The organism is Streptomyces sp. NPDC002328 (genome assembly GCF_042890065.1).
GTDB lineage: Bacteria > Actinomycetota > Actinomycetes > Streptomycetales > Streptomycetaceae > Streptomyces.
Genome location: NZ_JBIARQ010000002.1, coordinates 1 through 57671, shown reverse-complemented (window position 1 = coordinate 57671; position 57671 = coordinate 1). Strand labels below are relative to the sequence as shown.

General features: G+C 70.0%; 49 protein-coding genes and 2 pseudogenes (1 of these 51 running past the window's edge). 32 read left to right on the top strand and 19 right to left on the bottom strand.

What is annotated here, in order from left to right:
• The 4 genes from ACFYX4_RS06630 to ACFYX4_RS06615 form a co-directional block, all read right to left on the bottom strand.
• Positions 1 to 285: the 5' end (the start) of a SpoIIE family protein phosphatase gene (locus tag ACFYX4_RS06630; RefSeq protein WP_389326985.1), read on the bottom strand. It extends 1947 nt beyond the left edge of the window; only the first 285 of its 2232 coding nucleotides appear in the window; it begins with the start codon at positions 283 to 285; its stop codon lies beyond the left edge, outside the window.
• Positions 286 to 610: 325 nt separating this feature from the next.
• Entirely contained in the window at positions 611 to 1303 is a 693-nt protein-coding gene (locus tag ACFYX4_RS06625; protein WP_389326982.1) for a DUF402 domain-containing protein, read from the bottom strand.
• A gap of 72 nt (positions 1304 to 1375) precedes the next feature.
• Positions 1376 to 2761, bottom strand: a complete 1386-nt coding sequence (locus tag ACFYX4_RS06620; protein ID WP_389326979.1) for a class II fumarate hydratase — start codon at positions 2759 to 2761, stop codon at positions 1376 to 1378.
• Positions 2762 to 3024: 263 nt separating this feature from the next.
• Entirely contained in the window at positions 3025 to 4701 is a 1677-nt protein-coding gene (locus tag ACFYX4_RS06615; protein ID WP_389326976.1) for a fumarate hydratase, read from the bottom strand.
• Between the two features lie 159 nt (positions 4702 to 4860).
• Between ACFYX4_RS06615 and ACFYX4_RS06610 the strand changes: the two genes are divergently transcribed.
• Both ACFYX4_RS06610 and ACFYX4_RS06605 read left to right on the top strand, forming a co-directional pair.
• Complete coding sequence (locus tag ACFYX4_RS06610) at positions 4861 to 5574, top strand: DUF1707 domain-containing protein (protein WP_389326973.1); 714 nt, start codon at positions 4861 to 4863, stop codon at positions 5572 to 5574.
• A gap of 118 nt (positions 5575 to 5692) precedes the next feature.
• Positions 5693 to 6070 (top strand): WhiB family transcriptional regulator, encoded by a 378-nt coding sequence (locus ACFYX4_RS06605; RefSeq protein WP_389326970.1) that lies wholly within the window; start codon positions 5693 to 5695, stop codon positions 6068 to 6070.
• Positions 6071 to 6268: 198 nt separating this feature from the next.
• Here the strand turns inward: ACFYX4_RS06605 and glpX are convergent, their stop codons facing one another.
• Entirely contained in the window at positions 6269 to 7303 is a 1035-nt protein-coding gene (gene glpX, locus ACFYX4_RS06600; protein ID WP_389326967.1) for a class II fructose-bisphosphatase, read from the bottom strand.
• A gap of 126 nt (positions 7304 to 7429) precedes the next feature.
• Between glpX and ACFYX4_RS06595 the strand changes: the two genes are divergently transcribed.
• Positions 7430 to 7954, top strand: coding sequence for a DUF4245 domain-containing protein (locus ACFYX4_RS06595; RefSeq protein WP_389326964.1), 525 nt, complete (start codon positions 7430 to 7432; stop codon positions 7952 to 7954).
• Positions 7955 to 8093: 139 nt separating this feature from the next.
• Here the strand turns inward: ACFYX4_RS06595 and ACFYX4_RS06590 are convergent, their stop codons facing one another.
• The 3 genes from ACFYX4_RS06590 to xseA all read right to left on the bottom strand — a co-directional run bounded on the left by ACFYX4_RS06590 (position 8094) and on the right by xseA (position 10331).
• Positions 8094 to 8684, bottom strand: coding sequence for a malonic semialdehyde reductase (locus ACFYX4_RS06590; protein WP_389326961.1), 591 nt, complete (start codon positions 8682 to 8684; stop codon positions 8094 to 8096).
• 187 nt (positions 8685 to 8871) lie between these two features.
• A complete protein-coding gene (locus ACFYX4_RS06585) occupies positions 8872 to 9111 on the bottom strand; it encodes an exodeoxyribonuclease VII small subunit (RefSeq protein ID WP_389326958.1) in 240 nt (79 codons plus the stop codon).
• Positions 9108 to 10331 (bottom strand): exodeoxyribonuclease VII large subunit, encoded by a 1224-nt coding sequence (gene xseA, locus ACFYX4_RS06580; protein ID WP_389326955.1) that lies wholly within the window; start codon positions 10329 to 10331, stop codon positions 9108 to 9110. The genes ACFYX4_RS06585 and xseA overlap by 4 nt, the downstream gene beginning before the upstream one ends.
• Before the next feature lie 292 nt (positions 10332 to 10623).
• On the opposite strand from xseA, the gene ACFYX4_RS06575 reads away from it, so the two are divergent.
• The gene (locus tag ACFYX4_RS06575) at positions 10624 to 11661 is read left to right on the top strand and encodes a 4-hydroxy-3-methylbut-2-enyl diphosphate reductase (protein ID WP_389326952.1); all 1038 of its coding nucleotides are present in this window, start codon (positions 10624 to 10626) and stop codon (positions 11659 to 11661) included.
• Between the two features lie 29 nt (positions 11662 to 11690).
• Positions 11691 to 12437 (top strand): polyphosphate--glucose phosphotransferase, encoded by a 747-nt coding sequence (ppgK, locus tag ACFYX4_RS06570; RefSeq protein ID WP_389326949.1) that lies wholly within the window; start codon positions 11691 to 11693, stop codon positions 12435 to 12437.
• Positions 12438 to 12546: 109 nt separating this feature from the next.
• Here the strand turns inward: ppgK and ACFYX4_RS06565 are convergent, their stop codons facing one another.
• On the bottom strand, positions 12547 to 13032 hold the full coding sequence (locus ACFYX4_RS06565) for a DUF6542 domain-containing protein (protein ID WP_389326946.1): 486 nt from the start codon (positions 13030 to 13032) through the stop codon (positions 12547 to 12549).
• Between the two features lie 184 nt (positions 13033 to 13216).
• Between ACFYX4_RS06565 and ychF the strand changes: the two genes are divergently transcribed.
• The 4 genes from ychF (at position 13217) to ACFYX4_RS06545 (ending at position 15908) form a co-directional block, all read left to right on the top strand.
• On the top strand, positions 13217 to 14305 hold the full coding sequence (gene ychF / locus ACFYX4_RS06560) for a redox-regulated ATPase YchF (RefSeq protein ID WP_389326943.1): 1089 nt from the start codon (positions 13217 to 13219) through the stop codon (positions 14303 to 14305).
• A 184-nt stretch (positions 14306 to 14489) separates the two neighbouring features.
• Positions 14490 to 14771: a type II toxin-antitoxin system Phd/YefM family antitoxin gene (locus ACFYX4_RS06555; RefSeq protein WP_389326939.1), complete on the top strand. Its 282-nt coding sequence runs from the start codon at positions 14490 to 14492 to the stop codon at positions 14769 to 14771.
• Positions 14768 to 15022: a Txe/YoeB family addiction module toxin gene (locus ACFYX4_RS06550; RefSeq protein ID WP_389326936.1), complete on the top strand. Its 255-nt coding sequence runs from the start codon at positions 14768 to 14770 to the stop codon at positions 15020 to 15022. Before ACFYX4_RS06555 ends, ACFYX4_RS06550 begins: the two co-directional genes overlap by 4 nt.
• A 493-nt stretch (positions 15023 to 15515) precedes the next feature.
• The gene (locus ACFYX4_RS06545) at positions 15516 to 15908 is read left to right on the top strand and encodes a hypothetical protein (RefSeq protein ID WP_389326933.1); all 393 of its coding nucleotides are present in this window, start codon (positions 15516 to 15518) and stop codon (positions 15906 to 15908) included.
• Positions 15909 to 16391: 483 nt separating this feature from the next.
• On the opposite strand, the pseudogene ACFYX4_RS06540 reads toward ACFYX4_RS06545, so the two are convergent.
• The 4 genes and pseudogenes from ACFYX4_RS06540 to ACFYX4_RS06525 all read right to left on the bottom strand — a co-directional run.
• Positions 16392 to 17079, bottom strand: a pseudogene (locus ACFYX4_RS06540) (transposase family protein); the annotation flags it as partial.
• A gap of 368 nt (positions 17080 to 17447) precedes the next feature.
• On the bottom strand, positions 17448 to 19328 hold the full coding sequence (locus tag ACFYX4_RS06535; protein WP_389326929.1) for a DNA/RNA helicase domain-containing protein: 1881 nt from the start codon (positions 19326 to 19328) through the stop codon (positions 17448 to 17450).
• Positions 19329 to 19439: 111 nt separating this feature from the next.
• Positions 19440 to 21503 (bottom strand): DNA/RNA helicase domain-containing protein, encoded by a 2064-nt coding sequence (locus ACFYX4_RS06530; RefSeq protein ID WP_389326925.1) that lies wholly within the window; start codon positions 21501 to 21503, stop codon positions 19440 to 19442.
• A 162-nt stretch (positions 21504 to 21665) separates the two neighbouring features.
• On the bottom strand, positions 21666 to 21794 hold the full coding sequence (locus ACFYX4_RS06525; protein WP_389326922.1) for a DUF6408 family protein: 129 nt from the start codon (positions 21792 to 21794) through the stop codon (positions 21666 to 21668).
• 524 nt (positions 21795 to 22318) lie between these two features.
• Between ACFYX4_RS06525 and ACFYX4_RS06520 the strand changes: the two genes are divergently transcribed.
• The 6 genes from ACFYX4_RS06520 to ACFYX4_RS06495 all read left to right on the top strand — a co-directional run bounded on the left by ACFYX4_RS06520 (position 22319) and on the right by ACFYX4_RS06495 (position 29551).
• The gene (locus ACFYX4_RS06520) at positions 22319 to 23581 is read left to right on the top strand and encodes a DUF4190 domain-containing protein (protein ID WP_389326919.1); all 1263 of its coding nucleotides are present in this window, start codon (positions 22319 to 22321) and stop codon (positions 23579 to 23581) included.
• A 147-nt stretch (positions 23582 to 23728) separates the two neighbouring features.
• A complete protein-coding gene (locus ACFYX4_RS06515) occupies positions 23729 to 24481 on the top strand; it encodes a GntR family transcriptional regulator (protein WP_389326916.1) in 753 nt (250 codons plus the stop codon).
• 444 nt (positions 24482 to 24925) lie between these two features.
• On the top strand, positions 24926 to 25117 hold the full coding sequence (locus ACFYX4_RS06510; RefSeq protein WP_389326913.1) for an SPOR domain-containing protein: 192 nt from the start codon (positions 24926 to 24928) through the stop codon (positions 25115 to 25117).
• Between the two features lie 211 nt (positions 25118 to 25328).
• Complete coding sequence (locus ACFYX4_RS06505) at positions 25329 to 25751, top strand: (deoxy)nucleoside triphosphate pyrophosphohydrolase (RefSeq protein WP_389326910.1); 423 nt, start codon at positions 25329 to 25331, stop codon at positions 25749 to 25751.
• Between the two features lie 335 nt (positions 25752 to 26086).
• The gene (locus ACFYX4_RS06500) at positions 26087 to 26494 is read left to right on the top strand and encodes an ATP-binding protein (RefSeq protein WP_389328596.1); all 408 of its coding nucleotides are present in this window, start codon (positions 26087 to 26089) and stop codon (positions 26492 to 26494) included.
• A gap of 291 nt (positions 26495 to 26785) precedes the next feature.
• The gene (locus ACFYX4_RS06495; RefSeq protein ID WP_389326907.1) at positions 26786 to 29551 is read left to right on the top strand and encodes a SpoIIE family protein phosphatase; all 2766 of its coding nucleotides are present in this window, start codon (positions 26786 to 26788) and stop codon (positions 29549 to 29551) included.
• On the opposite strand, the gene ACFYX4_RS06490 is transcribed toward ACFYX4_RS06495, so the two are convergent.
• Entirely contained in the window at positions 29538 to 31073 is a 1536-nt protein-coding gene (locus ACFYX4_RS06490) for a hypothetical protein (protein ID WP_389326904.1), read from the bottom strand. The genes ACFYX4_RS06495 and ACFYX4_RS06490 overlap by 14 nt on opposite strands.
• 244 nt (positions 31074 to 31317) lie before the next feature.
• Between ACFYX4_RS06490 and ACFYX4_RS06485 the strand changes: the two genes are divergently transcribed.
• Positions 31318 to 32490: a hypothetical protein gene (locus ACFYX4_RS06485; RefSeq protein WP_389326901.1), complete on the top strand. Its 1173-nt coding sequence runs from the start codon at positions 31318 to 31320 to the stop codon at positions 32488 to 32490.
• Between the two features lie 86 nt (positions 32491 to 32576).
• Here the strand turns inward: ACFYX4_RS06485 and ACFYX4_RS06480 are convergent, their stop codons facing one another.
• The 4 genes from ACFYX4_RS06480 to ACFYX4_RS06465 are packed head-to-tail and all read right to left on the bottom strand — an operon-like array spanning position 32577 to position 36450.
• The gene (locus ACFYX4_RS06480) at positions 32577 to 33344 is read right to left on the bottom strand and encodes a succinate dehydrogenase/fumarate reductase iron-sulfur subunit (protein ID WP_389326898.1); all 768 of its coding nucleotides are present in this window, start codon (positions 33342 to 33344) and stop codon (positions 32577 to 32579) included.
• The gene (locus ACFYX4_RS06475; protein WP_389326895.1) at positions 33341 to 35284 is read right to left on the bottom strand and encodes a fumarate reductase/succinate dehydrogenase flavoprotein subunit; all 1944 of its coding nucleotides are present in this window, start codon (positions 35282 to 35284) and stop codon (positions 33341 to 33343) included. Before ACFYX4_RS06475 ends, ACFYX4_RS06480 begins: the two co-directional genes overlap by 4 nt.
• 17 nt (positions 35285 to 35301) lie before the next feature.
• Positions 35302 to 36120: a hypothetical protein gene (locus ACFYX4_RS06470; RefSeq protein ID WP_389326892.1), complete on the bottom strand. Its 819-nt coding sequence runs from the start codon at positions 36118 to 36120 to the stop codon at positions 35302 to 35304.
• 39 nt (positions 36121 to 36159) lie between these two features.
• On the bottom strand, positions 36160 to 36450 hold the full coding sequence (locus ACFYX4_RS06465; RefSeq protein WP_389326889.1) for a hypothetical protein: 291 nt from the start codon (positions 36448 to 36450) through the stop codon (positions 36160 to 36162).
• 332 nt (positions 36451 to 36782) lie between these two features.
• Here ACFYX4_RS06465 and ACFYX4_RS06460 point away from each other — a divergent pair, with 332 nt between their 5' ends.
• The 12 genes from ACFYX4_RS06460 (at position 36783) to ACFYX4_RS06405 (ending at position 53844) form a co-directional block, all read left to right on the top strand.
• Positions 36783 to 38987, top strand: coding sequence for an ABC transporter family substrate-binding protein (locus ACFYX4_RS06460; RefSeq protein WP_389326886.1), 2205 nt, complete (start codon positions 36783 to 36785; stop codon positions 38985 to 38987).
• Positions 38988 to 39158: 171 nt separating this feature from the next.
• Positions 39159 to 41075 carry a translational GTPase TypA gene (gene typA / locus ACFYX4_RS06455; protein ID WP_389326883.1) on the top strand — a complete coding sequence of 639 codons (1917 nt, stop codon included), beginning with the start codon at positions 39159 to 39161 and terminating at the stop codon, positions 41073 to 41075.
• A gap of 456 nt (positions 41076 to 41531) precedes the next feature.
• Positions 41532 to 42578 carry an ABC transporter permease gene (locus tag ACFYX4_RS06450; RefSeq protein WP_389326880.1) on the top strand — a complete coding sequence of 349 codons (1047 nt, stop codon included), beginning with the start codon at positions 41532 to 41534 and terminating at the stop codon, positions 42576 to 42578.
• Between the two features lie 101 nt (positions 42579 to 42679).
• Positions 42680 to 44482, top strand: coding sequence for an ABC transporter substrate-binding protein (locus ACFYX4_RS06445; RefSeq protein WP_389326877.1), 1803 nt, complete (start codon positions 42680 to 42682; stop codon positions 44480 to 44482).
• 97 nt (positions 44483 to 44579) lie between these two features.
• The gene (locus tag ACFYX4_RS06440) at positions 44580 to 45557 is read left to right on the top strand and encodes an ABC transporter permease (RefSeq protein WP_389326874.1); all 978 of its coding nucleotides are present in this window, start codon (positions 44580 to 44582) and stop codon (positions 45555 to 45557) included.
• Positions 45558 to 45572: 15 nt separating this feature from the next.
• On the top strand, positions 45573 to 46634 hold the full coding sequence (locus tag ACFYX4_RS06435; protein ID WP_389326870.1) for an ABC transporter ATP-binding protein: 1062 nt from the start codon (positions 45573 to 45575) through the stop codon (positions 46632 to 46634).
• A 13-nt stretch (positions 46635 to 46647) separates the two neighbouring features.
• Positions 46648 to 47769, top strand: a complete 1122-nt coding sequence (locus ACFYX4_RS06430; RefSeq protein WP_389326867.1) for an ABC transporter ATP-binding protein — start codon at positions 46648 to 46650, stop codon at positions 47767 to 47769.
• Between the two features lie 247 nt (positions 47770 to 48016).
• A complete protein-coding gene (locus tag ACFYX4_RS06425) occupies positions 48017 to 49639 on the top strand; it encodes an ABC transporter substrate-binding protein (protein ID WP_389326865.1) in 1623 nt (540 codons plus the stop codon).
• 6 nt (positions 49640 to 49645) lie between these two features.
• Entirely contained in the window at positions 49646 to 50569 is a 924-nt protein-coding gene (locus ACFYX4_RS06420) for an ABC transporter permease (protein ID WP_389326862.1), read from the top strand.
• A 102-nt stretch (positions 50570 to 50671) separates the two neighbouring features.
• Positions 50672 to 51850 carry an ABC transporter permease gene (locus ACFYX4_RS06415; RefSeq protein WP_389328593.1) on the top strand — a complete coding sequence of 393 codons (1179 nt, stop codon included), beginning with the start codon at positions 50672 to 50674 and terminating at the stop codon, positions 51848 to 51850.
• Positions 51851 to 51857: 7 nt separating this feature from the next.
• A complete protein-coding gene (locus ACFYX4_RS06410) occupies positions 51858 to 52832 on the top strand; it encodes an ABC transporter ATP-binding protein (RefSeq protein WP_389326859.1) in 975 nt (324 codons plus the stop codon).
• A complete protein-coding gene (locus tag ACFYX4_RS06405; RefSeq protein WP_389326856.1) occupies positions 52825 to 53844 on the top strand; it encodes an ABC transporter ATP-binding protein in 1020 nt (339 codons plus the stop codon). The genes ACFYX4_RS06410 and ACFYX4_RS06405 overlap by 8 nt, the downstream gene beginning before the upstream one ends.
• A 159-nt stretch (positions 53845 to 54003) precedes the next feature.
• On the opposite strand, the gene ACFYX4_RS06400 is transcribed toward ACFYX4_RS06405, so the two are convergent.
• The gene (locus tag ACFYX4_RS06400; RefSeq protein ID WP_389326853.1) at positions 54004 to 56124 is read right to left on the bottom strand and encodes a prolyl oligopeptidase family serine peptidase; all 2121 of its coding nucleotides are present in this window, start codon (positions 56122 to 56124) and stop codon (positions 54004 to 54006) included.
• 178 nt (positions 56125 to 56302) lie between these two features.
• On the opposite strand from ACFYX4_RS06400, the gene ACFYX4_RS06395 reads away from it, so the two are divergent.
• From ACFYX4_RS06395 to ACFYX4_RS06380, 4 genes and pseudogenes are all read left to right on the top strand, one after another.
• Positions 56303 to 56497, top strand: a complete 195-nt coding sequence (locus tag ACFYX4_RS06395) for a hypothetical protein (protein ID WP_030783885.1) — start codon at positions 56303 to 56305, stop codon at positions 56495 to 56497.
• A gap of 203 nt (positions 56498 to 56700) precedes the next feature.
• Positions 56701 to 56907: pseudogene (locus ACFYX4_RS06390) on the top strand (replication initiator); the annotation flags it as partial.
• Entirely contained in the window at positions 56808 to 57191 is a 384-nt protein-coding gene (locus ACFYX4_RS06385) for a replication initiator (RefSeq protein WP_389326850.1), read from the top strand. The pseudogene ACFYX4_RS06390 and the gene ACFYX4_RS06385, both read left to right, overlap by 100 nt.
• Before the next feature lie 121 nt (positions 57192 to 57312).
• Positions 57313 to 57462: a hypothetical protein gene (locus tag ACFYX4_RS06380; RefSeq protein WP_389326847.1), complete on the top strand. Its 150-nt coding sequence runs from the start codon at positions 57313 to 57315 to the stop codon at positions 57460 to 57462.
• The last annotated feature ends 209 nt before the right edge of the window (positions 57463 to 57671 follow it).

Sequence of the window (57671 nt, the reverse complement as noted above, 5' to 3'; positions counted from 1 at the left end):
CTCGGAACCGGCCGGATCTTGCCCCATGATGCCCTTGTTCCCCCTGCTTCCCTTGCTCCCTTTGCCTCCCGGTCCTGCCGCCGCGCCCGGACCGCCCGGACCGTGCGGCGCGGTGCCGCCCGGCGTCGCGGTGCCCGGGGTCCCGTCGGTGCGGGCCTGGGCCGCGGCGGACGGTAAGCCGGTCGCGCCGCCCGGCGCGTGCCCCGGGGTAGGCAGGAGCGCCCCGCGGGGGTCCGTGGGGTCGACGCCCTGGGGGCGTTCGTAGGAGGTGGGCTGCTCCGTCACGCGTGTCGAATCCGTCCGTCCGGGGCTGCGCGCCGCGCGCGCAGTCGGTCCCGCAGGAGTCCCGATACCCGGAATACGTGTCCCCGGAACGGAATTCCCGCGTGGTCAGAGGCTGTTCCTGTGCCACCGGTGGACCGTGCGCGGCCCCCCGGTGCCTGTTCCGAGCCGGCCGCGGCCCCGCCGGTGTCGCCCTCGTACCCCTCGCTCACGTCCTGCCGCCCCTCGGTGACGTTCGGTCAGACCCGGCACGTGCTCCGGGAGTTGCTGTTGCGCATCCTTGCGGAGGACGATCCTACGTTTGCTGCCCGGGGGCGCATCAAGGGTCTCATGTGGACATGTGCGCGGGCGTACGGTCCCAGTCCTCCGGCAGCAACGGTACGGCCCAGGACGGGTCCGGGCGCCAGTGCTGCCAGCCGTCGCGGTACGGGGACGCCCAGGCGGAGATCGCCCCCACCGCCGAACGGCCCGCCTCCCGGACCCGCTCGGCGACCTGGGCGCTCATCAGCCCGTCCGCCTGGGCCTGCGCGAACTCGTCCTCGTCGCGCCAGCCCCAGCTGCGGTCCGGGAACACGCAGATGTCCAGGAAGTGGTCCTCGGAGTCCACCCCGCCGTCCCAACGGGCCAGCGGCTCCTCCAGGTTGACGTACCAGTTCTTGAACTGCCAGCCCGGCTCCCAGAACAGCCACACCGACCAGGGCTCGCCGGGCCGGGCCAGCTTCAGCACCCCGGTGCCGAACCATCGGTCGCGCACCACGTCGCGTGGCTTGGTGTAGCGGGTCCGCAGCGGCTCCTGGTGCAGCGGGGTGCCGTCCGCGAGCACCGGCTTGACGCACTGGGTGCCTGGCGCCATCCACACGGCGAGCAGCTCCTCGTCGTCGCGGACGACCGTGACGGGACGGGCGATGTGGAAGCGCGCGCCGCCGTTCTCCCGGTAGCGCCACAGGATCTGATCCCCGGCCTTCCAGAAGGCCGTCGCACCGCCCGTTCCCACGCGTCTCACCGCTTCACCGTCTGCCATGCACAGATATTAGGTGCCCCGGGCATACGACGCTGCGGCACGCGTCACGGTTCTCGCACCGGCCGCGAAAGGTTACGGCCGTGTCATCCGCAGGACATCCAGCGCCTCGTCGAGCTGCTGGAGCGTCAGGTCGCCGCGCTCCACGTAGCCGCCGTCGAGCACCGCCTCCCGGATGGTCTTCCGCTCCGCCAGCGCCCTCTTGGCGACCTTCGCGGCCTCCTCGTACCCGATGTACTTGTTGAGCGGGGTGACCACGGACGGCGAGGACTCGGCGTACTCCCGGGCGCGTTCGCGGTGCGCGACGATCCCGTCCACGGTCCGGTCGGCGAGCAGCCGGGAGGCGTTGGCGAGCAGCCGGATCGACTCCAGGACGTTCTTGGCGATCACCGGGAGCATCACGTTCAGCTCGAAGTTGCCGGCGGCCCCCGCGGTGGCGACGGTGGCGTCGTTGCCCACGACCTGCGCGGCGACCATCAGCACCGCCTCCGGGATCACCGGGTTGACCTTGCCCGGCATGATGGACGAGCCCGGCTGGAGGTCGGGGAGGCTGATCTCGGCCAGCCCGGTCATCGGCCCCGACGCCATCCAGCGCAGATCGTTGGCGATCTTCGTCATGCCCACCGCGACGGTCCGCAGCTGCCCGCTCGTCTCGACGATGCCGTCCCGCGCGCCCTGCGCCTCGAAGTGGTCGCGTGCCTCCGTCAGCGGCAGCCCGGTGACCCGGGCGACCTCCTCGATGACGGCCGCGGAGAACCCGGGCGGCGTGTTGATGCCGGTGCCGACGGCGGTGCCGCCCAACGGCAGCTCGGCGAGCCGGGGGAGGGAGGCCTCGAGCCGCTCGACGCCGTAGCGCACCTGTGCGGCGTACCCGCCGAACTCCTGGCCCAGCGTCACCGGCGTGGCGTCCATGAGGTGGGTCCGCCCCGACTTCACCACGTCGGCGAACTCCTCCGACTTGCGGGCGAGCGCGGCGGCGAGGTGCTCCAGGGCCGGGATCAGATCGCGGGTGACGGCGGCGGTGGCGGCGATGTGGATGGACGAGGGGAACACGTCGTTGGAGGACTGGGAGGCGTTGACGTGGTCGTTGGGGTGCACGTCCCGGCCCAGCCGCTCGCTCGCCAGGGTCGCGATGACCTCGTTGGCGTTCATGTTGGACGAGGTGCCGGAGCCGGTCTGGAACACGTCGACGGGGAAGTGCTCGTCCCAGGAGCCCTCGGCGACTTCCCCGGCGGCGTCCTGGATCGCCTGCGCGACGTCCTTGTCCAGGACGCCCAGTTCGGCGTTGACCTTGGCCGCGGCCTGCTTGATCCGTGCGAGCGCCTCGATGTGCGCGCGCTCGATGCGCTGGCCCGAGACGGGGAAGTTCTCCACGGCCCGCTGAGTCTGCGCCCGCCACTTCGCGTGCGCGGGGACGCGGACTTCGCCCATGGAGTCGTGTTCGATGCGGTAGTCGCTCATACGGGGTTCAGCGTGGGGGGAGGTGCGGTTGTTCCTGGGAGTCGAGCCGCACGGACGGGATTTCGCCCCCGCCGACGGGCTGGATGTGCTCACCTTTGTTCCCAACCGAGTCGGGTGGTGGGTGGGCACCGGCCGGGGGTCCGGGGGCGGAGCCCCCGGGGACGATGGGGGTCCCCCCGCTCGAGCGAAGCCGAGAGTGGGGGAGGGAAGGGGCGGCGGGGGCGAAGGAAACCGTCGGCCCCGCCGCACCACGACACCACGACCTATGCCAGTCCAGGCCCCCGTACCGGGATCGACGTGAACGTCGGCGCGGGCGCCGGGTCCTTGAAGAAGTCGTTGCCCTTGTCGTCCACGACGATGAACGCGGGGAAGTCCTCGACCTCGATCTTCCACACCGCCTCCATGCCGAGCTCCTCGTACTCGACGACCTCCACCTTCTTGATGCAGTCCTGCGCGAGCCGCGCCGCCGGCCCCCCGATGGACCCCAGGTAGAACCCGCCGTGCGCCCCGCACGCGTCCGTGACCTGCTGCGACCGGTTCCCCTTCGCCAGCATCACCTTGGACCCGCCCGCCGCCTGGAACTGCTCGACGTAGGAGTCCATGCGCCCGGCCGTCGTCGGGCCGAACGACCCGGAGGCGTACCCCTCGGGCGTCTTGGCCGGCCCGGCGTAGTACACCGGGTGGTCCTTCAGGTACTGCGGCATCTCCTCACCCGCGTCCAGCCGCTCCTTGATCTTGGCGTGCGCGATGTCGCGGGCCACCACCAGCGGACCGGAGAGCGAGAGCCGGGTCTTCACCGGGTACTTGGTCAGCTCGGCGAGGATCGCGTCCATCGGCTGGTTGAGGTCGATCTTGACCACGTCGCCGTCGGACTCCAGGTGCTCGTCCGTAGTCTCCGGCAGGAACCGTGCCGGGTCCGTCTCCAGTTGCTCCAGGAACACGCCCTCCGCGGTGATCTTCGCGACGGCCTGCCGGTCGGCGGAGCAGGACACCGCGATGGCGACCGGGCAGGACGCCCCGTGCCGCGGCAGCCGCACCACGCGCACGTCGTGGCAGAAGTACTTGCCGCCGAACTGCGCCCCGATCCCGATCTTCTGCGTGAGCTCGAAGACCTTCTCCTCCAGCTCCTTGTCCCGGAACCCGTGCCCGAGCGGCGAGCCCTCGGCCGGGATCTCGTCCAGGTAGTGCGCGGAGGCGTACTTCGCGGTCTTCAGCGCGTACTCGGCGCTCGTACCGCCCACCACGATCGCGAGGTGGTACGGCGGACAGGCGGCCGTGCCCAGCGAACGGATCTTCTGCTCCAGGAACTTCATCATGGAGGCCTCGCTCAGGACGGCCTTCGTCTCCTGGTACAGGAACGACTTGTTGGCCGAACCCCCGCCCTTGGCCATGAAGAGGAACTTGTACGCGCCGCCGTCGGCGGCGTACAGCTCGATCTGCGCCGGCAGGTTGGAGCCGGTGTTCTTCTCCTCCCACATGGTGAGCGGAGCCATCTGCGAGTAGCGGAGGTTCAGCTTCGTGTACGCGTCGTAGATGCCGCGGGACAGCGCCTCCTCGTCCCGCCCCGGCGTGAGCACGTTCTGCCCGCGCTTGCCCATCACGATCGCCGTACCGGTGTCCTGGCACATCGGCAGCACGCCGGCGGCCGCGATGTTCGCGTTCTTCAGCAGGTCCAGCGCGACGAACTTGTCGTTGCCGGACGCCTCGGGGTCGTCGATGATCCGGCGCAGCTGCGCGAGGTGGGCCGGGCGCAGATAGTGCTGGATGTCGTGGATCGCCTCCTCGGCGAGCTTGCGCAGCGCCTCCGGCTCCACCTTGAGGAACGTCCGCCCGTCGGCCTCGAAGGTGGAGACACCCTCGGAGGTCACCAGCCGGTAGGGGGTGGTGTCCTCTCCCATGGGGAGCAGATCGGTGTACTCGAACTCAGGCATGTCGCCCATTCCTCACTCGACAGACAGCGCGGCTGGCCTCCGTTGGCAGCGTCCACCAGCGTAGAACCTGCCCTTCGGCGCCGAGCTTGTGAGGTAAGGCTCAGTTCGTCGGCGGGGAGCCGCCGAGAGGGGCTATCGCGATCTATCGTGTATCGGTACGCTGCTGTCGTGGACCTTCAGAAGCGGGCTCAGCCCCATGACGCGGCGGACACGGCGTCGCGCGCCCCCGTCGCCGAACTGCGCGCCTCGGACGCCGACCGTGACCGCATCGCCGACATCCTGCGCGACGCCCTCGCCGAGGGCCGGCTCACCGCCGAGGAGCACGCCGAGCGCGTCGAGGGCGTCCTCGGCGCCAAGACGGTCGGCGAACTGGACGTGTTCATACGGGATCTGCCCGCCGCACACCAACGGCATGCACCGCCGCACGCGCCCGTCCCGCACCGCCCGCCGGCCGGCGCGATCCCCGCCGACCCGGACGACAACCTGGTCGCGGTCTTCAGCAACAGCGTCCGCAAGGGCCGTTGGCGCGCGGGCCGCCGCATCCACGCCTACGCGATCTTCGGCAGCGTCGAGATCGACCTCAGCGAGGCGCTGTTCGAGTACCGGCAGGTCGTGATCAAGGCCTTCTCGATCTTCGGCAACATCGAGATCTACGTCCCGGAGAACATCTCGCTGCGCGGCACCGGCGGCGGCGTCCTCGGCAACTTCGAGGTGGACACGCTCGACTCGACCGACCCGGACGCCCCGGTCGTCTACATCGAGGGCTGGGCCGTCCTCGGCAACATCGAGGGCCGTCCGAAGCGGGGGCGACTCATCGCGGACATCCTCGACCGCGTCCACCGCAAGGTCGACCGGAGTTTGCGCAAGCACCTCGACCGTTGACGGTTGTGAACCAGGCTCACTCGACCGGCGGTAGAGAACCCTGTGCATAGGCGCGCGCACAGCGGGTAGGGCTTGCTCCATCGTCTCTCGCTCGCGAAGCCGTCGTCAGGAGTAGACCGTGCTGCAACCGCCGCATTCGTCCCTGCAGGTCGCCGCCGTTCCGGCCCAGCGGGTGCCAGCGCGCGACAGGGACCAAGACGCTCCATGGCACACCGAGGCGGTGTGCCGGCGCGACGAGGCGGGCCTGTTCTTCGCCCCGTCGAAGGAGCCCACCGCCGCTCGGCTCTCGCGCGAGGAGGCGGCCAAGCGGGTCTGCGCCCGGTGTCCCGTGATGGTGGAGTGCCGCGAGCACGCCCTCCTGCAACCCGAGCCGTACGGCGTCTGGGGCGGCCTCACCGCCGCCGAACGCCGCGTGGTCCTGGCCCGGCGCCGCCGCCGCGACCTGGACCTGACCAAGACGACGAGGCCGACGGACCGCATAGCCGCAGCAGGCTGAGCAACGAAAAGGGCGCCCCCTCCGCACAGGGGACGCCCTTCTCCGTTGTCGCGGGCACGTGCGCTTCTAGGCGGGGGCGCAAGTCTCCAGGGGCGTGGGGCGGTATCGATCTGCGGCTCCGCCGCGTGGGCGCGACCAGCCACAGCGGGCCCGCACACAACCTCAACGCCCGCAGTCCCCCGCGTAAAGCCCGCGCAGCTACTTCGCGCGGTCGAAGTCGATCGCCGAGTAGGCCCGCAGCTTGCTCAGCCGGTGCTCGGAGTCGATCCGCCGGACCGTGCCCGAGCGCGACCGCATCACGATCGAGTCGGTCGTGGCCGTCTCCGCCCGGTACCGCACTCCGCGCAGCAGCTCCCCGTCCGTGATCCCGGTGGCGACGAAGAACACGTTGTCGCCCTGCACCAGGTCCTCGGTCGTCAGCACACGGTCCAGATCGTGCCCGGCGTCGACCGCCCGCTGCCGTTCCTCGTCGTCCTTGGGCCACAGCTTGCCCTGGATGGTGCCGCCCAGGCACTTCACGGCGCAGGCCGAGATGATGCCCTCGGGCGTCCCGCCCACGCCGAGCAGCAGGTCGATGCCGGTGCCCTCGCGCAGCGCCAGGATGGAGCCGGCGACATCGCCGTCGGAGATCAGCTTGATGCGCGCCCCGGTGGCCCGGATCTCGTCGATGATGCCCTCGTGCCGCGGCCGGTCCAGGATGACGACGGTGACGTCCTCGGGCGTGCCCCGCTTGGCCTTGGCGACCCGGCGGATGTTCACCGAGACCGGCGCGTCGATGTCGACGAAGTCGGCGGCCTCGGGGCCGGTGACCAGCTTGTCCATGTAGAACACGGCGGACGGGTCGAACATCGCCCCGCGCTCGGTGGCCGCGAGGACGGCGATCGCGTTCGGCATGCCCTTGGCCGTCAGCGTGGTGCCGTCGATCGGGTCGACGGCGATGTCCACCTCGGGCCCCGTCCCGTCACCGACGCGCTCGCCGTTGAAGAGCATCGGGGCCTCGTCCTTCTCGCCCTCGCCGATGACGACCACGCCGTTCATCGACACGGTGGAGACGAGGGTCCGCATGGCGCGCACCGCGGCGCCGTCGGCGCCGTTCTTGTCGCCGCGCCCGACCCAGCGGCCCGCGGCCATCGCCGCGGCTTCGGTGACCCGGACCAGTTCGAGGGCGAGGTTGCGGTCAGGGGCCTCGGAGGGCACGTCCAGTTCGGACGGCAGATGATGATGCTCGGTCATCGGAGCGCACCTTTCTGATACGACGACGGCCGGATGAGGGTTCGAAACCCGACTCTATCGTCAGTACGACAAAATGAGCAGGGGACCCCACGGATGAGCGCCTCGGGCACCTGCGACGATAGGGGCGTGGCAGGTTCGAAAGGCAAGACGCAGACGGTCCGGGACATGGTGCTCTCCCTGGGCCTGATCATGGTCGCCGGGTTGGTCATGTACCTCTTCATCCCGCACGACGACAGCCCGCCCGAGACCAAGGCGGTCGACTACCGCGTGGAGCTGCTCACGGCCCGCCGGGCGGCCTCGTACCCGGTGGCCGCGCCCGAGGGCCTGCCGTCGACCTGGAAGGCGACCTCCGTCCGGTTCCGGGGCGACCAGTTCGACGCCTGGCACCTGGGCTTCCACATCCCCGACGGGGAGTACGTCCAGGTCGAGCAGTCCACTCAGAAGCGCTCCACGTTCGTCGACGAGGCGACCCAAGGCGCGAGCCGGACCGAGCGGACCGAGCAGCTGGGCGGCCGGACCTGGGTCCGCTACTCCGACGGCCGCTACGACGCCCTGGTGCTGGAGAGCAAGGACGGCTCGACGACGGTGGTCGCCGGCACCGCGTCCTGGGCCAGGCTGGCGCAGATGGCGGAGGCGCTGAAGACGACCTGACCGCGGCACCGCGCGCCGCGGACGGCGCAGCGGACGTGACGGACGGAGGCCCCCGGCGATCGCGCCGGGGGCCTCCGTCGGTTCGTCTATGTCATCCGGCTCATCCGGCTCATCCGGCTCATCCGCGATCTCGGATCGTTCAGACCGTGGTGACGACGTCCTCGTACGCCAGACGCGGGGAGCGCGGGTAGGAGGCGTCCTCGCCCGGCTTGCCGATGTTGACGACCATCAGCGGGGTGTGGTCGTCGTCGAGGAACTCCTTGCGGACGCCCTCGAAGTCGAAGCCGGTCATCGGGCCGGCGGCGAGGCCCGCGGCCCGGACGCCGACGATGAAGTAGGCGGCCTGGAGCGCGGCGTTCACCGTGGCGGAGCCCTCACGGGCGGCGCGCTCGGCGAAGAAGACGTCCTTGGCCTGCGGGAACGCCGGGAACAGGGTCGGCAGCTCCTCGTGGAACTCGTTGTCCGCGGCGAGGATCGCGACCAGCGGCGCGGTGGCCGTCTTGGCCTGGTTGCCCTCGGCCATGTGCTGGACGAGACGCTCGCGGGCCTCGGGGGAGCGGACCAGGGTGATGCGCAGCGGGGTCTGGTTGAAGGCGGTCGGCCCGTACTTGACCAGGTCGTAGATCGCCTGCACCTGCTCCTCGGTCACCGGCTCGTCGGTGAAGGCGTTCGCAGTGTGGGCCTCGCGGAACAGCAGGTCCTGGGCGGCGGGGTCAAGAACGAAAGACATGCGGGAACTTCCTCGAGTGCGCGTCCGGATCCGGCGGGGCCGGACCGGCTGACAGGACGACCGTACGCCAAGGAAGTTCAACGTTCAACAAGGCGGGCCGGTGAGGCCGCGGTCGGTGATCCACCTCACACGGCCACCCCCTCCGGACGTCCCCTCCGGCCCCCTCCGGACACCCCCTGCGAGGCTGCTACTCCCTGCCCCCGGAGGACTCGCCCTCCTCCCCCTCCTCCTCGGCCAGCGCGGCGTCCAGCCGGGCCCGCGCGCCCTCCAGCCAGCGCCGGCACACCTTGGCCAGTTCCTCACCGCGCTCCCACAGGGCGAGGGACTCCTCCAGCGACGTACCCCCCGCCTCCAGGCGGCGCACCACCTCGATCAGCTCGTCGCGCGCCTGCTCGTATCCGAGCGCCTCGTCCGTCCTGCTCGTCATGCGTCCGATCCCTGCTCGTCGACAACCACCATGAACTCACCCTCGGCGACCCGCGCCCTCAACGGCTCCCGCGCCGCCACCTCGCCCGGCCCCCGGACCACATGCCCGTCGGACTTCTGGAGCACCGCGTACCCCCGCTTCAGCGTCGCGGCGGGGGAGAGCGCCACCACGCGCGCGTGCGTGTGCGTCAGCTCGGAGTCCGCACGGTCCAGGAGATGCCTGAGCGTGCGCCGCGACCGGTCGGTCAGCGAGGCGAGATGGTCCGCCCGCTCGTCGATCATCCGGTGCGGATCCTGTATCACCGGCCGCGCCAGCGCGTGGGCGAGCCCGCGCTCCTCCCGCTCCACGTACGCCTCCACGCACCGCCGGGCCCGGCCGCGCAGCATCCGCACCCGCTCCAGCTCCTCGCCCACGTCCGGCACGACCTTCTTCGCCGCGTCGGTCGGCGTCGAGGCGCGCAGGTCGGCCACGTGGTCCAGCAGCGGGTTGTCGGGCTCGTGCCCGATCGCCGACACCACCGGCGTGGAACAGGCGGCCACCGCCCGGACCAGCTGCTCGTCGGAGAACGGCAGCAGATCCTCCACGCTCCCGCCGCCCCGCGCGACGATGATGACGTCGACGTCCCGCAGGGCGTCCAGCTCCTTCACGGCCTGGACGACCTGCGGCACCGCGTGCACGCCCTGCACCGCGACGTTGCGCACCTCGAAGCGGACGGCGGGCCAGCGGTGCCGGGCGTTCTCCAGCACGTCCCGCTCGGCCGCCGAGGCCCGCCCGCAGACGAGCCCGATCAGCTGCGGCAGGAACGGCAGCGCCTTCTTCCGCTCGACGGCGAACAGCCCCTCCGCGGCCAGCGACCTCTTCAGCTGCTCCAGCCGCGCGAGCAGCTCCCCGACCCCCACCGGCCGTATCTCGACCGCGCGCAACGACAACTGCCCACGCGGCGCGTACCACTCCGGCTTGGCGTGCACGACGACCCGCGCGCCCTCCCCGACGACGTCAGCGACCGCGTCGAACACCTGCCGGAAGCAGGTCACGCTCACAGAGACATCGTGCGAGGGATCCCGCAACGTGAGAAACACGACGCCCGCGCCCGGACGCCGAGACAACTGGGTGATCTGCCCCTCGACCCACACCGCGCCGAGCCGCTCGATCCACCCCCCGATGAGCCGGGACACCTCACCCACGGGCAGGGGGGCGTCCGCGGACGTGTTGACAGCCATGCCGCGAGGGTAGTGGCCCCGACTGACAATGCGCCTTGACGCGCCTTCTGACGCGTGGACCGGCGAACTCGGTCCTTCCGGCGCCTTCTGGCACGAGGGATCGGTGCAACCAGCCCCACCGGGTGCCTTCTGGATGTGGGGCGGTGAAATCAGCCCCTCCGGGTGCCTTCTGGACGTAGGTCGGTTGAATCAGCCCGTCCGGCGTTTGAGGACGAGGCCCGTTCAGGGCCGAAGCGGGGGCCTGGGGGCGGCAGCCCCCAGCCGCCATCGGTGGCCGGCACCCGGCCTTACGATGGACCACATGACTGCTTCGCCTGGCCGCCGTGTCCTGCTCGCCGCCCCCCGTGGCTACTGCGCGGGCGTGGACCGCGCCGTGATCGCCGTCGAGAAAGCCCTGGAGCAGTACGGCGCTCCCGTCTACGTCCGCCACGAGATCGTCCACAACAAGTACGTCGTACAGACCCTGGAGAAGAAGGGCGCGATCTTCGTCGAGCAGACGGAGGAGGTCCCTCCGGGCAACATCGTCATGTTCTCCGCGCACGGAGTCGCCCCCGTCGTCCACGAGGAAGCCGAGCGCGGCCGGCTCGCCACCATCGACGCCACCTGCCCCCTGGTCACCAAGGTCCACAAGGAAGCCGTCCGCTTCGCCAACGACGACTACGACATCCTCCTGATCGGGCACGAGGGCCATGAGGAGGTCATCGGCACCTCCGGCGAGGCCCCCGAGCACATCCAGCTGGTCGACGGTCCGGGCGACGTCGCCAAGGTCGAGGTCCGCGACCCCTCCAAGGTGGTCTGGCTCTCCCAGACGACCCTCTCCGTGGACGAGACGATGGAGACGGTCGACGCCCTGAAGAACAAGTTCCCGCAGCTCATCTCCCCGCCCAGCGACGACATCTGCTACGCCACGCAGAACCGTCAGCTCGCGGTGAAGCAGATGGGCGCCCAGGCGGAGCTGGTGATCGTCGTCGGCTCGCGCAACTCCTCCAACTCCAAGCGGCTCGTCGAGGTCGCCAAGCTGGCCGGCTCGCGCGAGTCCTACCTGGTGGACTTCGCGAGCGAGATCGAGGAGGCCTGGCTGGAGGGCGTGACGACGGTGGGCGTCACCTCCGGCGCCTCGGTGCCCGAGGTCCTCGTCGAGGAGGTCCTCGCGTGGCTCGCGGAGCGCGGTTTCGAGGACGTCGAGCTGGTCAAGGCCGCCGACGAGCACATCACCTTCTCGCTGCCGAAGGAACTCCGCCGCGACCTGCGCGAGGAAGCGGCGGCGCTGGTCGCCGAGCGCGGCGGCAGCGGAACGGCGGGAGCGGACTCCCCCAAGCCGACTGAGTGACTGTCAGTCGACCGTCGTAACGTGGAGCCATGCAGATCTTCGGCGTGGACATCGGTGGATCCGGGATCAAGGGCGCCCCGGTGGACCTGGACAGGGGCGACCTGGCGGAGGAGCGCTTCAAGGTGCTCACCCCGCACCCGGCGACGCCCGACGGCGTGGCCGACGGCGTGAAGCAGGTCGTGGAGCACTACGGCTGGACGGGGCCGGTCGGCCTCACCTTCCCCGGCGTGGTCACCGGCGGCTCCCACGTCCGTACGGCGGCCAACGTGGACAAGGGCTGGATCGACACGGACGCGCGTGCCCTGTTCAGCGAGCGGCTGGGCGGCCTGCCGGTGACGGTGGTCAATGACGCGGACGCGGCGGGCGTAGCCGAGATCGCCTTCGGCGCCGGCCGCGACCGCAGCGGCACGGTGATCCTGCTGACGTTCGGCACGGGCATCGGCAGCGCCGTCTTCGTGGACGGCGTCCTCGTCCCGAACACCGAGCTGGGCCACCTCGAACTGCACGGCCACGACGCGGAGAAGCGCGCCTCCAGCAAGGCCAAGGAGGACCACGACCTGACGTGGGAGCACTGGGCCCACCGCGTCCAGAAGTACCTGGCCCACGTGGAGATGCTCTTCTCCCCGGAACTGTTCATCATCGGCGGCGGCGTCAGCCGCAAGTCGGAGAAGTTCCTGCACCACATCGAGGACATCAAGGCGGAGATCGTCCCGGCGCAGCTCCAGAACAACGCGGGAATCGTGGGAGCGGCGATGCACGCGGCGAAGCACGCGTAACCCTCCGGGGGCTGAACGGGCCGACGGGGCCGACGGGGTCGACGGGGTCGAAACGCAAGCCGCACCCCACCCCCGGTCTCAGCCTGCTCCCGCCCCCCCCATTGGCACCTCACCGCCGCCGAAGCTCAACCCGGCGGCGGTGAGCCAAACGCCCCAAGCCGCGGATCAGGGCGACCACCCCCGCCGCGAGCGTCGCGGCGTACAGCCAGGCGACGTGAGTCCCCAAGGCGGTGAAAAGGCTCATCAGCCGCGCCCCGGACCCGTCGCCGCCGTCGGTCTTGGGCAGCAGCCCCAGGGTGAAGGCGATCGGCACGACGACAGGGGCGGCCACCAGCTCCGGCCCGCGCACCCACAGGGCAGTGAGCAGACACACGGGCAGAAACAGCACGCCGTACACGGTCGACGAGCCACCGGCGAGCAGTTCGTCGACCCACCCGAGCAGCAGCGCGAGCGCCCCGCAGAACACGCCGGCCCCGAGCCCGGTGAGACGAGGATTGGGCAGCACCTGGGCCCGAACCGGCGGAACTGGCCGGACCGGCGGCGGGGTGCGGCCCCGCGGGGCGTTCTGCGGCGGACGCGTCCTGTGGTGCTCCATCGGACCAACTTAGGTCGTTTAATGTGCCGAATCGGGAACGGGACACGCCGTGGGACGGACCTTGGCCGTGCGTTCGAGACGCCAGCGGGGCCGGGCCCGGGCACGCCGTAAACTGGTGGATCGGCCAGCCCGCTGGCCCCTGGCCGTCTGGCCCCCTGGCCCTCTGACTACGGGAAGTCGCAACGTGTCGCTCACGATCGGAATCGTCGGTCTGCCGAATGTCGGCAAGTCGACCCTGTTCAACGCCCTGACCAAGAACGACGTGCTCGCGGCCAACTACCCGTTCGCCACGATCGAGCCCAACGTCGGCGTGGTGGGCGTCCCCGACGCCCGCCTGACCAAGCTGGCCGAGATCTTCTCCTCCCAGCGCGTCCTCCCGGCGACCGTCGACTTCGTCGACATCGCCGGCATCGTGCGCGGCGCGAGCGAGGGCGAGGGCCTGGGCAACAAGTTCCTCGCGAACATCCGCGAGTCGGACGCGATCTGCCAGGTCATCCGCGCCTTCAAGGACGAGAACGTCGTGCACGTCGACGGCAAGGTCTCGCCGAAGGACGACATCGAGACGATCAACACCGAGCTGATCCTCGCCGACCTCCAGACGGTCGAGAAGGTCCTGCCGCGCCTCCAGAAGGAGTCGCGGATCAAGAAGGACATCGCGCCGAAGGTGAAGGCCGTCGAGGAGGCGAAGGAGATCCTGGAGAAGGGCGAGACGCTCTTCTCGCACGGCATCGTCCAGGGCACCGAGCGCAACGAGCTCCTGCACGACCTGCACCTCCTCACCACCAAGCCGTTCCTCTACGTCTTCAACGTCGACGAGGACGAACTCGTCGACGAGACGTTCAAGAACGAGCAGCGCGCCCTGGTCGCCCCGGCGGAGGCGATCTTCCTCAACGCCAAGCTGGAGGCGGACCTCGCCGAGCTCGACGAGGAGGACGCCCTGGAACTCCTGGAGTCGGTAGGCGCCGAGGAGCCCGGCCTCGCCACCCTGGCCCGCGTAGGCTTCAACACCCTCGGCCTCCAGACCTACCTCACGGCCGGCCCGAAGGAATCCCGAGCCTGGACCATCAAGAAGGGCGCCACGGCCCCCGAGGCGGCCGGCGTGATCCACACCGACTTCCAAAAGGGCTTCATCAAGGCAGAGGTCATCTCCTTCGACGACCTGGTACAAACCGGCTCAGTCACCGAAGCCCGCGCGAAGGGCAAGGCCCGCATGGAGGGCAAGGAGTACGTGATGCAGGACGGCGACGTCGTGGAATTCCGCTTCAACGTCTGAGCGGATTAAGTGACACCACGTCGCTGACGTGGCAAACATGCAGGTCAGATGGGGTCCACCTCTCTGGAGGCGGGCCCCTAGCCGCCCCGTGCTGGATCAGCTGAGCGACCATCAGTCGTCCCCCTCTCGGACGACACTAGAAGTGGTACGTTATTGAGTACCACTTGATGGGAGGGTTGAAGTCATGTCCATCACCGCGAGTGAAGCCCGCAAGGATCTGTTTCCGTTGATCAAAAAGGTCAACGAGAACCATGAGGCCATCGAGATCGTCTCCAAGCACGGCAACGCGGTGCTTGTCTCGGCCGAGGACTACACGGCGCTGCGCGAGGGCTCCTACCTGCTGCGCTCGCCAGCGAACGCCCGGCGGCTGCTCAAGGCGTACGAGAACGCCCTGTCGCACATCGACGTGTCGGAGCGTGAGCTGATCGATCCCGAGTCACCGGACGCAGGTGCGGGTGCCGCGTGAGGCTCGTCTTCGAGGGTCAGGGCTGGGAGGACTACACGTCCTGGCTCAAGTACGACCGCAAGATGCTCGCCCGGATCAACAAGCTCATCGAAGATGTCAGGCGTGACCCCTTCACGGGCATCGGCAAGCCAGAGCCGCTGAAGTATCACCTGCCTGGGGCCTGGTCGCGACGGATCGACGAAGAGCACCGCCTCGTTTATCTGGTGACGGACAAGGAGATCGTCATCCTCGCTGCCCGGTATCACTACTGATCGGTGAGTGTCCGGTGTGCTGGGACGTCTCTTACATGCTGGGATGGCCTACTTTAAACCTCGGTTCCCGTAGGTGGGATCCCTGCGTTCGACGGGTCAGCTCCGCTGTAGCTGAGTTCCGGTTCAACCTTTCGTGTGGCGAAAAGGGGAGTCGCTGAATGGCCGATGTCACCTTTCTTAGTCAGGCCGAACCAGTTGATGAGTACGGTCGTGCTCTTTACGCAGTATCGCGATCAATTCTGAGGGCCCATTTTGATGAATTATCGCAAGCTGACCTCGAAGACCTCAATTGCGATCGGGTTGAGGTCACGTTTCGACAGCTCGCTAAGCTCGCTCGCCTCCACCGCGACAAGGGATCGCGTGGGGATGGGTTTGAGTGGGCAGTTCACGAGGCGATTGTCGGCGGCGAACCACGCGTTATCGATTGGTCAGCGAAGCGCTCAGGAAGGTGAGTCCTAGGGCATTCGCTGACTTGGACCGACCGACGTCTCTGATGTTCGCGCACGAGCGGGCGCGCCATCTCGGATTCACTGAGGCCGTCGTCAACAATGCGAGTGGTGATGCGGTGTTGTTGCCTGACGGGTCAGGCCGGCCGTTCGCATTTGGATCCTGGGTGCCGATCGCTGCTCGCGGTGTCGCCGCCGAACCTGATCTGCGGGAACGGATCAAGAAGGTATGGAAGACCGACCTTTTCCTGAGTAGTACGGAGAAGGCGCGGTTTGCCGCCGCGACTATCAAGAGTAATTGGCATCAACTCGAAGATGGCAATGGACTCCGAGTGGCGATTGTTCCACAGGCGTTGGACCTTCCGGCGGGATATCAGAGGTGGAATAGTCTCCATCTGATTGCACTGCCCGACCCCGACGGCTTCATGGGATTGTTTTAACGATGCGTATGAGGCAGTTGCTGAAGCGATTCTGACGGTTGGCAGGCATGATCGCGCACCCTATTATTACAAGCCGAGCGCGAAGGCCCAGAAGATCCAGGCGCAACTGGAGAAGTACGGGAAGGTGAAGGTGGTTGATATACTTGACGCCCTAAATGAAGCGGCGCAGCAGAATCTGATTACTGTTGACCGCAAGCTCATGTCGGTGGAAGCTCCGACATGGCTCAATATCAATGAAAAGCGCACGCCCATCATCGCACCGAGGCCGGCGTTTGAGAAGCTCGATTGATCTCGGAGGTGGCAACGGTCTGTCCGGTCGATGGTCTCGAAGCCGATTCTGACCTCATCCAGTGGCGCGTCTGTCTGACCTTTGTTCGCAGGAAGCCGAACCTTAGGCGTCGCGAGAGGTATCCGCCATCTGGGCGTGTGCTCATCTCGAAAGGCGGTCCGGTACTCACTGAGCTCTTTCAGCGGTGCCGCTCCTCGGGCTCTGCGGAAGATTCGCCAGGATTTGAGGCGGGCGATTCCGCGTTCGACGGGTGTGCGGGCCGCGGACAAGGCCCGGTTGGCCGTCTGCTCGATCGGGGTGAGTTCGCCCTGGGGCGGCCGGCGTTTGGGAGTGGTGACCCATTGGCCCGCGCCGGTGTAGGCCATGTGGGCGAGGATGGGGACGCCCTGGCGCTCGCAAATCCTGATGATCTTGTGGGTGCGAGCGGCGGTCAGGTCGTGCGTTCGGCCGGGCAGGGCGGGTGAGAGCCACGGGGTACGACCGGCCAGATCCGTGATGACCTGCACGTTCACGCCGTGTCGTTTGTGCTTCGTCGAGTAGTCCGCGCGCCCGTCGCCGACCCGGTCGCACTCGGCGATGGTGCCGTCCACGAGAACACAGTCGGGGTCTGTCTCGCGCAGGACCGTCAGCAGGCCCGGGCGCCTTGTCGGCCAGGTGCTCGACGACGGTGGTGACGTACGCGTGGGCGGTGCCGACGGAGATACGGGAACCCGCGGCGAGTTGAGCCGGGGAGTCGTGTCGGCGCAGGTACGCGAGAGCGATCACCGCACGCTCGGACGGCCGGAGTTTGCAGCGTCGGTCACCCTCACGGGTGACGATCAGCATCGTCACCCACTCCACCAGCGCGTGCGGCAGGTCGAGTGCGGCAGGATACGGGGCCAACAGGGCACCTGAGCTGGAGAGTTGAGACCTAGACACCTCTCTCAACGGCACGGGAGCCCTGTCCGTTGCCTACGGTCCCGCCGTCTTCCGTGTCGCGGTCGCGGTCGCGTGTGCTGGATGTGCTGGGTGACCTTGCACCGTGCTGGATCGGTGCTGGATGAGGCCTGCGGGAACCGCGTTTCCGCAGGTGGAAGCTCTGAATTGGAGATTCCGCTTCAACGTCTGAGCGGATGATGGTGACACCACGTTCCTGACGTGGCGATTCATGCAGGTCACGCAGGGGCCGGCTCCTCCTGGAGTCGGCCCCTTGCCGTTTGCCGTGTGGGGGGAGCGATCTTCTCCAGGCGCCCGCCCGGCCGCGGGCCGGGTCACACCGCGGCGAGGTTCAAGGTCGCGCCGGTCAGCTGCCGCAGCCTTTCGCGGGTCTCGGCGTCGGTCGAGTACACCACCGTGCCGATCATGCCCCGCGTCAACAGCACCTTGTACGTGTTGCGGATCAGCCGGTCCACGTCCGCGTCCGGAGTTGACTTCTTGAACACCGGGTCCTTGGAGGCCGTGCGGTCGGTGACCCAGCGATCACCGCGCCACACCAGGTCGGGGCCGATGATGACGCCACTCCAGTCGTACTCGAAGCCCTGCGCCGTGTACACGCAGCCCACTTGACCGAAACCGGCCGGATCGGTTGCCCACAGGGCAGCCGGAGGCGCACCCCCGACCGCCCGGTCACCGAAGACGTTCCACGGGCGTTCCCACTCGCCGACGACGACGTCTGCCGGCAGCGCCTGCCCCGGAGGGACCTTCTTCGTCCACTTCCAGCAGTAGCCCGCGGACATGCGCGCGCTGTACTTCTGTGAGCGGAGATCGTCGAGGAACGCCTCCATCTCCTGCGGACTCTCCGCGACCGTGAGCTGCATCTTGTCGTCGGGCTCCCATGCCACAGGGCCACCCGGCTCGAGCCCCAACAGCCGCACCACCCACCGCAGATACGCATCGCTGCCGCCGCACCGGAACTGGCTGTCCAGTGTCACCACCTGGCAGCGAAGCCCCTTCTGCGCGGCGGCCGCCTCGATCTCGGCGACCGTGCCCATCTCGCCGGGCCGAACGACCTGATGTTCGTCCAGCAGAAAGACCGGGACGCGCGCCGCGTCGATGAGCTCCTCGATCTGGGCTTTGCCGGTGCGGTTCGACGCCGGCGTGTAACGGTTGGCCGAGGTCTCCCTCATACGATGAGCCTCATCGCAGATCAGGACATCGAGGCCGTTGCGTTCGGCGGTCATGAAGCTGTTGAAGTACTTGAAGAGATCCCTCACCGCAGGCTTCCGAGCCCCCGCGACCTTCCTCATCGTCGTCGTGAACGAGCTGGAGCCCGTCGCGTGCAGCGCGGTGGTGCCCTGCCGGTACAACTCGCCGAGGAGCGACAGTGCGATGACGCTCTTGCCGGTGCCGGGCCCGCCGGAGACGACCACGACCTCCTTGTGGTCGGACTGCTTGGCGCGGCGGACGGCGTTGAGGACCGTGCGGTACGCGATCCGCTGCTCGTCCAGCAGTACGAACTGCTCGCGCTCACGGACCTCTTGGGCGGCCACTGCCATGAGCTGCTTGGACGGTCCGATCTTCCCGTTGACGAGCTCGTCCGCGGCCGAAGCGCCGGACTCGGCCCCCAGCCTGCTACGCAGGAAGTCGATGAACTCCCCGCGCCGCGCACCGATGAAGAGCTGACCGTGCGCGTCCTGCTCGGCTTCGAACAGCCCGCTGACACCGAACTCGGTGGCATTGTGCAGATACGCGGCCCCGCTGATCCGCTCCGGGTGCCCGGCAAGTGCTCCGTTGAAGGAGATGAGGTACTGGCAGTAGCCCCGCACCTGGTCGACGGGATTGAGCACGGCCCGGGCGTACGCGTCGATGCGGCACAGTGACGGGTCGTCGTCGTCCGGTTCGGCGCTGCTCCACTGCTTCAGCTCCACGACGACGTACGACGGCCGGCCGGTCTCGGGGTGCACCCCGGCGAGCACGGCATCGGCCCGCTTGCTGTTCAGCGGCAGCCCGTACTCCAGGAGCACCTCGACCTGTCCGAGCCCCGCGTCGTTGAGCACGCTCGCGAGTACGGGGATGCTCCGCTCCCACGAGCGGACCTCGGACGGACCGGGCTTGTGACCGTGCACGTGCACGAACTGCTCCGTCAGGCGGAGAAAGAGAGCACCGGAGAGACACTCGGCGGCGACTTCGGTGGCGGAGTCGCGGAACAGCAAGAAATGCCCCCCAGGCAGCACGAAGGAACTCGTGCGGGTGGGGGCATGTCCTCGGTGACTCCGCCAGGCGGAGCGGAAGCCCGGCGGGCCGCAGCTACAACGGGATCAAGGTTACCCGTGCTGCCTGCGGAAGGCAGGTGGCAGCTGTGATCCTTCAGCGGTGAGCTTCGGCTGGGCGCCGTCGTAGTGCTGCATGCCGATGGCGCCGGTGATGAGCCTGCGCAGTTCGTTGTGAGTCGCCGGGTCGACCGCGTAGACGATGGTGCCCACGACACCGCGGGTGAGGAGCACGTGGTAGGCGTTACGGACACATCGGGCGACGATCGCGTCGTCGATCGGGCCGCGGAAGGCGGGATCGCAGGAAGCGGTCCGGTCCACCCTGAACTCCCCGTTGCGGAACAGCAGGTCGGGGCCGATGATGACGCCGTTCCAGTCGTACTCGAAGGTCTGGGCCGTGTAGACGCAGCCGATCTGCCCGATGCCGCGGCGATCGGTCGACCAGAAGTCGGACTTCGGCGCGTTCGGAACGCTGTGCTGCGGCTTCACGTTCCACGGCCGGCGCCACTCGCCGATGTGCACGTCGTCGACGAGTCGATCTCCGTCCGGGTTGCTCCATGGCCAGCAGAAGCCCGCGGTGATGCGCGCCGTGGCTCCCTCGAGGTGGCGTTCCTGGATGAACTGCTCCATCTGCTCGGGGGAATCGGCGACCGTGAGCGTCATCCGTCCGTCCGGTCGCCAGGTGACGGGGTCGGAGGCGTCCAGCCCCATCAACTGCTGGACCCAACGCTGGTACCGCTTGCTGCCGCCCGCCCGGAACGTCCCCTCCAGATCCGTCACTTCGACCAGGCAACCGTTGTCCTCGGCGAGCTCTTTGAGGTAGCCGGCCGAGCCCACCTCGTCGGGGCGGATCGACTGATGGTCGTCGAGCAGGAAGATCGGCACTTTGGCGGCGCGGATCAACTCGGTCGCCTGCGGTCGGTCGTCGTCCCGGAGTTCCGTCGGCGTCCAGCGGTGCGTGGAGCTGCGCCGCATACGGTGTGCCTCGTCGCAGATCAGGACATCGATGCCGTCCGGCGGTGTGTCGGTGAAGCTGTTGAAGTACTGGTAGAGCCTGCGGGCCGCGTTGCGCTTGCTCGACATCTGCCCGTGGCGCGCCGTGCTGAGCATGATCTCGCGCAGAGTCTCCGTGTAGGCGTGGGATCCGCTGGCCAGCACGGCCTCGCGGCCCTTCAGCCCGAGCGCACGCTGTAACTCCAGTGCCACAGCGCTCTTTCCGCTGCCAGGGCCGCCCCGCAGGATGTAGACGCGCTTGCGGACCGGGTCGACGGCAGGGCCGTGAGCGGCTTCGGTGTCGGCGTCGTAGAACAGTCCTACGTCGAAGCCGGTGAGGGGCGCGGTCTTCTCCAGGTGTCGGGTGATCCGGTCGACCGCGACGTACTGCTCGTCGAGGAGCGTGAGGCCGCCGCCGGTGACGGACCGCTGCCGCGCCACATCGGTGACCTTGAGCAGAGGGTCGTGGCGTGCCTGTTCCAGTGCCTGTGCGGCTCTCTTCCCGGACGCGGCGGCGAATCTGGAGGTGAGGACGCGCCGGAAGCGGTCCAGGTCGTCGAGGGTGTAGAGGGAACCGTGGTCGCTCTCGGGCAGTCCGAACAGCGCCTCCACGTCCGCGTCCCGCGCGTTGTGGAGCAGCGCCACGCCCATCAACCGGTCTTCTCCCTCCCGGAGATGGGGAAGGTAGCGCACCATGTACTCGCAGTAGCGCTGGACCTGCCGCACCGGATGCAGCTTGTTCTTCCCGTCGCCGAACCCGAGGTCGACGGCGATCGGACACCGGGGATCGACCGTGGCGTGGCGTACCTGCTTCAGTTCCACCGCGAGGTAGGAGTCGGTTCCCGTGCCGGGAAGCCGGCCGCACAGCACCAGGTCGACCGCGGAGTTCGTGTGCGGCAGGTCGACTTCGACCTGCACCTCCACTTCGTCGAGACCGCAGTCCAGCAGAGCCTTGACCACTACGGGGACGCTGTTGTTCCACGAGGCGACATCGCCCTGAGCGGGCACTCGTCCCTTGATCTCGGAATGCTTGCGGATCAGTTCTTCGGTGATCGGAAGATCAGCCGATCCGGCTCGGGCGACGATGAGTTGACCGAGCTCGGCTGCGGACAGTTGCAGGAGCACGAAGGTTCCCCAGGCACGAAATGACTCGTGCGGGTGGGGGCATGTCCTTCGTGGCTCGGCCGAAGCAGAGCGGAAGCCCGTCGGGCCGCAATGACGACCCGTAGATTAACCCGCGACAGCGGCGGGATGGGGCGGGCCCCGGAGACCCGCCCGCCGCCCGGCTCAGCCGAGGCGGTGCACCACGGCCTGCGCCAGCGCCCACATCAGGTTCGAGCCGAAGCCCGCCGTGATGCCCACCAGGACGTCACGGACCCAGAGGCGGTGCTTGGGCGTGTACTCGACGGCAGCCATAGGAATACGTCCCCTTCGATGATGACCGGTGACGGATGCCGGACGGCTCCCGCCGGGAGCGCACCCTGGGGCTGCGCCACCGAATCGAAAGGGCCTGGGTTTCCGCAGGCCATGTCGCGTAATTCCTCCGGGGAGGACACGCGGTGCTCGCCTACGCTAGCTGACGACCGGGCCTGTCGGCCAAGGAGTTGCCGTTCGGGTCCGGAAGACCTTCAGCCGCATGGATGCCGCGGGGCGTCTGCTCGGTATCGAGGTGCTCGGGGCCAGCCGTGGCTTGCCGGCCGAGTTGTCGGAGCAGGGCTCTTGCACGGGCTGACGGGCCAGCGATGTCGTCAGCGGTGCGATGCCGCTTGTCCGCCGCCTCCGTGAGGAGGGCGAGCAGCGGCCACATGCCCGCCGCCGAGAAGACCGAGCCCCCGACTTCGCCTTGGCGACCCGCATGCCGGTCCCGTTCGTCACACGCTTACCATGCGCCCAGTCGTACGTCAGTTCTGCCCGACCCGTCTGATCCAGGAGCACGGTACTTGTCCATACCCCCGCCCCCCGGGCCCCACCAGCCCCAGGACGACCCGTACCGGCCTCCGCAGGACCAGGCCCCGCAGGCCCCGCAGGGGCCGACCCCTCAAGGGCTCGCCCCCTACCCCCAAGGATCGACCCCCTACCCCCACTACCCCGGCTCTCCCCAACCCCCTTACGGCGCACCCCCGTACGCCGCCTGGGGGCAGGGCTACGTGCCCTTCAATCGGCCCGCGCCCGTCAACGGGATCGCCATCGCCGCTCTCGTCCTCGGTGTGCTGTGTTTTCTGCCGGCCGTGGGGCTGGTCCTCGGGATCATCGCGCTGGTGCAGATCAAGAAGCGGGGCGAGCGCGGCAAGGGGATGGCGATCGGGGGCGCGGTGCTCTCCTCGCTCGGGCTCGCGCTGTGGATCCTGGCGCTGGCCACGGGTGGCGGGTCCGTCTGGGAGGGGATCAAGGACGGCGCGGCCGGCAACAGCAGCCTCTCGCTCGTCGAGGGCGACTGCTTCGACGTGCCGGGCGAGTCCTTCGACAAGAACGTCTACGACGTCGACAAGGTGCCATGCGCCGGCGAGCACCAGGGCGAGGTGTTCGGCGTCGTCCAGCTGACGGGCGACGACTTCCCGGGCGACAGCAGCGTCAACGAAGAGGCCAAGGACAAGTGCTGGCCGCTTCACGAGAGTTACGTGATGGACCCGTGGGCCCTGACCGACGAGGTCGACCTGTACTACCTCACGCCCACGCGTGAGAGCTGGAAGTACGGCGACCGCGAGATCACCTGCGTCTTCGGCCACACCGACGAGAAGAGCCCCCTCACCGGCTCGCTGCGCGCCGACGAGACCACCCTCGACTCCGGTCAACTGGCCTTCCTGAAGGCGATGGCCGCCATCGACCTGGCGCTCGCCGAGGAGCCCGACGACCTCGCCGAGGACGACCTGGAGGGCAACCAGGCCTGGTCCGCCGACATGGCCGACGTCGTCGGCGAGCAGGCGCTGGCGCTGCGCGGGCACGCCTGGTCCGCCGAGGCGCGGAAGCCGCTGGCCGACCTCGCGGCCGACCTCCAGAAGTCCGGCAAGCAATGGACCGCGGCGGCGGACGCCTCCGACGTCGACGCCTTCTACGAGCACTACGACAACGCCTACTCCTACGTCGACGGCGAGAGCACCGTCACCGCGCGCGAGGCTCTGGGCCTGGCCACCACCCCGCCCGTGTACGGCGAGGGCGACGGCGGCGAGAGCGGTGACGCGGGCGGCGGCGGTCTCGATGTGTGATCACGTCCATAGTGGGGAGAAAGTGCCTGCGTAAAGCCCCCACCCGGAAGAAGTCATCACATCGGGTGATTCTCTGGCCTTTGCTTGCATGGTGGAACCCACGGTTGCCAGGCTGTTGCTGTCTGTGCAACCTGATGGGAGTGGCCAGTGACATTCGGTGAGCAGCCGGCCTACCTGCGCGTCGCAGGTGATCTCCGTAAGAAGATCGTCGACGGCTCGCTGCCCCCGCACACCCGGCTGCCCTCGCAGGCGAGAATCCGCGAGGAGTACGGCGTCTCCGACACCGTGGCGCTGGAGGCGCGCAAGGTGCTGATGGCGGAGGGGCTGGTGGAGGGCCGCTCCGGGTCGGGCACGTACGTGCGTGAGCGGCCCGTCCCGCGCCGGATCTCCCGCTCCGGGTACCGTCCGGCGACCGGCGCGACGCCCTTCCGGCAGGAGCAGGCCGAGGGGCACGCGCGCGGGACCTGGGAGTCCAGCAGCGAGCAGATCGAGGTCGGTCGGGCGGTCGCCGAGCGGCTGGGCATCCAGCCGGGCGAGCGCGTGATGCGCACCAAGTACGTCTTCCGGGAGGCCGGCGAGGCGATGATGCTCTCCACCTCCTGGGAGCCCCTCGCCGTCACCGGCCGTACGCCGGTCATGCTGCCCGAGGAGGGTCCGCTCGGCGGCATGGGCGTCGTCGAGCGCATGCGCGCGATCGACGTCATCGTCGACAACGTCGCCGAGGAGGTCGGGGCCCGTCCCGGTCTCGCCGAGGAGCTCCTCGCCCTGGGCGGTGTGCCGGGGCATGTCGTGCTCGTCGTCCAGCGCACCTACTACGCCTCGGGGCGGCCCGTGGAGACGGCGGACGTGGTGATCCCGGCGGACCGGTACCGGGTCGCGTACCACCTGCCGGTGAGGTAGCGGAGGGGGCGGCCGGCGGTTCGAGGGAGGGGAAGCCGGTCGGTGTCGGGAGGGGGCGGCGCGGGGGGTGGCGGCGGTGCGATAGCGCACGGCTGTGAGGCGGCGCACACCCTTCCGGCAGTTGCCCCCGGAAAGGGCCCTTCCCGCGGGGGCTCGCGGGCCGTCGTAATCCGGTCGTTTCCCATCGTTACCGCAGGTCGCCCCTGGGGTGACCGGCAGCGCGCCGACCGGAGGCATCGCGTCGCGCGCACGGCGCGTTCGGTCTCGTGCGCCCCCTGTGTCTTGGCTGGTTGCGTACCTGTTTGTGAAAAGCCGTGTTCGCTGCGTAAAGGTTAGGCGTACGCTCAGGCATATGCGGATTGCGGTTTCCTCAGAGGGCGGGGCGCGAAGTGGGCCGCGGACGGGATCGGAGCGGGCCGGCGCGAGAAGGAGGCGTGGGGCGTGATGAACGACAGCACCATCTCTCTGCCCTGGCTCGTCATACGTCAGGACGACAACGGCAATCGCTATCGCGTCGGGCGATACGCGACGCGCGCGGAGGCCCAGAAGATCGCGGACAGCCTGGACGGCCGCGGACACAAGCAGCTCTACTGGGTCGAACGCATCGGCCAGAACGGAGACGCCGCCCGAGCGTGACGCTCCGCGGGGAAGGGGTGTGACGCCCTGCCGGGGTGGGAGTGCGGCTCCGCCGGGGAGGGGAGTGCGGCTCCGTCGCGGGCGGGAGTGCGGCTCTGCCGGGGACGGGAGTCGGGCTCCGGCTGGGGACGGCACTGGGGCTCCGTCGGGGCGAGCGTGGCGCGATGCGCCGGGAACGGCCCTGCCGCGGGTGTCCCGTAGGCTCCGGCGCATGACCCAAGCGATTGTGGTCGTCGGAGCCGCCCTGCTCGACGGCGACCGGCTGCTCGCCGCGCGCCGCAGCGCGCCCCCCGAACTCGCCGGGCGCTGGGAGCTGCCCGGCGGCAAGGTCGAACCCGGCGAGCGGCCCGAGGACGCCCTCGTGCGCGAACTGCGCGAGGAACTCGGCGTGGAGGCGGAGGTGGTGGAGCGCGTCCCGGGGGAGTGGCCCCTGAAGTCCCCGTACGTCCTGCACGTCTGGACCGCCCGCCTGCGCCCCGGTTCCCCCGCCCCCGCCGCCCTCCAGGACCACGACGCCCTGCGCTGGCTCACCCCCGACGAGCTCTGGCACGTCGACTGGCTCGACCAGGACGTCCCGGCGGTACGGGAGACGGCGAACCGCCTGGGGTCGGGGGCGCACCCGGGGATCGGCTGACCCCCGCCGCACCCCGACGGAGCCGCCGCCGCACCTTGACGGAGCTGCCGCCCTGCCCCCGACGGAGTCGCCGTCGCATCCCGACCGACCCACCATCGCAACCCGACGGAGCCCCGGTGCGCCGCCTCGACGGAGTCACTGCTGCACCCCGACGGGTTCACCGTGCGCCACCCCGACGGAGTCACCGTGCCCCGCCCCGACGGCGTCACCAGGCCCCACCCCGACGGAGTCACCGTGCCCCGCCCCGTGAGGTAAGCCCTCCGGGATATCGGGTATGGGCCCATTAACCCCACGAAACCGGACATGGGGTGGTTGTACCTCGCTGGGCCTGGGAAGTGATCGGCGTGATCGACACCGGAGGCGAGCGCGCCGAGTGGACCTTTCCCGCCGACCCCGGAGCGGTGCGCACGGCCCGTGGAGCCGTCCGTGGGCAGCTGCGGGGCTGGGGCCTCGACAACCTCGGCGATCTCACCGCCCTGCTGGTCAGCGAGCTGGTCACCAACGCGCTGCGGCACGCCACCGGCCCCATCGGCGTCTGCCTCATCCGCCCGGACGGCCTGGACGGCGTCCTGCTGGTGGAGGTCTCCGACCCGCTGCCCGACCCGCCGCGCGAACGCGAGCCCGAGCCCGAGGACGAGGGCGGCCGCGGACTCCAGCTGGTCGCCTCCTCCTCGCGCCGCTGGGGGACCCGGCCCGGGGGCACGGGCAAGACGGTGTGGTTCGAACTGGCGGTGCCCGGTTGAGCCGGAACCCCACGGCTCCGCACCCGCGTCTGGAAGGCTGGGATCCCGGAAGTCCGCGCCTGGTCGACGGGCTCCCGGCCGCCTCCCCGGCGACCCGTGCCGGAAGGTGTGGTTCGACGACGTGTCCGCTGGTTAGAAGACTGGAAGTGTTGTCACGGAACGGTCCGGAAACCAGCGGGACCGAGCTGTGATCGTGAACACCGTGCCGCGCGGCGCCGTAGTGCTGGATACTGCGGGCAGCCGCCCCCGGTGACCGGTGCCGGGCGCGGTGAGCTGGAGGGGACGGTTCGCGTGAGCGAGATACCAGCGAAGGCCACGGAGTCCGAGGACCCGTCGGGCGGCGCGAGGGCGAAGGCCGCGGGTGGGCCCGCCGCTGACGACGTGACCGACGGTCAGGACGGCTACGGCGGTCAGGACGGCGACCGCAGCCACGACAGTCGGGAAAGTCACGGCAGTCGGGAAAGTCACGACAGTCGGGAAAGTCACGGCGGTCAGGACGACCTCGCCGGTCCCGGCCTCGGCCTCGGCGGCGACGCGCAGCCCGGAGACGCCATGTGGCAGAGCAGTCCGCCCGGTTCGATCTACGACTACATCAAGGTCGCCTCGTTCTCGATCGGCCCCGACGGACTAGTCGACCAGTGGAGCCTGCGCGCCGAGCAGATCTTCGGCATCAACGCCGCGCGCGCCGTCGGCATGGACCCCATCGACGCGTTCATCGACCCCGACCTGCGCGAGCACGGTCAGCGCAAGATGGCCGAGATCCTCGACGGCCGCGAGTGGACCGGAGTCGTCCCCTTCCGTATGCCCGACACGGCCGACGGCAGGCGCGGCGAGGACGGGCTCGCCGAGGTGTACGTCATGCCGACGCGCACTCAGGAGGGCGAGAAGGCGGCCGTCTGCATCGTCGTCGACGTCCGCACCCTGCGCAGCATCGAGACCGATCTCGCCGCCTCTCAGGCGATTTTCGGTCAATCCCCTTTCGGTTTCCTGCTGATCGACCCCGATCTGCGGGTCCGCCGCGCCAACCACCGGTTCGCCTCCATCTTCGGCGGCGCCCCCGACGACCACCGCGGCAAGGGCGTCCACGACTACCTGCCCCGGTCCGAGGCCGAGCGGGTCAGCGCGATCCTGCGCCGGGTGTTCCAGACCGGCGACTCCATCACCGACATGCACGTCACCGGGTTCGTGCCGAACTCCGACGAGCGACGCCACTGGTCCATCAACCTCTACCGCGTGAACAGCGGTTCGGGCCGCCCGATCGGCATCGCCTGGCTCGGCACCGACATCACCGCCCGCCGCGCCGCCGCCCGCGAGGCAGCCGCCGCCCGGCGCAATCTCGCTCTCCTCAACGAGGCGGGAGCCCGCATAGGCAACTCCCTCGACCTGGAGACGACCGCGCGCGAACTCCTCGACGTGGTCGTGCCCGGCTTCTGCGACCTGGCCACCGTCGACCTCTACCAGGGCCTCCTGGCCGGCGACGAGACCCCGCCCGGCCTCGCCGACGGCAGCGCCGAACTGCGCCGCGTCGCCTTCGCGTCCGCCGTCTCCGACGCCCCCTTCGCCGGCAGCGGCGCGCCCGTCGCCGTCGGCGCGGTGCACCACTTCCCGTTCAACTCGCCCTGCGCGGACGCCCTGCGCACCGCGCGCCCGCAGTACATCCCCGGCGAGGAGGGCGGCCTCGTGCAGTCCACCCTCGCCATCCCGATGGTCGCGCACGACACCGTCGTGGGACTCGCGCAGTTCTCGCGGACGAAGGGCAGCGAGCCGTTCGGGGACCGGGACCGCGATCTGGCCTGGGAGTTGGCGGCGCGGGCGGCCGTGTGCATCGACAACGCGCGCCTGTACCGGCGTGAGCACGAGCGGGCGTTGATACTGCAACGGTCCCTGCTCCCGCCCGGCGACCCGGTCGCCTCCGGACTGGACATCGCCTGTCGCTACCTGCCGGGCAGCGTGTCCACGGGCCGTCCCAGCGAGGTCGGCGGTGACTGGTTCGACGTCATCGAACTGCCCGGTCACCGCACGGCGTTGGTGGTCGGCGACGTAATGGGACGCGGACTGCGCGCCGCGGTCGCCATGGGTGAACTGCGCACCGCCGTCCGCACCTTGGCGCTGCTCGACCTCGAACCGGCCGAGGTCCTCTCCGCGTTGGACGAGATCGCGCGCGGACTCGGCACCCCCGGCGGGGTCCAGCAGGCCACGCGCGCGGCCCGCCGCCCCCGCGAGGCCGACCTGTCCGAGGTGTATCTCGCGACCTGCGTCTACGCGGTGTACGACTCGGTCACCCGACGCTGCACCTTCGCCAACGCGGGCCATCTCCCGCCGGTGCTGGTCGAACCCGGCGAGGCGGCGCTGATGCTCGACGTGCCGCCGGGCATGCCGCTCGGCGTCGGGGGCGAGCCCTTCGAGGAGGTGGAGGTCGACCTGCCCGAGGGCGCGCTGCTGGCGCTCTACACGGATGGACTGGTCGAATCCCGCGACCATCCCCTCGACGAGGGGCTCCAGGCCTTCGTGGGCGCGCTCACCGACCCCTCCAGCCCGCTGGAGGACGTCTGCGACCACGTCCTCAACACCCTCGACACCCACCACGGCGAGGACGACATCGCGCTGTTGATGGCACGTGTCCAGGGCCTGCCGACCGACTCCGTCGGCGACTGGACGCTGCCGCGCGAGCCGCGCAGTGTGGGCCGGGCCCGGGAGTTCGCGCGCTCCCAGCTGCTGGCATGGGATCTGGAACCCCTCGTCGACACCACGGAACTGCTGGTCAGCGAGCTGGTGACGAACGCGCTGCGGTACGGCGAGGGCGAGATACGGCTCCGATTGCTGCTCGACCGCACCCTCGTCTGCGAGGTCTGGGACGCGGGCCTCGTCCAGCCCCGCCGCCGTCGCGCCCGCGACACCGACGAGGGCGGTCGCGGCCTCCAGCTCGTCGGCCTGCTCTCCGCGGCCTGGGGCTCCCGACGGACCCCGCGCGGCAAGACGGTGTGGTTCGAACTCCCGCTGCCCGACGGGGAGACGACGCTCACGGACCCGGCGGAGGCGCTGCTCAGTCTGTTCTGAGAGCCGAGGTCGCCCCGCCGAAGCCGGCCGGACGTCCGCCGTCGGGGTCCTCGGCGGGCAGGACGCCGCCCAGAACGACACCGGCGGTACCGGCAGTACCGGCGGTCGCTGCCGCGGGCGAGGTCGCGGTCTCGGTCTCGCCCGCCGCCGTCGCCGCCGACAGCCCAGACGGCCCCGCAGACGGGTTCCCCCGCACCCGCACGTCCCGCTCGGCCTCCTCCCGCGCCTCCAGGGCGAGGGCGTCGGCGTGCGGAACGTCGGCCGGGGCGCCGGCGGCGAGGAGGCGGCGGGCCTCCGCCAGGTGGGTGCGGGGCGCGAAGCCCACCGCGGCGCGGTGCGTGGCGACGAAGTCGTCCGCCGCGGCCGTCGCATCCCGGGCGACCAGCAACGCGGCGGCCCGGAGGACCCCGGGCGTCCGACGACCCCGGCCGCCGTCGGACGTGAGCGGCGCGATCGCGCGCACGATCCGGCGCAGGACGCCGACCGGGTCGTACGGCTGTCCCGAGGACAGCTCCCGGCGTACGGAGGCGAGGACGGCGTCGGCGTGCGGCAGCCGGGAGAGGTCCGCGTCCTCGAGTCCGGCCGACTCGCGCACACCGGACAGCTCGGTCTCCACGCCCGTCAGCAAGGCCGGGATCATCGCCTCGGCCTCCCGCAGCCCGGCGGCGGTCCGTTCCACGCCCTCGACGAAGACGGCCGCCTGGCCGATGGCGCCCTCGGCGGCGCGCAGGTGCCGGGCGGCGTCCTCGGCGCGACCCAAGTCATCGGCCTGGCGGGCCTGGTTGAGGCGGACCGTGGCGAACAGCAGCCGATCCTTGGCCTGTTCGACGTCGCCGGTGACGTGGGCGCTCGTGGTGGCCGCGTACCGGGCGCCCAGGTCGGCGAGGAGCGACTCCGCCGCCGCCGTACGCCCCGTCAACTCCCGGAACAGCGACTCCGCGAGCCCCAGCGCCTGACCCAACCTGCTCTCCAGACCGCGCAGTTGTACGAAGTCCACGGTCACCGCGTCCAAGCGGCGCTCCGCCTCCTCGCACCGCCCGACGATCCCGGCGAGCGTGTGCCTTCGGGCCGCTTCCTCCTCCGGTATGCCCTTGTCGTAGCGCTGCCGCATCCGGAAGGCCGCTCCCAGCTCCTTCTCGGCCTCCCGCAGGGCGTGCGCGTAGGGGGCGGTGGCCTCGTCGCCGAACAGCTCGGTGGCGAAGCGGAGTTCGGAGCGAGCGGAGCGTATGCGGTCGTCGGCCAGGACCAGGGCGGCGCGGGAGCGCTCGTCCGCCCCGGTCAGCGACGGCGTGGAACCGGCGGAGGCGGACGGCGGTGGGACGGCCGGCGCGCCGGGAGTCGTCCGCCGGCGGGAGCGCCGGACACGGCGGAAGAACCCGTACCCGGCGACCGTGCTCGCCGCGCCGACCGCGAGGAGGGGCAGCACGAGATCGACGGCGGACGTCTGGGCCTGCGCAGGCACCGGTGAGGGCGCGGGTGCGGGCAGCGGCGTCGCCCCGCCCCCGGCAGCGGGCGACTGCATGATCGCAACCGGAGCATCTGTTTCCGTCGTCATCCCTGGCAGCACCAGCCACGCCACCCCGGCTGTACCGCCCAGCACCGCGTGCGCCACCCGCACGGATATGTGCGACCTGGCTCGCCGGGACCGACCTCGGGGCAGGGATGACGTCACATTTCGGAGCGTATGACCGTGAATACGGTCCCGCGACCGGGATACGCCCGAGCCGGGGCGCGTGCGCCGGAGCGCGACAGAAGGGGGACCTGAGATGGAGCACGTACCGAACGCACATCCGGAAGTGGACGCGGAGACGAACCCGGACAGACCAGCCGACCCACGAACGGCCCCTGAACCCGCACCCGAACCCGAACCCGCCGAGACAGCCGCCGACGGCGAGAACGCCCCACCGGAGCAACCCGCCCCCGACCGCCGCAGCCGCCGGAACCGCCGCATCCGCCGTCTCGCCCTCACCCTCCTCCTGATCCCCCTCGTCCCCCTTCTCACCGCCCTCGCCGCGCTCCGCGTGAACTACATGGGCGACCCGGTCGACGGCACGCTCACCCGCGGCAAGGACGCCCTCTGGCTCGGTCACGCCTGGGTCGACGGCCGGAAGAAGGACGCCGACGTCACCGCCCTGGCCGCCCGGCTGAAGCGCGGCGGCATCCGCGACCTGTACGTCCACGCGGGCCCCCTGGAGCACGACGGCACGCTCCCCGAATCGGCCTACCCGAGGGCCCGTTGGTTCATCGACGCCGTGCACCGCGAGCTGCCCGGGATCAGGGTCCAGGCCTGGCTGGGCGACGTCCTCGCCAGTGAGGGAGCCGTCGGCCTGCGGCTGGAGGACGCGCGGACCCGGGCAGCCGTGGTCGGCTCCACCCGGCAGATCCTCGCCGCCGGCTTCGAGGGCGCCCACTTCGACCTGGAGCCCCTGCACTCCGACGACGGGAACTACCTCACGCTCCTGGACGCCCTGCACCGCGTCACCGCCGCCCGGGGCGCGCCGCTCTCCGTCGCCGCCCACCAGATCGACCCGCTGCCGCACCTGCACACCGTGCGGGGCGCGGTCACCGGTCACCCGAAGTGGTGGTCGCAGGAGTTCTTCGGCCAGGTCGCCCGCCGCGTCGACCAGATCGCCGTCATGACGTACGACACCATGCAGCCGCTGGAGAGCACGTACGGCGGCTATGTCGCCCAGCAGACCTCCCTCGCCCTGGAGGTCACCCCGGAGACCACCGACCTGCTGATGGGCCTGCCCTTCTACCACGAGAAGGGGTTCGGCCACTGGGAGCACGCCGAGACCGTCGCCGGGGCGGTCCGCGGCGTCCGGCTGGGCCTGTCCCGCACGGACGCGGACCGCGAGAACTTCGGCGTCGCCGCCTACGTCGACTTCGCGGCCACGGAGTCCGACTGGACGTCGTACGAAGAGGGCTGGGTCCGCTGAGCGCCGAGCCCCGGCGCCGGATCCCCACCGTCAAGCCCCGGCGCCGGATCCCCGCCGTCAAGCCCCCGCCGCCAAGCCCCCCGGCGTCAGCTCCGCCGGCGGATCTTGTCTCCCAGCCACACCAGCGGGTCGTACTTGCGGTCCACCGCGCGTTCCTTCAGGGGGATCAGGGCGTTGTCGGTGATCTTGATTCCTTCGGGGCAGACCTCCGTGCAGCACTTGGTGATGTTGCAGTAGCCGAGGCCGTGGGCGTCCTGGGCCGTCGACTTGCGGTCCAGGCCGGTCTCCTCCGCCGCGTCCAGGGGGTGCATGTCGAGTTCCGCGATGCGCATGAGGAAACGGGGGCCGGCGAAGGCCGGTTTGTTCTCCTCGTGGTCGCGGACCACATGGCAGGTGTCCTGGCACAGGAAGCACTCGATGCACTTGCGGAACTCCTGCGGCCGGTCCACGTCCTCCTGGAACATGCGGTACTCGCCCGGCGCCACCCCCTCCGGCGGCACGAAGGACGGGATCTCCCTGGCCTTGCGGTAGTTGAAGCCGACGTCCGTGACCAGGTCGCGCACGACCGGGAAGGCGCGCAGCGGGGTGACGGTGATGGTCTCGTCGCGCTCGAAGACCGACATCCGGGTCATGCACATCAGCCGGGGCCGCCCGTTGACCTCCGCCGAACACGAACCGCACTTGCCGGCCTTGCAGTTCCAGCGGACGGCGAGGTCGGGGGCCTGGGTGGCCTGGAGGCGGTGGACGATGTCGAGGACCACCTCGCCCTCGTTGACCTCGACCTCGAAGTCCCGCAGACCGCCGCCCTCCGCGTCGCCGCGCCACACCTTGAAGTGGGCCTGGTAGCCGCTCATCGGTAGAGCTCCTCTTCGGCGAGGTACTTGACCAGCTCCTCCTTCTCGAAGAGGGCGAGCAGGTCGGGGCGGATGGGGTCGGTGGTCTCGCGGGAGAGGGCGATCTGCCCGCGCGCCGGGTCGGTGACCGCAGGCCCGGCGGGCGGCTCGGCCAGCCGGCACAGCAGGTTCACGTTGCGCCATTCGCGTTCCATCGCCGGGTGGTCCTCCCGGGTGTGGCCGCCGCGCGACTCGGTGCGTTCCAGAGCGGCCCGCGCCACGCACTCGCTCACCAGCAGCATGTTCCGCAGGTCCAGGGCGAGGTGCCAGCCCGGGTTGAACTGGCGGTGCCCCTCGACGCCGGCCCGCCGGGCCCGTACCCGCAGCTCCGCCAGCTTCTCCAGGGCCTGCTCCATCTCGCCCTGCCGGCGGATGATGCCGACCAGGTCGTTCATGGTCTGCTGGAGTTCCTGGTGCAGGGTGTACGGGTTCTCCGCCGGCGCCCCCGAGGGCTCCTCGGCGGAGAAGGGGCGCAGCGCCTCCGCGGCGGCCAGGTCGACCTGGGCGTCGTCGACCGGGGGCCGGGCGGCGAGCCCCGCCGCGTACTCGGCGGCGTGCAGTCCCGCCCGGCGGCCGAACACCAGCAGGTCGGAGAGGGAGTTGCCGCCGAGCCTGTTGGAGCCGTGCATGCCGCCGGCCACCTCGCCGGCCGCGAACAGCCCCGGCACCCCGCGCGCGGCGGCCGTGTCGGAGTCGACGGCGATGCCGCCCATCACGTAGTGGCAGGTCGGCCCGACCTCCATCGCCTCCGCCGTGATGTCGACGTCGGCCAGCTCCTTGAACTGGTGGTACATCGACGGCAGCCGGCGTTTGACGACCTCGGCGGGCATCCGCGTCGACACGTCGAGGAAGACGCCGCCGTGCGGGGAGCCCCGGCCGGCCTTCACCTCGGCGTTGATGGCGCGGGCGACCTCGTCGCGGGGGAGCAGCTCGGGGGGACGCCGGTTGTTGTCGGGGTCCTCGTACCAGCGGTCGCCCTCGTCCTCGGACTCGGCGTACTTCTCCTTGAAGACGTCCGGGATGTAGTCGAACATGAACCGCTTGCCCTCGGAGTTCCTGAGCACCCCGCCGTCGCCGCGCACCGACTCGGTGACGAGGATGCCCTTCACCGACGGCGGCCAGACCATGCCCGTCGGATGGAACTGCACGAACTCCATGTTCAGCAGGGGCGCGCCCGCGAGCAGGGCGAGGGCGTGTCCGTCCCCGGTGTACTCCCAGGAGTTCGACGTCACCTTGAAGGACTTGCCGATGCCGCCGGTCGCGACCACCACGGCGGGCGCTTCGAGGACGAGGAAACGGCCGCTCTCCCGTTCGTAGGCGAAGACGCCCGAGACCCGGCCGGGAACCGCGCCGCCGTCGTCGTCCTGGAGGATCCGGGTGACCGTGCACTCCTGGAAGACCTTCAGCCGCGACTCGTGGTCGCCGGTCTCGCGGTGGTCCTCCTGCTGGAGGGCGACGATCCGCTGCTGGAGGGTGCGGATCAGCTCCAGGCCGGTGCGGTCGCCGACGTGCGCCAGGCGCGGGTACTCGTGGCCGCCGAAGTTGCGCTGGGAGATCCGGCCGTCCGCGGTGCGGTCGAACAGGGCGCCCCAGGTCTCCAGCTCCCACACCCGCTGCGGCGCCTCCTGCGCGTGCAGCTCCGCCATCCGCCACTGGTTGAGGAACTTGCCGCCGCGCATGGTGTCGCGGAAGTGGACCTGCCAGTCGTCGTGCTCGTTGGCGTTGGCCATGGCCGCCGCGATGCCGCCCTCGGCCATCACGGTGTGCGCCTTGCCGAACAGCGACTTGCAGATCACGGCCGTACGCGCGCCCTTCTCGCGCGCCTCGATGGCGGCCCGCAGACCGGCGCCGCCGGCTCCGACCACGACGACGTCCCACTCCTGCCGGTCGACCACGGACATCAGAAGGCCCCACCCATCTAGAAGAAGCGCGGATCGTCGAAGGCGCCCGAGGCGACCAGGTACACGTAGAAGTCGGCGAGCGCCACACTGACCAGCGAGGCCCAGGCGAGCTGCATGTGGCGGGCGTTGAGCTTCCCCGCCCACTGCCACATCCGGTAGCGCACGGGATGCTTGGAGAAGTGTCTGAGCTTGCCGCCGACGATGTGCCGGCAGGAGTGGCAGGAGAGGGTGTACGCCCAGATCAGCACGATGTTGATCAGGAAGACGAGGGTGCCGAGGCCCATGTGGCCCCATGCGTAGTGCTCGTCGCGGAAGGCGAGCACGGTGTCGTAGGTGAGGATCCCGGCGACGGGGATCGCCGCGTAGAAGAAGTACCGGTGGACGTTCTGGAGGATCAGCGGGAAGCGGGTCTCACCGGTGTACGTGCGGTGCGGTTCGGCGACCGCGCAGGCCGGCGGGGACGCCCAGAAGCCCCGGTAGTAGGCCTTGCGGTAGTAGTAGCAGGTCAGCCGGAAGCCGAGCGGGAAGATCAGGATGATGATCGCGGGGGAGATCCCCCACCAGCCGCCGAAGATCTCCCAGTTGGGGCCGCCGCGCATGGGCTCGCAGCGTTCGGCGAGGCACGGGGAGTAGAACGGCGAGACGTAGGGCGCCGCGTAGTAGTCCGCGTCGGCGAAGGCCCGCCAGGTGGAGTACACGATGAAGGCCAGCAGGCCGGCGGCGGTGGCCGCGGGGGCCAGCCACCAGCGGTCGGTGCGCAGATGGGGTGCGCTGATCGCGGCGCGCGCGGGGGCGCGCACGCCGCTCGGGGGATGGGGTTCCGTACCTGTGGCCAACGTGGGACGCACCTTTCGGGGATCGGCCGGCTGGTCGGATCAGGGAGCGTGCCGTCGTCGGGCGCCGAAGCCCTCGTCGTCGGTGTCCACCCACAGGCTGTCGTCGTAGGGGGCGTCGGAGATGGTGACGAGCTGGGGCTTGGCCGCCGCGGCGGGGCTCGCGGCCGCCTCGCGCAGCAGGGCGACGCTCTCGCGCAGATGGTCGGCGTCGGCGCGGACACGGCGCATCTCCAGCCCTCCGCTGCCGAGCTGCTGCTCCAGACGCCCCACCGAACGGGACAGGTCGTCGAGGCAGCGCTGTACCGATGTCAGATCGTCGTGCACGGACATGACGTGACCTCACTTCCGCGGGCCGGCACGGCCCTGGGCGGCGACGCTCATGCGCCTGCGAGTGTTGCGCGTCACACCTGTGGATGTGAAGGCGTGTGCAGCGATTGGCGGATAGTGCGCCTCCCGTGCACACGCGTGCGCGCTCTGTGTGCGCCGGGAGCGCGCTTTGCTCCGCACGGGTGGGCTTGCGCGCCCGCGCCGCCGTGTCGCCCCCGACGGGCGAACCCTTTCCTCTTCAGTGGGCCGTAGATCTGATCAACTCCAAAATACCGCCAAATGTGAACATATCGCACGCGTGTCACGGGCGGCAGCGGCTCCCGGAGGTACCAGAGATGTCCCACGACGGCGTCGGCCCGCGCGCGGTCATGCGCTCGGTCGCCTTCCTCACCGCGGGCGTGCTCGCGGTCACCACGCTGACCGCCTGCGGATCCGGGGACCCGGCGGGCAAGCCGCTGGCCGCGCAGGACATCGCCCCGGCCGCCCGCTCCAAGGTCACCGACGGCGGCACGCTGCGCTGGGCCGTGGACGCCGTGCCCGAGACCTTCAACGCCTTCCAGGCGGACGCCGACGTCACGACCACCCGGGTCGCCCAGGCCGTCCTGCCGTCGATGTACCGGCTCGACGCCAACGGCCGGCCCCGGCTGAACACCGACTACCTGGAGTCCGCCGAGGTCGTCGCGACCGAGCCCAAGCAGGTCGTCCTGTACAGGCTCGACCAGCAGGCCGTCTGGAGCGACGGCCGGGAGATCGGCGCCGCCGACTTCGCCGCCCAGTGGCGCGCCCTGTCCGGCAAGGACAGCGCGTATTGGACCGCCCGCAACGCCGGCTACGACCGCATCGAGAAGGTCGAGCGCGGCAAGAACGACCTGGAGGTCCGGGTCACCTTCGGCCGCGCCTACGCCGACTGGCGGTCGCTGTTCACCCCGCTCTACCCGAAGGACGTCATGGGCACGCCCGACGCCTTCAACGACGGGGCGCGCGGCAGGCTGAAGGTCACCGCCGGGCCGTTCGCCGTGCGGCAGGTCGACCGTGCGGGGGACCGGATCCGGCTCGCCCGCAACCCGCGCTGGTGGGGCGAGCCCGCCAAACTCTCCGAGATCGTGCTGACGGCCGTGCCGCGCGACAAGCGGGCCACCGCGCTCGCCGCCGGGGCGGTCGACCTGGCCGAGATCGACCCCGTCGCCGTCCGCCGGATCGAGGAGGCCGCCCGGGGCACCGCCGGACCGTTGTCCGGGCCCGGCTCCGGGCGCACCGCCGCGCGGGCGCTGCGCTCCTGGGCGATCGCCCACGGCTCCGACGAGAGCGCGGCGCGCCGGGAGATCCACGCCCGCCGCACGCTGACCAGGGCGATCGAGGCCTGGGAACAGCAGCGCGACACGCTGCGCGACTACGAGGTGCGCAAGTCGCTGGAGCCCGCCTACACCCAGCTCGCGCTGAACGGCGCCGACGGCCCGCTCGCCGACGAGCGGGTGCGCCGCGCGGTGGCCCGGGCGCTGGACCGCTCCGACCTGGCGAAGGCGGTGCTGGGCCCGCTGGGCCTGCCCGCCGTGCCCGTCGGCAGCCATCTCGCCCTGTCCGGGCAGGAGGCGTACGCCGACAACAGCGGAGCGCTCGGCGGGCAGGACGCCAAGGAGGCGCGGGCGCTGCTCGCGGACGCCGGCTGGGTGCCCGGCGGCCCGGTGAAGGAGGAGAAGAAAACCGAGAAGGCGGCCGGTTCCGAGGGCGGCAAGGCCGGTGCGGAGTCGGCCGGGAAGCAGTCCGCGGGCGGCGACGACGGCACGTACATCGTCGGCGAGGACGACAAGGCCGGCCACGGACAGGACCAGGGGCGACGGCACGACACGGCGACCGGCGAGGAGGCCGGACGCCACCTCGCCCAGGACAGCAAGCAGTACGTCGACAAGCAGGGCGCGCCCGGCGCTTACGCCCCCCGGGGCACGGCCGCCCCGGCCGGCTCCGCGCACGGCGTGCTGGCCAAGGACGGCAAGGCGCTCACCCTGCGGTTCGTGCTCCCGTCCGGTCCCGGCTCGGCGCCGCTGCACACGGTCGCGGGGCGGATCGTGACGATGCTGGAGAAGGTCGGCATCAGCACGGAACTCACCAAGGTCGCCGACGAGAGCTACTTCAAGGACCACATCGCCTCCGGCCAGTACGACCTCGCCCTCTACTCCTGGCCCGCCTCGGCGTACCCGGCCACCGACGCCCGGCCGATCTACGCCAAGCCGGTCCCGGCGGCGGACGGATCGCTGAGCGTCGAACAGAACTACACCCGGGTCGGCACCGATCAGGTCGACCAGCTGTTCGAGCAGGCGATCGCGACGCTGGACGAGGAGGAGCGGCGGTCACTGATCCGCAAGGCCGACTCCCGGATCTGGGCCGCCGCCGGATCGATTCCCCTCTACCAGCGCCCCCAGCTCACGGCCGCGCGGAAGAACGTCGTCAACGCCGGGGCCTTCGGCTTCCAGACCCCCGTCTACGAGGACATGGGCTTCCTGAAGAAGGGAGCGAAGCTCCCGGCGAGCCCTCCGGCCAAGTGAGCGGCCGGGCCGCGTGCCGCCTCGGCGAGGTGGCCTGCGCGGCCCTGTGGAGGATGCTCCCCGCCGGGCCCCGTACCATGGGGTGAGGCCGTGGCATGTCAAGCCCGGCAGGGCCCGCGTAACACAGACGTACGTGCCGGCCTTCCTCACACTCCGGGAGAACGCCGCTTTATGGCCGTGTCCACAACACGTCACGACATCCGCAACGTAGCCATCGTCGCCCACGTCGACCACGGCAAGACGACCATCGTCGACGGCATGCTGAAGCAGGCCGGTGCCTTCGCCGCCCACCAGCTCGAGGGCGTCGACGACCGCATGATGGACTCGAACGACCTGGAGCGTGAGAAGGGCATCACGATCCTCGCCAAGAACACGGCGGTGAAGTACCACCCCAAGGACGGGGGGGACGTCATCACCATCAACATCATCGACACCCCCGGCCACGCCGACTTCGGCGGCGAGGTCGAGCGCGGTCTGTCGATGGTCGACGGCGTGGTGCTGCTCGTGGACGCCTCCGAGGGCCCGCTGCCGCAGACCCGCTTCGTGCTGCGCAAGGCGCTCCAGGCCCGGCTGCCGATCATCCTCTGCATCAACAAGACGGACCGTCCGGACGCCCGGATCGACGAGGTCGTCAACGAGACCTACGACCTCTTCCTCGACCTGGACGCCGACGAGGAGCAGATCGAGTTCCCGATCGTCTACGCCTGCGGCCGTGACGGCATCGCCTCGCTGACCAAGCCGGCCGACGGCACCGTGCCGGAGGACTCCACCAGCCTGGAGCCGTTCTTCTCCACGATCCTCCAGCACATCCCGGCCCCCACCTACGACGAGGAGGCCCCGCTCCAGGCGCACGTCACCAACCTGGACGCCGACAACTTCCTCGGCCGTATCGCGCTGCTCCGCGTCCACCAGGGCGAGCTGAAGAAGGGGCAGACCGTCGCCTGGATGAAGCGCGACGGCTCCGTCGCCAACGTGCGCATCTCCGAGCTGATGATGACCGAGGCGCTCACCCGCAAGCCGGCCGAGAAGGCGGGCCCCGGTGACATCTGCGCCGTGGCCGGCATCCCGGAGATCATGATCGGCGAGACGCTGGCGGACCCGGAGAACCCGGTCCCGCTGCCCCTGATCACGGTGGACGAGCCCGCGATCTCCATGGTCATCGGCACCAACACCTCCCCGCTGGTCGGCCGCGGCGGCACCGGCAAGGGCGCCGACGCCAAGGCGGCCGTCAAGGACCGCAAGGTCACCGCCCGCCAGGTGAAGGACCGCCTGGACCGCGAGCTGATCGGCAACGTCAGCCTCCGCGTCCTGGAGACCGAGCGCCCGGATGCCTGGGAGGTCCAGGGCCGTGGCGAGCTGGCGCTGGCCATCCTGGTCGAGCAGATGCGCCGCGAGGGCTTCGAGCTGACCATCGGCAAGCCGCAGGTCGTCACCAAGGACGTCGACGGCAAGGTCTACGAGCCGGTCGAGCGCATGACGATCGATGTGCCCGAGGAGCACATGGGCGCGGTCACGCAGCTGATGGGCGTCCGCAAGGGCCGGATGGACAACATGTCGAACCACGGCTCCGGCTGGGTCCGCATGGAGTTCGTCGTCCCGTCCCGCGGCCTCATCGGCTTCCGGACCGAGTTCCTCACCCAGACCCGCGGCACGGGCATCGGGCACTCGATCCACGAGGGCCACGAGCCCTGGTTCGGCACGCTCCAGACCCGCAACAACGGCTCGCTGGTCGCCGACCGCGCCGGCGCCGTCACCGCCTTCGCGATGACGAACCTCCAGGAGCGCGGCGTGCTGTTCACCGAGCCCGGCACCGAGGTGTACGAGGGCATGATCGTCGGCGAGAACTCCCGCGCCGACGACATGGACGTCAACATCACCAAGGAGAAGAAGCTCACCAACATGCGGTCCTCGACGGCCGACGTGGCGGAGTCGATCGTGCCGCCGCGCAAGCTGTCCCTGGAGCAGTCCCTGGAGTTCTGCCGCGACGACGAGTGCGTCGAGGTGACCCCGGAGGCGGTCCGCATCCGCAAGGTGAACCTGGACGCCCGTGAGCGGGCCCGCGCCGCGAGCCGCGCCAAGCACGGCTGACCCGCGCCCCCGGCACACCCGCGCCCCCGGCGGCGCGTCAGGGCCCTCACGGGTCCTTCACAGGGCCCTCCCGGGGCCTTTCTGACGGTGTCTCACCGGGCCCGGCCCGCCGCTCTCCGGCGGGCCGGGCCTCCGGCATGCCTCCGGGGCGGCCCCGGGAGGCCGGCTCCACCCGGTCCGCGGAGTTCGCATACCGGTGAATCAGCGATCGCGTTTCGGACATGTAAACAGAAATGTGGTCGCTAATGTCCGTTTTGACGGTTGTTCATCTCGCCTGTCAAGCGCGCGCAGGTGTCAGTCTTTGCAATTTTTCCTCAAAATATGGGCGGTAGGGAGATCCCTATGTCTTCCGCCCTTGACGCGCGTTGAACACTTTGGCGAAAGTTCCCCCAAACCACAGAACCTGCCGGTATCTGTGCTGCGCTCAACTCTCAACCCCCCGGGGGAAGAACAAACATGACCAGTCCAGCCAAGGCCGAGGGCACCGGGCCGTCGATCGCCTTGGAACCCGAGCTCGAGCCGAACCCCGTTCCCGCCAAGGACGAGAAGCAGCTCGAGGGCCGTTCTCCCGGCCAGTTGATGTGGCAGCGCTTCAAGCGTGACCGTACCGGTGTCATCTGCGCGTCGGTAGTGATTTTCTACTTCGTCGTCGCGCTGTCGGCGCCGCTGCTGGTCAAGCTGAGCGGGACCGACCCGTACACGCTGTACGGCCAGGACCCGACCTACGCGGACAAGCCCGTCCTGGACGAGTTCGGGCTGCCGCTGGGCTGGTTCGGAGGCATCTCGGGAGACCACTGGTTCGGTGTGGAGCCGCAGTTCGGCCGTGACGTGTTCGCCATGCTGGTCTACGGCATGCGCACCTCGCTGTTCATGGCGCTCGGGGTGACCACCCTGCTGATGGTGACGGGCATCGTCATCGGCCTGATCGGCGGTTACTTCGGCGGTCGTACCGACTACTGGATCGGCCGGGTCACGGACTTCTTCCTCTCCTTCCCGCAGCAGCTGTTCTTCATCGCCTTCATGCCCGTGGTGACCTCGTTCTTCGTGGACCCGCGGGAGGAGACGCCCACCTACTTCCGGGCGCTGGCGATGCTGATCGTGCTCTGGCTGCTGGGCTGGATGAGCATGAGCCGACTGGTCCGCTCCACCGTGCTGTCCCTGCGGGAGCGCGAGTTCGTGGAGGCCGCCAAGGTCTCCGGGGCCTCGCCCGGCCGGATCGTCCGCAAGGAGATCCTGCCCAACGTGGTGACGCCGATCCTGGTGCAGTTCACGTACCAACTGCCCAGCACTATCCTCACCATCGCCTTCCTGTCCTTCGCGGGCGTCGGCTTCGTGGAGCCGACCCCGGACTGGGGCCGTCTGTTCGCGGCCGGCTCCAGCTACGCGCAGCAGGACCCCGCCTTCATCTTCTTCCCGGGCGTGGCGCTGGTGATCTTCGTCCTGTGCTTCAACCTCCTCGGAGACTCGGTACGGGACGCCTTCGACCCCAAGTCCGGGCGGTAATCGTCCATTGGTGGGGGGTGACTGCCGCCCCCGCGTCGGCCTACCAGCCGCGTCAGGCAGTACTCATGGATAACAACCGACAGGTAGGTGTTTTCGCCATCATGAAGCCGTTCACCTCACGCAGAGCGCGTGCCGTCGTGGTCGCCATCGCGGCCGGCTCGCTGGCGCTCACGGGCTGCTCCGAGAACAAGGGCAGCAAGTCCAGCGGCGACTCCAAGAAGGACCAGGCGGAAGCCGCGAGCCAGTCGAAGCCGGTGACGTACGTCGACGCGGCCGGCTCCACCGGTCCCGCCAAGGAGATCGCCGGCGCCAAGAGCGGCGGCACGATCCAGGTCTACCAGGAGGCGGGTCTCTCCCACCTCGACCCGAGCCAGATCTACGTCTCGGACGCCGGTCAGGTCGCCAACCTGCTCTTCCGCCGCCTGACGCAGTTCCAGGAGGACGACAAGGGCAACGTCTCGGTCGTGGGCGACCTCGCCACCGACTCGGGCAAGTCCTCCGACGGCGGCAAGACCTGGACCTTCACGCTGAAGGACGGCATCAAGGACTCCAACGGCGCGGCCATCACCTCCGCCGACGTCCGCCACACGGTCGAGCGCCAGTTCGCGAAGTTCATCTTCGACGGCCCGCCCTACCTCCAGACCTGGCTCGCGGGCAAGGCGAACCCGGACTACCGCAAGCTCCTGCCGGGCGGCGGCTTCGACGGCAAGCACCTGCCGGCCACCGTGCTGGACACCCCGGACGCGAAGACGGTCGTCTTCCACTTCGACACCGCCCGCCCGGACCTGCCGCAGACGCTGGCCATGGCCGGCTACGGCATCGTCCCGGCGAAGACGGACACGAAGGAGAAGTACGACAAGGCCCCGGTCGCCACCGGCCCGTACAAGATCGCTTCGTACAAGGCCGGCAAGTCCCTGGTGCTCACCAAGAACACCAACTGGGACCCGAAGACCGACTCCGTGCGCCACCAGTACCCGGACGGCTTTAACTTCACCTTCGGCGTCACCGAGGCCACCCAGACCCAGCGTCTGATCGCCGACCAGGGCGCGGACAAGAACGCCATCCAGCTCACCGGCGCGGTCGAGGCCACCCAGATCCAGAAGGTCATCGGCACGCCGTCGGTCAACTCCCGCACGGTGAAGGGCTACCAGCCCTACGTCATGCAGCTGACCTTCAACCTGGACCGGGTGAAGAACAAGACGGTCCGCGAGGCCGCCACCTACGCGGTGAACTCCAAGTCCCTCATCGCCGGTGAGGGCGGTGTCTACGGCGGCGACGTGGCCCCGAACTACTTCGCCCCGACCCTGCCGGGCTACGAGGCCAAGTACGACCCGTACGGCCGTCTGAAGACCCCTCAGGGCAACGTGGCCAAGGCCAAGGAGCTCCTGAAGGACGTCCCGGCCGCCGAGAAGAAGCTCGTCTTCGCCTACTCCAACAGCTCGGCCGGCCAGAAGCGCAAGGTCGCCATCGAGGACGCCCTGACCAAGGCGGGCTTCGAGGTCGTCTCCAAGGAGGTCGACTCGGCGAGCTACTACGAGCAGATCGGCAAGGTCAACAACCCGTACGACATCTACATCACGGGTTGGGGCCAGGACTGGCCGTCGGCCGGCACCGTGATCACGCCGGTCTACGACCCGGCGCAGGTCTCCGACGGTTCGCCGAACTACTCGCACGTCAAGGACCCGAAGGTCAAGGAGCTCATCCAGAAGGCCCTGACCCAGGAGCCGACCGAGGCCGCGAAGACCTGGAAGGAGGCCCAGCACTACCTGCTGGAGACCGTCCTGCCGGCCGCTCCGCTGTGGTACACGAAGCAGTTCCAGCTCTCCGGTTCCAACGTCGGTGGAACGCGCTACGGCTCGGTGTCCAGCCTGCTGGACATCAACCGTCTGTTCCTGAAGTCGTAACTCTCTACGGCTGATCGCGGGGGCGTGCACCAGGCGGAGCACGCCCCCGCACCTCCGTGAAACCTTCCACCGTCTCCGCAGAGAGCAGCCCCCCGCCATGTTTCAGTTCATCCTCCGGCGCACGGTCGGTGCCGTCGTCACCCTGTTCCTCATCGGCGCCGCCACGTTCTTCCTGTTCGTCGCCGCGCCCTCCGACTACGCGTCCCTGGCCTGTGGCAAGGACTGCTCTCCGCAGCGACTCGAGGACATCCGCGCGGCTCTCGGCCTGAACCTGCCGCTGCACACGCAGTTCTGGGACTTCATGTCCGGCATCGTCGTGGGCCGTGACTTCCCGACCGGCCACTGCAACGCCCCTTGCCTCGGCATGTCGTTCTACTCCGGCGACCCGGTCTGGGACACGATCCTGGACCGCTTCCCGACCACCCTGACCCTCACGGCGGGTGGCGCGGTCGTCTTCCTCGTCGTCGGCGTCGGCGCGGGCATGCTCGCCGCGTACAAGCGCGGCTCGGCGATCGACAAGATCGCCACCGGCGGCTCGATGGTGCTCAGCTCGTTCCAGATCTACTTCCTCGGCCCGATCGTCCTGATCATCTTCGTCTACAGCACGGGCTGGATGGAGAACCCCCAGTACGTCCCGATCACCGAGGACCCCCTCGGCTGGTTCCTGGGCATGCTGCTGCCCACGCTGGTGATGGCCACCATCTTCACCGCGCAGTACACCCGTATGGCCCGCTCGTCGATGATCGAGCAGCTCTCCGAGGAGCACGTGCGCACCGCCCGCGCCAAGGGCATGCCCCGCAAGTACGTGTTCTTCCGCTACGCCTGGCGCGGTTCGCTCATCCCGATCGTCACCGTCCTCGGTATGGACATCAGCGGCATGCTCGGCGGCGCCGTGGTCACCGAGATCACCTTCTCCCTCCAGGGGATCGGCCGCCTCGCCGTCGACGGCGCGCAGACCAAGGACCTGCCGTTGACCATGGGCGTCATGCTGTTCGGTGCCTTCTTCATCCTGATCTTCAACATCCTCACCGACATCGCGTACGCCTACATCGACCCGCGCGTCCGGCTCTCCTAGGAAGAACGAACCACCGTGACCACACTGACCAAGACCGAGGACGCCCCGGCCCCGACCGGCCCGGAGAGCTTCCTGTCGGTGCGTGATCTGAAGGTGCGGTTCTCCACCGAGGACGGCATCGTCAAGGCGGTCGACGGCCTGTCCTTCGACGTCGAGCGCGGCAAGACCCTGGGCATCGTCGGCGAGTCCGGCTCCGGCAAGTCCGTCACCAACCTGACGGTCCTCGGCCTGCACAACCCCCGCACCACCACCGTCGACGGCGAGATCGTCCTCGACGGCCAGGAACTCGTCACCGCCTCGGAGAAGGAGCTCGAGCGGCTCCGCGGCAACAAGATGGCGATGATCTTCCAGGACCCGCTGACCGCGCTGTCCCCGTACTACACGGTGGGCCGGCAGCTGTCCGAGCCGTACATCAAGCACATGGGCGCCTCCAAGAAGGAGGCGAAGGACCGGGCGATCCAGATGCTGGAGAAGGTCGGCATCCCGCAGCCCAAGGCGCGCTTCGACGACTACCCGCACCAGTTCTCCGGCGGTATGCGCCAGCGCGCGATGATCGCCATGGCGCTGATGTGCGACCCCCAGCTGCTGATCGCCGACGAGCCGACCACCGCGCTGGACGTCACCGTGCAGGCCCAGATCCTGGACCTGCTCAAGGACCTCCAGCAGGAGTTCGGCTCCGCGATCATCTTCATCACCCACGACCTCGGCGTCATCTCCAACATGGCCGACGACCTGCTGGTGATGTACGCGGGCCGGGCCGTCGAGCGCGGCACCGTGCGCGAGGTCATGAGCGCGCCGCGCCACCCCTACACCTGGGGCCTGCTCAGCTCGATGCCCCGGCTCGACAGCCCGGTCGACGACGCGCTCGTGCCGATCCCCGGCTCGCCGCCCTCGCTGCTCAACCCGCCCACGGGCTGCCCCTTCCACCCGCGGTGCGCCTACAAGGACGAGGTGGCGGGCACCCTGTGCAGCGACAGCCGCCCGCCGCTGGCCGCCGGCCGGGCCTCCGCCTGCCATCTGACGTCCGAGCAGAAGCAGGACATCTTCATCGACAAGATCCAGCCCCGGCTGCGCTAGGGAGAACCGAGACATGAGCGACAACCTCACCCTCCCCACGCCGCAGGACTCCGCCGGCGCCACCGCGGCCGAGCCGCTGCTGACGGTCCAGGGCCTCACGAAGCACTTTCCGATCTACGGCGGCTTCCCGATCAAACGCAAAGTCGGCGCGGTCCAGGCCGTCGACGGCGTCGACCTGACGGTCGGCGTCGGCGAGAGCGTCGGTCTGGTCGGCGAGTCCGGCTGCGGCAAGTCGACCACCGGACGGCTCATCACCCGTCTGCTGGATCCGACCGGCGGCAAGATCGTGTACGCCGGCAAGGACATCACCAACGCCTCGCGCAAGCAGCTGGCGCCGGTGCGGTCCGAGATCCAGATGATCTTCCAGGACCCGTACTCCTCGCTGAACCCGCGCCAGACCGTCGGCACGATCATCAAGTCGCCGATGGAGGTCAACGGGATCGAGCCCGAGGGCGGCCGGGAGAAGAAGGTCCGGGAGCTGCTGGAGCTGGTCGGCCTCAACCCCGAGCACTACAACCGCTTCCCGCACGAGTTCTCCGGCGGTCAGCGCCAGCGCATCGGCGTGGCCCGCGCGCTCGCCCTGAACCCGAAGCTGATCGTGGCGGACGAGCCGGTCTCCGCGCTGGACGTCTCCATCCAGGCGCAGGTCGTCAACCTGCTCAAGAAGGTCCAGGAAGAGCTGGGCATCGCCTTCCTCTTCATCGCCCACGACCTGGCCGTCGTCCGGCACTTCTCGCAGCGCGTGGCGGTCATGTACCTGGGCAAGGTGGTCGAGGTCGGCGACCGCGACTCCATCTACAACCGCCCCCGCCACCCGTACACGCACGCGCTGCTGTCGGCGGTGCCGGAGGTGGAGCTGGAGGGGCAGGAGAGCCGGGAGCGGATCCGTCTCGCCGGTGACGTCCCCTCGCCGATCCACCCGCCGTCCGGCTGCCGGTTCCGCACCCGCTGCTGGAAGGCGCAGGACAAGTGCGCGACCGAGCAGCCGCCGCTGGTCCAGATCTCCGGCAACCGTGAGGGCCATCTGACGGCCTGCCACTTCCCGGAGGAGCCGACCACCGAGGCCCGTGACGAGGACGTCGTCCTCGACCCGGCGCTGAAGGCGCTGGAGGCGGAGGCCGCCGCGAAGGAGTGACCTCCGGGACCTCCGTCGATCGTCGCGCCGCAGGGGCGGGAGCCGTGCGCTTCCGCCCCTGCGGCGTTCCCGCGTCCGCCGGCTTCCGCCCCCTGCGGCGTTCCCGCTCGCCGCTTCCCGCTCCGGGTGGCGTAAGTGCTTCAAGTCCCTTTTGTGATGATATTGGCTCACCAAGGGATCAGTGCCGGGATCAGCGTCCCGGCGCCGGAGGCACCGCGCAGGCATGCGCGACGCGGAGGAGGCATCCATGCGGGGAGCCAAGCACGCCAGACGGATCGCCTGCGTGGTGGCGGCGGCGCTCGTGGCGGCGGGCTGCGGAGGCGGCGGCGGCAGCGGCGCCGGGGGCGCGGTGCTCAGCTCCTCCTGGGGAGACCCGCAGAACCCGCTGGAACCGGCGAACACCAACGAGGTGCAGGGCGGCAAGGTCCTCGACATGATCTTCCGCGGTCTGAAGAAGTACGACCCGAAGACCGGCGAGGCCCAGGACATGCTCGCCGAGAAGATCGAGACCTCCGACTCGCGGAACTTCACGATCACCGTCAAGGACGGCTGGACCTTCAGCAACGGCGAGCAGGTCACCGCCAGGTCCTTCGTCGACGCCTGGAACTACGGCGCCGCCCTGCGGAACAACCAGAAGAACGCGTACTTCTTCGGCTACATCGAGGGCTACGACAAGGTGCACCCCGACAAGGGCGAGCAGAGCGCCGACACCCTCTCGGGCCTGCGGGTCGTGAACGAGCGGACCTTCACGGTCGCGCTCAGCCAGAAGTTCTCCACGTTCCCCGACACCCTCGGCTACCCGGCCTACGCCCCCCTGCCGCAGTCCTTCTTCACCGACCACGCCGGCTGGCTGGCCCAGCCCGTCGGCAACGGGCCCTACCGGATCGAGTCCTACGCCAAGGGCTCCCAGATGAGCCTGCGCAAGTGGGAGGAGTACCCCGGCGACGACGCGGCGCAGAACGGCGGCGTGGACCTGAAGGTCTACACCGACAACAACACCGCCTACACCGACCTGATGGCCGGCAACCTCGACCTCGTCGACGACGTGCCCGCCGCCCAGCTCAAGAACGTGCGGACCGACCTCGGCGACCGCTACCTCAACACCCCCGCCGGCATCCTCCAGACCCTCGCCTTCCCCTACTACGACAAAGACTGGGACACGCCCGGTTCCGCGAAGGTCCGCACCGGCCTGTCCCGGGCGATCGACCGCGAGCAGATCACCCGGACGATCTTCCGGAACACCCGCACCCCCGCCACCGACTGGACCTCCCCGGTCCTCGGCGCGGACGGCGGCTACAAGGCGGGCCTGTGCGGGGACGCCTGCGACTACGACCCCGCCGCCGCGAAGAAGCTCGTCCAGGAGGGCGGCGGCCTGCCCGGCGGCCAGGTCAGGATCACGTACAACGCGGACACCGGCTCCCACCGCCAGTGGGTCGACGCGGTCTGCAACTCCATCAACAACGCCCTCGGCAACGAGAAGGCCTGCGTCGGCAACCCGGTCGGCACCTTCGCCGACTACCGCGGCCAGATCACCGAGAAGAAGCTGAACGGCCCCTTCCGGGCGGGCTGGCAGATGGACTACCCCCTCATCCAGAACTTCCTCCAGCCGCTCTACTACACGGGTGCCTCCTCCAATGACGGCAAGTGGTCGAACAAGGAGTTCGACGACCTCGTCGACCGGGCCAACGCCGAGACCGACCCCGCCCAGGCCGTCCAGACCTTCCAGCAGGCCGAGGCGGTCGTCCGCGACAACATGGCCGCCATCCCGCTCTGGTATCAGAACGGCAGCGCCGGCTACTCGCAGCGCCTCTCCGACGTCCGGCTCAACCCGTTCTCCGTCCCGGTCTACGACGAGATCAAGGTCAGCTGACCCGCCATGGGGCGCTACGTCGTCCGGCGGCTGCTCCAGATGGTCCCGGTGTTCGTCGGGGCCACGCTGCTGATCTTCCTGATGGTCAACGTGATGGGCGACCCCGTCGCCGGCCTGTGCGGCGACCGGCAGTGCGACCCCGCCACCGCCGCCCGGCTCAAGCAGGAGTTCGGCCTCGACAAGCCCGTCTGGCAGCAATACCTGACCTACATGGGCAACGTCTTCACCGGCGACTTCGGGACGGCGTTCAACGGCCAGCCGGTCACCGAGCTGATGGCGACGGCGTTCCCCGTCACCGTCCGGCTGACGATCGTCGCGATCCTCTTCGAGATCGTCATCGGCATCACCCTGGGCGTGGTCACCGGGCTGCGCCGGGGCCGGCCCGTCGACACCGGCGTCCTGCTGGTCACCCTCGTCGTGGTCTCCGTGCCCACCTTCGTCACCGGTCTGCTCCTCCAACTGCTCCTCGGCGTCGAGTGGGGCTGGATCACGCCGTCGGTCTCCTCCGAGGCCCGCTTCGACGAACTGATCGTGCCCGGCCTGGTCCTGGCCTCCGTTTCCCTGGCCTACGTGACCCGGTTGACCCGCACCTCGATCGCCGAGAACAGACGGTCCGACTACGTCCGCACCGCGATCGCCAAGGGGCTGCCCCGGCGCCGGGTCGTCACCCGGCATCTGCTGCGCAACTCCCTGATCCCGGTGGTCACCTTCATCGGCACCGACATCGGCGCGCTGATGGGCGGCGCGATCGTCACCGAGCGGATCTTCAACATCCACGGCGTCGGCTTCCAGCTCTACCAGGGCATCCTGCGCCAGAGCACCCAGACCGTCGTCGGCTTCGTCACCGTCCTGGTCCTGGTCTTCCTGCTGGCCAACCTGCTCGTCGACCTCCTCTACGCCGTACTCGACCCGAGGATCCGCTATGTCTGAGCACCCGAGGATCCGCCATGCCTGAGCAGCCGAGGATCCGCCATGCCTGAGCAGCCCTACGAGCCCGAGCGCGCCATGGCCGGTACCGGCACGGGCGGAGCCATGGACCTGGCGGCGAGCGAGGGCGCGTCCCTGGAGAAGGCCGCCGCGGACGGGCAGCCGGGCCCCGCGGGGCCGTTCGGACCGGGCGCGCCGGCGGGGCGGGGCGGGCTGGCCGGCGAGGCCGCGGACGGGCAGTCGGGCCCTGCGGGGGCGTTCGGACCGGGCGCGTCGGCGGGGCGGGGCGGGCTGGCCGGCGAGGCCGCGGACGGGCAGCCGGGCCCTGCGGGGCCGTTCGGACCGGGCGCGTCGGCCGGCCAGGGCGGGCCGGCCCGGCAGGATGAACCCGTCGGGCAGGGCGGGTCCGCCGGACGGGGCGGTTCCGGTTCCGTGGACAGACCGCGCTCCCTGTGGTCCGACGCCTGGCGCGACCTGCGCCGCAACCCCGTCTTCCTCCTCTCCGGCCTGGTCATTCTCTTCCTGGTCTTCGTCTCCCTGTGGCCCTCGGCGATCGCCTCCGGCTCGCCCCTCTCGTGCGACCTCGCCAAGGCCCAGGAGGGCTCCGGGCCCGGCGCGCCGTTCGGCTACGACGGGCAGGGCTGCAACGTGTACACCCGCACCGTGTACGGCGCCCGCACGTCCGTCACCGTCGGCGTGCTGGCCACGCTCGGCGTCGCCGTCCTCGGCAGCGTGCTCGGCGGGCTCGCCGGGTTCTTCGGCGGGGCGTGGGACTCGGTCCTGTCCCGGGCCACCGACGTCTTCTTCGCCATCCCCGTCGTCCTCGGCGGCCTCGTCCTGCTCTCCGTGGTCACCGGGGACACCGTCTGGCCGGTCATCGGGTTCATGGTGCTGCTCGGCTGGCCGCAGATCTCCCGCATCGCCCGCGGCTCCGTCATCACCGCCGCGCAGCACGACTACGTGCAGGCCGCCCGCGCCCTGGGCGCGTCCCACGCCCGCGTCCTGCTGCGGCACATCGCGCCCAACGCCGTCGCCCCGGTGATCGTCGTGGCGACCATCGCGCTCGGCACGTACATCGCGCTGGAGGCGACGCTGTCCTACCTCGGCGTCGGCCTGAAGCCGCCCACCGTCTCCTGGGGCATCGACATCTCCGCCGCCTCGCCCTACATCCGCAACGCCCCGCACGCCCTGCTGTGGCCATCGGGCGCGCTGGCGGTCACCGTCCTCGCGTTCATCATGCTCGGCGACGCGGTGCGCGACGCCCTCGACCCGAAGCTGAGGTGACGGCCCGATGCTGCTCGAAGTGCGCGATCTGCGCGTGGAGTTCCGCACCCGCGACGGAGTCGCCCGTGCCGTCAACGGCGTCTCCTACGGCGTGGACGCGGGGGAGACCCTGGCCGTGCTCGGCGAGTCCGGGTCGGGGAAGTCGGTCACCGCGCAGGCGGTCATGGGGATCCTCGACACACCGCCCGCCCGGATCACCGGCGGCGAGATCCACTTCCGGGGCCGGGACCTGCTGACGCTCAAGGAGGAGGAGCGGCGCCGGATCCGCGGCGCGGGGATGGCGATGATCTTCCAGGACGCGCTGTCCTCCCTCAACCCCGTGCTCTGCGTGGGCGACCAGCTCGGCGAGATGTTCGTCGTCCACCGGGGCATGTCGAAAAAGGAGGCGCGGGCCCGCGCCGTCGAACTGATGGACCGGGTGCGCATCCCCGCCGCGAAGGAACGCGTCCGGCAGTATCCGCACCAGTTCTCCGGCGGGATGCGCCAGCGCATCATGATCGCGATGGCGATGGCCCTGCGGCCGGCGCTCATCATCGCCGACGAGCCCACCACCGCCCTCGACGTCACCGTCCAGGCTCAAGTCATGGATCTGCTGGCCGAGTTGCGGCGCGAGTACCGGATGGGCCTGATCCTCATCACCCACGACCTCGGCGTGGTCGCCGACGTCGCCGACCGCATCGCCGTGATGTACGCGGGCCGTGTCGTCGAGTCGGCCCCGGTCCACGACCTCTACAAGGCGCCCGCCCACCCGTACACCCGCGGACTGCTCGACTCCATCCCGCGCCTGGACCACAAGGGCCGCGAGCTCTACGCCATCAAGGGCCTGCCGCCCGACCTGATGAGGGTCCCGGAGGGCTGCGCCTTCCATCCCCGCTGCCCGATGGCCCAGGCCGTGTGCCGGACCGAGGAGCCGCCCCTGTACGAGGTGGACGAGGACCGGGGCAGCGCCTGCCACTTCTGGAGGGAGTGCCTGCGTGGCTGAACCGATTCTCGAGGTCAGCGGGTTGCACAAGCACTACCCGCTCACCCGCGGCGTCCTGTTCCGCAAGCAGGTCGGCTCGGTGCGGGCGGTCGACGGCGTCGACTTCGCGCTCGGCCGGGGCGAGACCCTCGGCATCGTGGGCGAGTCGGGCTGCGGCAAGTCCACGGTCGCCCGGACGCTGGTGAACCTGGAGCGGCCGACGGCGGGGCGGATCCGCTACCGGGGCGAGGACATCACCCGGCTCTCCGGCAAGGCCCTCAAGGCCGTCCGCCGCAACATCCAGATGGTCTTCCAGGACCCGTACACCTCGCTCAACCCCCGGATGACGGTCGGCGACATCATCGGGGAGCCGTACGAGATCCACCCGGAGGCGGCCCCGAGGGGCGACCGGCGCAGGAAGGTGCAGGAACTGCTGGAGGTCGTCGGCCTCAGCCCGGAGCACGTCAACCGCTATCCGCACCAGTTCTCCGGCGGCCAGCGCCAGCGCATCGGCATCGCGCGCGGGCTGGCGCTGCGCCCGGAGGTGATCGTCGCCGACGAGCCGGTCTCCGCGCTCGACGTGTCCGTGCAGGCACAGGTGATCAACCTGATGGCGCGCCTCCAGCGGGAGTTCGACCTCTCCTACGTCTTCATCGCGCACGACCTGTCGATCGTGCGGCACATTTCCGACCGGGTCGGCGTGATGTACCTCGGGCGGATCGTGGAGACCGGTACCGACACCGAGATCTACGACCATCCGACGCACCCCTACACCCAGGCGCTGCTGTCCGCGGCGCCCGTGCCCGACCCGGCGGCGCGCGAGCGCAGGGAGCGGATCATCCTCGCCGGTGACGTCCCGTCCCCTGCGGACATCCCCTCCGGGTGCCGCTTCCGCACCCGCTGCTGGAAGGCGCGCGAGCGGTGCGCGGTGGAGTCGCCCGAGCTCGCCGTGCCGGCGGAGTTCCGGCTGGTGAGCGGCCCGGCGGCGCATGACTCGGCGTGCCATTTCGCCGCGGCCGGGCCGGGTGCGTAGCGGCTCATTTGCGCAGCAACTGCGTTAACACACAGGCAACTTGGCCGACCCGATTCCGATATACGGACGCGTCAGGCTGAACAGCGTACGGCCGTGCGGGTGCCGTAAGCGGGCCGGGAGCACCATGTCTCCCGGCCCGCTGCTGTGTCCGGAGGTGCTCTACGCCAGGCCCAGGGAGCGCTTGAGGAAGTCCAGCTGGAGGAGCAGCAGGTTCTCGGCGACGTTCTCCTGGGGGGTCATGTGGGTCACGCCGGACAGCGGCAGCACCTCGTGCGGCCGGCCCGCGGCGAGCAGCGCGGAGGACAGCCGCAGTGAGTGGGCGACCACCACGTTGTCGTCCGCAAGGCCGTGGACGATCATCATCGGCCGGATCGGCTCGGCGGCGTCCACCAGGCCCGCGTCGTCGATCAGCGAGTTGCGCCGGTAGACGTCCGGCTGCTGCGCGGGGTGCCCGAGGTAGCGCTCCTGGTAGTGCGTGTCGTACAGGCGCAGATCGGTGACCGGGGCGCCGACGACCGCCGCGTGGAAGACGTCGGGGCGGCGCAGCGCCGCGAGCCCGGCCAGGTAGCCGCCGAAGGACCAGCCGCGGATGGCCACCCGGCTCAGGTCGAGCGGGAAGCGCTCGGCGAGGGCGTGCAGGGCGTCGACCTGGTCCTGGAGCACGACCGCGGCCAGCTCGTCCTTGATCGCCTTCTCCCAGGCGGGCGAGCGGCCCGGGGTGCCCCGGCCGTCGGCGACGATCACCGCGAATCCCTGGTCGGCGAACCATTGCGAGGTCAGGTGCGGGTTGTGCGCGGCGAGCACCCGTTGGCCGTGCGGCCCGCCGTAGGGATCCATCAGGACGGGGAGGGGAGTGTCGCCGTGGTAGTCCGTAGGCATAAGCACGGCGCACGGGATGCGGCGTGCGCCCCCCTGTGTCAGCGTCACGCGCGGGGACAGACCGGGATCTTCGGCGTACGACGTGACAGTGGCCGAGGGCTTTCCGTCCCGCAGCACCTGCGCCCGGCTCCCCGGCCGGTCCGGTACCGCCGACACCAGCACGGTCACGCCCCCGGCGCGCACCGCCGAATGCACTCCCGGTTCCCCCGAAAGGCGCTCGACGCCCAGCTCGTTGACCCGGTAGACGTGCACCTCGCCGATCTCCGGGTGCTCCGCGGCCTCCCCGGCCGACGCCGCGACCAGCACGTCCTCCGAGGTCACGTCCAGCACCGCCCGCACCTGCAACTGCGCCCCGGTCAACGGCCGGCCGCCCACCGAGAGCACCCGGGCGCCGCCCTCGTCGGCGATCCGCACCAGCCGTCCGGAGGGGCTCCAGCACGGCACTCCGGAGAAAAGATCCAGCCAAATCGGATCTTCGTCGGCGTGCACCATCCGCGTGGTCCCGGAGTCGGTGTCCACGGCCAGGAACAGCTGACTGCGCTGGTCGCGCGCCTGTACGAGCAACAGCGGCGCACCCGCCGCTGACCTGTGCACTCGCGCCAGATACGGATAGCGCGCCCGGTCCCAGAGGACCTCCGTGCGCACTCCGTCGAGCCCGAACACGAACAGCCCTACGTCCGCGTTGGCCGTCCCGGCGGCCGGATACGGCACGTGGTGTGGATCACGTTCCGGGTGGGCCGGATCCGCGATCCACCACCGCTTCACCGGCGTGTCGTCCACCCGCGCCACCAGCAGCAGGTCCGATTCCGGGGCCCACCAGAAGCCCCGCGCGCGGCCCATCTCCTCGGCCGCGATGAACTCGGCCAATCCATAGGAAACCGACTCCGACTCCGGCTCGGCCAGCGCCCGGTCCCCCTCGCCCTCCGCGCCGACCACCCGCAGAGCGCCCCCCGCGACATACGCCACGAGCCGTCCGTCCGGCGACGGACGGGGGTCGATCACCGGCCCGGGGACGGCCAGTTCGCGTGCCGTGCCGGCCCGCAGCTCCGCCGTGAAAAGCCGCCCTGACAAGGCGAAAGACGCCAACTCCACGGCGTCGTCGGTGGCGTAGCCGACGATCCCGGCCCCACCCTCGCGGCTGCGCTCACGGCGCGCCCGCTCCTGCGGCGAGAGGTCCTCCGAGGCCCCGCCGAGGAGGGCGCTCGGGTCCGCTGCCACGCGTTCCCCGGCGTCCGCCGGATCAAGCACCCACAGCGCGTTCGCCCGGTCCGTGCCGGAGGCCGAGCGCAGGAACACGACACGGGAGCCGTCGGGGGCCACCGTGAATGACCGCGGCGCGCCGAGCGTGAACCGCTGGGTGCGGGCGTGCCGCCGGGGGAAGGAGTCGGACTCGGTCGTCATGCCCCGACCATATTGGCCATGCGCCCCCTTGTGCGGCTGTGCGCCGAGAGATGCGCGCGCACCCGAAGTTATGATCACTGGCGTCGCGTGGGTATGAACCTGCTGGCAGTTGTATGGATTTACAAGTTCCCTAGCTCTGTTTTCCCCCACGTTCCCGGGTTCTTGGAGGTGAGCCGCCGTGGCACTCTCGATTTCGGCGGTGGTGCTGCTGGCGATCATCGTCTTCTTGTTGATCAAGAAGTCAGGCCTGAAGGGCGGTCACGCGGTTGTCTGCATCCTGCTCGGCTTCTACCTCGCCTCCTCGACGATGGCGGGGACGATCAACGATCTGACGACGAGCGTGGCGAGCATGATCGGCAGCATCAAGTTCTGACGCGCCGGGAGGTGGGCTCCGGTGACTGACCGACCGGAGCTCGCTCCTGCCCGCCGTATTCCGCGCCTTCCCCGCATCCGGGTCCTTACGCTTGGCGGATCCGGGACGACTACGGGGCTGGAGCGGGGGCGCGTGAACGGACACGACGCTGACGATCGGCTTCGAGGGCCGGCGAAGGTTTCGCCCAATTCGCCCAACGCCGCTGCCGCAAGCTCCGCGACCCCACGGACGCCCTCTTGGGTACTCCGCTGACTCCGGTGACGTACGACTCCCGCGGCGCCGTCCTGTTCAACGCCCACGCGTCCGCCCTGTGGGCCCGCTTCACGATCTGCATGCGCCGGGAGGTCGCTGCTCGGCTCGGCCTGACCCAGAAGGCCGCCCGCGCGTTCCTACGCGTGTCCTTCGCGTAGGTCGCCGAGCACCAGAAGCGGGGCCTGGCCCACTCCCACGCGGTGATCAGGCTCGACGGCCCAGACGGCAGCACCCAGCTCCCTCATCTCCGTATGCCACCGTCGCCGTGCTTGCCGACGCCATCAGGGCCGCCGCCTCGCGGGTCCGTGCCACGGTCGAGTCGGACGCGGTCGGGGAACGCGAACTCGCCTGGGGCGAACAGTTCGACTTACGCGAGATCGTCGCCTTCGGCACCGACGCCGAGCTGACCGATCAGTCCGTGGCTGCCTACGTGGCCAAGTAGCTCTGGAAGTGGGCGCACATGCTCGGCTTCCGGGGCCAGCCCAGCGTGGGCGCGGACCTGCTCGGCGTGGCGGGCGTCTCGCAGCGCGCCGAGGGTGGTCGAGTGGCTGCGGGGTAGAGAAGTGCCCGAGCCTGATCCGGACACGGCTCTCCTCGTCGACCACTGGGCCTACCTCGGCATGGGCTACAGCCCCGGCGCCGCACTTCTGGCCGCTGCCATCTGGCACCGCAGAGAACTGGAACGCCGGTTCATCGCCGAAGGGGGCTGCTGAGACGACACCCTAGGCTCCCGGGCTCTGCGCGCCCGGTGGGCGGGGGCCGTCGCCAGCGGGACGCCCTTCGTGATCAAGTAAAGAAACTCTGAACAGTTCCCCCTCCAACTCCGGTGTCCGGTCCCGGGAGATGCTTGACACTTCGGTCCCAGCTGATGGTTGACAGTGGCCGTGATCGGCTTTTCTGTGCGCGTCGTTGCGGTGCGTGT

Bases quoted from the DNA above. Each gene is read 5' to 3' on its own strand.
- ACFYX4_RS06615 (WP_389326976.1), bottom strand. From the start codon at position 4,701: ATGGGCGACATGCCTGAGTTCGAGTACACCGATCTGCTCCCCATGGGA.
- ACFYX4_RS06475 (WP_389326895.1), bottom strand. From the start codon at position 35,284: ATGTCCGTGGTCGACCGGCAGGAGTGGGACGTCGTCGTGGTCGGAGCC.
- ppgK (WP_389326949.1), top strand. From the start codon at position 11,691: ATGCAGATCTTCGGCGTGGACATCGGTGGATCCGGGATCAAGGGCGCC.
- ACFYX4_RS06430 (WP_389326867.1), top strand. From the start codon at position 46,648: ATGAGCGACAACCTCACCCTCCCCACGCCGCAGGACTCCGCCGGCGCC.
- ACFYX4_RS06565 (WP_389326946.1), bottom strand. From the start codon at position 13,032: ATGGAGCACCACAGGACGCGTCCGCCGCAGAACGCCCCGCGGGGCCGC.
- ACFYX4_RS06485 (WP_389326901.1), top strand. From the start codon at position 31,318: ATGGAGCACGTACCGAACGCACATCCGGAAGTGGACGCGGAGACGAAC.
- ACFYX4_RS06445 (WP_389326877.1), top strand. From the start codon at position 42,680: ATGAAGCCGTTCACCTCACGCAGAGCGCGTGCCGTCGTGGTCGCCATC.
- ACFYX4_RS06450 (WP_389326880.1), top strand. From the start codon at position 41,532: ATGACCAGTCCAGCCAAGGCCGAGGGCACCGGGCCGTCGATCGCCTTG.
- ACFYX4_RS06465 (WP_389326889.1), bottom strand. From the start codon at position 36,450: ATGTCCGTGCACGACGATCTGACATCGGTACAGCGCTGCCTCGACGAC.
- xseA (WP_389326955.1), bottom strand. From the start codon at position 10,331: ATGGCTGTCAACACGTCCGCGGACGCCCCCCTGCCCGTGGGTGAGGTG.
- typA (WP_389326883.1), top strand. From the start codon at position 39,159: ATGGCCGTGTCCACAACACGTCACGACATCCGCAACGTAGCCATCGTC.
- ACFYX4_RS06505 (WP_389326910.1), top strand. From the start codon at position 25,329: ATGACCCAAGCGATTGTGGTCGTCGGAGCCGCCCTGCTCGACGGCGAC.
- ACFYX4_RS06440 (WP_389326874.1), top strand. From the start codon at position 44,580: ATGTTTCAGTTCATCCTCCGGCGCACGGTCGGTGCCGTCGTCACCCTG.
- ACFYX4_RS06620 (WP_389326979.1), bottom strand. From the start codon at position 2,761: ATGAGCGACTACCGCATCGAACACGACTCCATGGGCGAAGTCCGCGTC.
- ACFYX4_RS06480 (WP_389326898.1), bottom strand. From the start codon at position 33,344: ATGAGCGGCTACCAGGCCCACTTCAAGGTGTGGCGCGGCGACGCGGAG.
- ACFYX4_RS06575 (WP_389326952.1), top strand. From the start codon at position 10,624: ATGGACCACATGACTGCTTCGCCTGGCCGCCGTGTCCTGCTCGCCGCC.
- ACFYX4_RS06410 (WP_389326859.1), top strand. From the start codon at position 51,858: ATGCTGCTCGAAGTGCGCGATCTGCGCGTGGAGTTCCGCACCCGCGAC.
- ACFYX4_RS06585 (WP_389326958.1), bottom strand. From the start codon at position 9,111: ATGACGAGCAGGACGGACGAGGCGCTCGGATACGAGCAGGCGCGCGAC.
- ACFYX4_RS06400 (WP_389326853.1), bottom strand. From the start codon at position 56,124: ATGACGACCGAGTCCGACTCCTTCCCCCGGCGGCACGCCCGCACCCAG.
- ACFYX4_RS06590 (WP_389326961.1), bottom strand. From the start codon at position 8,684: ATGTCTTTCGTTCTTGACCCCGCCGCCCAGGACCTGCTGTTCCGCGAG.
- ACFYX4_RS06625 (WP_389326982.1), bottom strand. From the start codon at position 1,303: ATGGCAGACGGTGAAGCGGTGAGACGCGTGGGAACGGGCGGTGCGACG.
- ACFYX4_RS06460 (WP_389326886.1), top strand. From the start codon at position 36,783: ATGTCCCACGACGGCGTCGGCCCGCGCGCGGTCATGCGCTCGGTCGCC.
- ACFYX4_RS06415 (WP_389328593.1), top strand. From the start codon at position 50,672: ATGGACCTGGCGGCGAGCGAGGGCGCGTCCCTGGAGAAGGCCGCCGCG.
- ACFYX4_RS06425 (WP_389326865.1), top strand. From the start codon at position 48,017: ATGCGGGGAGCCAAGCACGCCAGACGGATCGCCTGCGTGGTGGCGGCG.
- ACFYX4_RS06490 (WP_389326904.1), bottom strand. From the start codon at position 31,073: ATGCAGTCGCCCGCTGCCGGGGGCGGGGCGACGCCGCTGCCCGCACCC.
- ACFYX4_RS06420 (WP_389326862.1), top strand. From the start codon at position 49,646: ATGGGGCGCTACGTCGTCCGGCGGCTGCTCCAGATGGTCCCGGTGTTC.
- ACFYX4_RS06555 (WP_389326939.1), top strand. From the start codon at position 14,490: ATGTCCATCACCGCGAGTGAAGCCCGCAAGGATCTGTTTCCGTTGATC.
- ACFYX4_RS06545 (WP_389326933.1), top strand. From the start codon at position 15,516: ATGTTCGCGCACGAGCGGGCGCGCCATCTCGGATTCACTGAGGCCGTC.
- ACFYX4_RS06525 (WP_389326922.1), bottom strand. From the start codon at position 21,794: ATGGCTGCCGTCGAGTACACGCCCAAGCACCGCCTCTGGGTCCGTGAC.
- glpX (WP_389326967.1), bottom strand. From the start codon at position 7,303: ATGACCGAGCATCATCATCTGCCGTCCGAACTGGACGTGCCCTCCGAG.
- ACFYX4_RS06510 (WP_389326913.1), top strand. From the start codon at position 24,926: ATGAACGACAGCACCATCTCTCTGCCCTGGCTCGTCATACGTCAGGAC.